The organism is Burkholderia diffusa, from assembly GCF_902499115.1.
Taxonomy (GTDB): Bacteria; Pseudomonadota; Gammaproteobacteria; order Burkholderiales; family Burkholderiaceae; genus Burkholderia; species Burkholderia diffusa.
On the sequence record NZ_CABVPN010000038.1, the window covers coordinates 1 to 55,928 of the forward strand.

General features: G+C 69.1%; 50 protein-coding genes (1 of these 50 running past the window's edge). 28 read left to right on the forward strand and 22 right to left on the reverse strand.

From position 1 onward, the window contains the following. The 4 genes from BTE28158_RS29510 to BTE28158_RS29525 all read left to right on the forward strand — a co-directional run. Positions 1-1,464 (forward strand): collagen-like triple helix repeat-containing protein (locus BTE28158_RS29510; protein ID WP_254597375.1); only part of this gene is annotated, 1,464 nt, incomplete at its 5' end. Between the two features lie 120 nt (positions 1,465-1,584). After that, entirely contained in the window at positions 1,585-2,868 is a 1,284-nt protein-coding gene (locus tag BTE28158_RS29515) for an isoprenylcysteine carboxylmethyltransferase family protein (RefSeq protein ID WP_124620919.1), read from the forward strand. Positions 2,869-3,393: 525 nt separating this feature from the next. After that, a complete protein-coding gene (locus BTE28158_RS29520; protein ID WP_174920232.1) occupies positions 3,394-4,071 on the forward strand; it encodes a histone acetyltransferase in 678 nt (225 codons plus the stop codon). Positions 4,072-4,125: 54 nt separating this feature from the next. Beyond that, complete coding sequence (locus tag BTE28158_RS29525; RefSeq protein WP_151048402.1) at positions 4,126-4,698, forward strand: NADPH-dependent FMN reductase; 573 nt, start codon at positions 4,126-4,128, stop codon at positions 4,696-4,698. 29 nt (positions 4,699-4,727) lie between these two features. Here BTE28158_RS29525 and BTE28158_RS29530 read toward each other — a convergent pair whose 3' ends face one another. From BTE28158_RS29530 to BTE28158_RS29545, 4 genes are read right to left on the reverse strand one after another with little or no spacing between them, the layout of a single operon-like run. Then, positions 4,728-5,363 carry a DUF2894 domain-containing protein gene (locus BTE28158_RS29530; RefSeq protein WP_151048401.1) on the reverse strand — a complete coding sequence of 212 codons (636 nt, stop codon included), beginning with the start codon at positions 5,361-5,363 and terminating at the stop codon, positions 4,728-4,730. Continuing rightward, the gene (locus BTE28158_RS29535) at positions 5,360-6,004 is read right to left on the reverse strand and encodes an OmpA family protein (RefSeq protein WP_059601358.1); all 645 of its coding nucleotides are present in this window, start codon (positions 6,002-6,004) and stop codon (positions 5,360-5,362) included. Before BTE28158_RS29535 ends, BTE28158_RS29530 begins: the two co-directional genes overlap by 4 nt. Positions 6,005-6,007: 3 nt before the next feature. After that, positions 6,008-8,815 carry a DUF802 domain-containing protein gene (locus BTE28158_RS29540; protein ID WP_151048400.1) on the reverse strand — a complete coding sequence of 936 codons (2,808 nt, stop codon included), beginning with the start codon at positions 8,813-8,815 and terminating at the stop codon, positions 6,008-6,010. Between the two features lie 10 nt (positions 8,816-8,825). Beyond that, a complete protein-coding gene (locus BTE28158_RS29545) occupies positions 8,826-9,569 on the reverse strand; it encodes a DUF3348 domain-containing protein (RefSeq protein WP_124620909.1) in 744 nt (247 codons plus the stop codon). 460 nt (positions 9,570-10,029) lie between these two features. Between BTE28158_RS29545 and BTE28158_RS29550 the strand changes: the two genes are divergently transcribed. Beyond that, positions 10,030-11,241 carry a DUF1444 domain-containing protein gene (locus BTE28158_RS29550; RefSeq protein WP_124620907.1) on the forward strand — a complete coding sequence of 404 codons (1,212 nt, stop codon included), beginning with the start codon at positions 10,030-10,032 and terminating at the stop codon, positions 11,239-11,241. A 139-nt stretch (positions 11,242-11,380) separates the two neighbouring features. Here the strand turns inward: BTE28158_RS29550 and BTE28158_RS29555 are convergent, their stop codons facing one another. Next, complete coding sequence (locus BTE28158_RS29555; protein ID WP_059601350.1) at positions 11,381-12,019, reverse strand: LysE family translocator; 639 nt, start codon at positions 12,017-12,019, stop codon at positions 11,381-11,383. 152 nt (positions 12,020-12,171) lie between these two features. On the opposite strand from BTE28158_RS29555, the gene BTE28158_RS29560 reads away from it, so the two are divergent. From BTE28158_RS29560 to BTE28158_RS29570, 3 genes are all read left to right on the forward strand, one after another. After that, the gene (locus BTE28158_RS29560; RefSeq protein ID WP_151051912.1) at positions 12,172-12,636 is read left to right on the forward strand and encodes a GNAT family N-acetyltransferase; all 465 of its coding nucleotides are present in this window, start codon (positions 12,172-12,174) and stop codon (positions 12,634-12,636) included. Further along, positions 12,636-13,211 carry a hypothetical protein gene (locus tag BTE28158_RS29565; protein WP_124620903.1) on the forward strand — a complete coding sequence of 192 codons (576 nt, stop codon included), beginning with the start codon at positions 12,636-12,638 and terminating at the stop codon, positions 13,209-13,211. The genes BTE28158_RS29560 and BTE28158_RS29565 overlap by 1 nt, the downstream gene beginning before the upstream one ends. A gap of 161 nt (positions 13,212-13,372) precedes the next feature. Next, positions 13,373-14,749, forward strand: a complete 1,377-nt coding sequence (locus BTE28158_RS29570; protein ID WP_151051913.1) for an FAD-containing oxidoreductase — start codon at positions 13,373-13,375, stop codon at positions 14,747-14,749. Positions 14,750-15,114: 365 nt separating this feature from the next. On the opposite strand, the gene BTE28158_RS29575 is transcribed toward BTE28158_RS29570, so the two are convergent. After that, entirely contained in the window at positions 15,115-16,008 is an 894-nt protein-coding gene (locus BTE28158_RS29575) for an SDR family oxidoreductase (RefSeq protein ID WP_151051915.1), read from the reverse strand. Between the two features lie 94 nt (positions 16,009-16,102). Here BTE28158_RS29575 and BTE28158_RS29580 point away from each other — a divergent pair, with 94 nt between their 5' ends. The 4 genes from BTE28158_RS29580 to BTE28158_RS29595 all read left to right on the forward strand — a co-directional run bounded on the left by BTE28158_RS29580 (position 16,103) and on the right by BTE28158_RS29595 (position 21,442). After that, positions 16,103-16,972, forward strand: coding sequence for a helix-turn-helix transcriptional regulator (locus tag BTE28158_RS29580; protein ID WP_151051917.1), 870 nt, complete (start codon positions 16,103-16,105; stop codon positions 16,970-16,972). A gap of 227 nt (positions 16,973-17,199) precedes the next feature. Continuing rightward, positions 17,200-18,429 carry a cyanate transporter gene (locus BTE28158_RS29585; protein ID WP_174920235.1) on the forward strand — a complete coding sequence of 410 codons (1,230 nt, stop codon included), beginning with the start codon at positions 17,200-17,202 and terminating at the stop codon, positions 18,427-18,429. Positions 18,430-18,580: 151 nt separating this feature from the next. Then, complete coding sequence (locus BTE28158_RS29590) at positions 18,581-19,351, forward strand: ABC transporter substrate-binding protein (protein ID WP_151050484.1); 771 nt, start codon at positions 18,581-18,583, stop codon at positions 19,349-19,351. Between the two features lie 525 nt (positions 19,352-19,876). Next, positions 19,877-21,442 (forward strand): methyl-accepting chemotaxis protein, encoded by a 1,566-nt coding sequence (locus BTE28158_RS29595; protein ID WP_151050486.1) that lies wholly within the window; start codon positions 19,877-19,879, stop codon positions 21,440-21,442. Positions 21,443-21,549: 107 nt separating this feature from the next. Here BTE28158_RS29595 and BTE28158_RS29600 read toward each other — a convergent pair whose 3' ends face one another. The 6 genes from BTE28158_RS29600 to BTE28158_RS29625 form a co-directional block, all read right to left on the reverse strand. After that, a complete protein-coding gene (locus BTE28158_RS29600) occupies positions 21,550-21,933 on the reverse strand; it encodes a hypothetical protein (protein ID WP_124620888.1) in 384 nt (127 codons plus the stop codon). 131 nt (positions 21,934-22,064) lie between these two features. Next, positions 22,065-23,537, reverse strand: coding sequence for an amidohydrolase family protein (locus BTE28158_RS29605; protein WP_151050489.1), 1,473 nt, complete (start codon positions 23,535-23,537; stop codon positions 22,065-22,067). 103 nt (positions 23,538-23,640) lie between these two features. Beyond that, positions 23,641-25,119: a sodium:solute symporter family protein gene (locus BTE28158_RS29610; protein WP_059601323.1), complete on the reverse strand. Its 1,479-nt coding sequence runs from the start codon at positions 25,117-25,119 to the stop codon at positions 23,641-23,643. After that, positions 25,116-25,337, reverse strand: a complete 222-nt coding sequence (locus tag BTE28158_RS29615; RefSeq protein WP_059601320.1) for a DUF3311 domain-containing protein — start codon at positions 25,335-25,337, stop codon at positions 25,116-25,118. The genes BTE28158_RS29610 and BTE28158_RS29615 overlap by 4 nt, the downstream gene beginning before the upstream one ends. Positions 25,338-25,376: 39 nt before the next feature. After that, positions 25,377-26,504, reverse strand: coding sequence for a porin (locus BTE28158_RS29620; protein ID WP_082728916.1), 1,128 nt, complete (start codon positions 26,502-26,504; stop codon positions 25,377-25,379). 319 nt (positions 26,505-26,823) lie between these two features. Next, positions 26,824-27,723 (reverse strand): IclR family transcriptional regulator, encoded by a 900-nt coding sequence (locus tag BTE28158_RS29625; protein WP_151050491.1) that lies wholly within the window; start codon positions 27,721-27,723, stop codon positions 26,824-26,826. A 294-nt stretch (positions 27,724-28,017) separates the two neighbouring features. Here BTE28158_RS29625 and BTE28158_RS29630 point away from each other — a divergent pair, with 294 nt between their 5' ends. From BTE28158_RS29630 to BTE28158_RS29665, 8 genes are all read left to right on the forward strand, one after another. After that, the gene (locus BTE28158_RS29630; RefSeq protein WP_151050493.1) at positions 28,018-29,100 is read left to right on the forward strand and encodes an ABC transporter ATP-binding protein; all 1,083 of its coding nucleotides are present in this window, start codon (positions 28,018-28,020) and stop codon (positions 29,098-29,100) included. Then, positions 29,101-30,090 carry an ABC transporter permease gene (locus tag BTE28158_RS29635; protein ID WP_151050495.1) on the forward strand — a complete coding sequence of 330 codons (990 nt, stop codon included), beginning with the start codon at positions 29,101-29,103 and terminating at the stop codon, positions 30,088-30,090. It abuts the gene before it with no gap. Further along, positions 30,087-30,881: an ABC transporter permease gene (locus tag BTE28158_RS29640; RefSeq protein ID WP_124901421.1), complete on the forward strand. Its 795-nt coding sequence runs from the start codon at positions 30,087-30,089 to the stop codon at positions 30,879-30,881. The genes BTE28158_RS29635 and BTE28158_RS29640 overlap by 4 nt, the downstream gene beginning before the upstream one ends. Beyond that, positions 30,881-31,228, forward strand: coding sequence for a (2Fe-2S)-binding protein (locus BTE28158_RS29645; RefSeq protein ID WP_151050497.1), 348 nt, complete (start codon positions 30,881-30,883; stop codon positions 31,226-31,228). Before BTE28158_RS29640 ends, BTE28158_RS29645 begins: the two co-directional genes overlap by 1 nt. Continuing rightward, entirely contained in the window at positions 31,225-32,664 is a 1,440-nt protein-coding gene (locus tag BTE28158_RS29650) for an FAD/NAD(P)-dependent oxidoreductase (RefSeq protein ID WP_151050499.1), read from the forward strand. The genes BTE28158_RS29645 and BTE28158_RS29650 overlap by 4 nt, the downstream gene beginning before the upstream one ends. Beyond that, positions 32,657-33,808 (forward strand): NAD(P)/FAD-dependent oxidoreductase, encoded by a 1,152-nt coding sequence (locus BTE28158_RS29655; protein ID WP_151050501.1) that lies wholly within the window; start codon positions 32,657-32,659, stop codon positions 33,806-33,808. Before BTE28158_RS29650 ends, BTE28158_RS29655 begins: the two co-directional genes overlap by 8 nt. Then, positions 33,805-34,851 carry an ABC transporter substrate-binding protein gene (locus tag BTE28158_RS29660; protein ID WP_124620866.1) on the forward strand — a complete coding sequence of 349 codons (1,047 nt, stop codon included), beginning with the start codon at positions 33,805-33,807 and terminating at the stop codon, positions 34,849-34,851. The genes BTE28158_RS29655 and BTE28158_RS29660 overlap by 4 nt, the downstream gene beginning before the upstream one ends. A gap of 172 nt (positions 34,852-35,023) precedes the next feature. After that, the gene (locus BTE28158_RS29665) at positions 35,024-36,361 is read left to right on the forward strand and encodes an MFS transporter (protein ID WP_059601302.1); all 1,338 of its coding nucleotides are present in this window, start codon (positions 35,024-35,026) and stop codon (positions 36,359-36,361) included. A 134-nt stretch (positions 36,362-36,495) separates the two neighbouring features. On the opposite strand, the gene BTE28158_RS29670 is transcribed toward BTE28158_RS29665, so the two are convergent. Both BTE28158_RS29670 and BTE28158_RS29675 read right to left on the reverse strand, forming a co-directional pair. Continuing rightward, on the reverse strand, positions 36,496-37,506 hold the full coding sequence (locus BTE28158_RS29670; RefSeq protein ID WP_151050503.1) for a 3-hydroxybutyryl-CoA dehydrogenase: 1,011 nt from the start codon (positions 37,504-37,506) through the stop codon (positions 36,496-36,498). Continuing rightward, positions 37,503-38,609 (reverse strand): NAD/NADP-dependent octopine/nopaline dehydrogenase family protein, encoded by a 1,107-nt coding sequence (locus BTE28158_RS29675; RefSeq protein WP_174920237.1) that lies wholly within the window; start codon positions 38,607-38,609, stop codon positions 37,503-37,505. Before BTE28158_RS29675 ends, BTE28158_RS29670 begins: the two co-directional genes overlap by 4 nt. 149 nt (positions 38,610-38,758) lie before the next feature. Between BTE28158_RS29675 and BTE28158_RS29680 the strand changes: the two genes are divergently transcribed. Continuing rightward, positions 38,759-39,733 (forward strand): AraC family transcriptional regulator, encoded by a 975-nt coding sequence (locus BTE28158_RS29680; RefSeq protein ID WP_151050478.1) that lies wholly within the window; start codon positions 38,759-38,761, stop codon positions 39,731-39,733. Then, complete coding sequence (locus BTE28158_RS29685) at positions 39,730-40,761, forward strand: LysR family transcriptional regulator (RefSeq protein ID WP_151050476.1); 1,032 nt, start codon at positions 39,730-39,732, stop codon at positions 40,759-40,761. The genes BTE28158_RS29680 and BTE28158_RS29685 overlap by 4 nt, the downstream gene beginning before the upstream one ends. A 32-nt stretch (positions 40,762-40,793) precedes the next feature. On the opposite strand, the gene BTE28158_RS29690 is transcribed toward BTE28158_RS29685, so the two are convergent. Further along, complete coding sequence (locus tag BTE28158_RS29690; RefSeq protein ID WP_151050474.1) at positions 40,794-41,924, reverse strand: porin; 1,131 nt, start codon at positions 41,922-41,924, stop codon at positions 40,794-40,796. Between the two features lie 410 nt (positions 41,925-42,334). Here BTE28158_RS29690 and BTE28158_RS29695 point away from each other — a divergent pair, with 410 nt between their 5' ends. Together BTE28158_RS29695 and BTE28158_RS29700 are read left to right on the forward strand one after the other, a co-directional pair. After that, positions 42,335-43,732, forward strand: a complete 1,398-nt coding sequence (locus tag BTE28158_RS29695) for a spinster family MFS transporter (protein WP_151050472.1) — start codon at positions 42,335-42,337, stop codon at positions 43,730-43,732. A 159-nt stretch (positions 43,733-43,891) separates the two neighbouring features. Then, positions 43,892-44,875 carry a PDR/VanB family oxidoreductase gene (locus BTE28158_RS29700; RefSeq protein ID WP_151050470.1) on the forward strand — a complete coding sequence of 328 codons (984 nt, stop codon included), beginning with the start codon at positions 43,892-43,894 and terminating at the stop codon, positions 44,873-44,875. 53 nt (positions 44,876-44,928) lie between these two features. On the opposite strand, the gene BTE28158_RS29705 is transcribed toward BTE28158_RS29700, so the two are convergent. The 6 genes from BTE28158_RS29705 to BTE28158_RS29730 form a co-directional block, all read right to left on the reverse strand. Further along, on the reverse strand, positions 44,929-45,846 hold the full coding sequence (locus BTE28158_RS29705) for a LysR family transcriptional regulator (RefSeq protein ID WP_151050468.1): 918 nt from the start codon (positions 45,844-45,846) through the stop codon (positions 44,929-44,931). 87 nt (positions 45,847-45,933) lie between these two features. Next, positions 45,934-46,854, reverse strand: coding sequence for a LysR family transcriptional regulator (locus BTE28158_RS29710; RefSeq protein WP_151050466.1), 921 nt, complete (start codon positions 46,852-46,854; stop codon positions 45,934-45,936). 67 nt (positions 46,855-46,921) lie between these two features. After that, positions 46,922-47,632, reverse strand: a complete 711-nt coding sequence (locus BTE28158_RS29715) for an ethyl tert-butyl ether degradation protein EthD (RefSeq protein WP_151050464.1) — start codon at positions 47,630-47,632, stop codon at positions 46,922-46,924. 3 nt (positions 47,633-47,635) lie between these two features. Further along, positions 47,636-48,163: a flavin reductase gene (locus tag BTE28158_RS29720; protein WP_151050462.1), complete on the reverse strand. Its 528-nt coding sequence runs from the start codon at positions 48,161-48,163 to the stop codon at positions 47,636-47,638. 37 nt (positions 48,164-48,200) lie between these two features. Further along, positions 48,201-49,394, reverse strand: coding sequence for an acyl-CoA dehydrogenase family protein (locus BTE28158_RS29725; protein WP_239007127.1), 1,194 nt, complete (start codon positions 49,392-49,394; stop codon positions 48,201-48,203). Positions 49,395-49,443: 49 nt separating this feature from the next. Beyond that, entirely contained in the window at positions 49,444-50,778 is a 1,335-nt protein-coding gene (locus BTE28158_RS29730) for an MFS transporter (RefSeq protein ID WP_151050460.1), read from the reverse strand. 324 nt (positions 50,779-51,102) lie between these two features. On the opposite strand from BTE28158_RS29730, the gene BTE28158_RS29735 reads away from it, so the two are divergent. The 3 genes from BTE28158_RS29735 to BTE28158_RS29745 all read left to right on the forward strand — a co-directional run bounded on the left by BTE28158_RS29735 (position 51,103) and on the right by BTE28158_RS29745 (position 53,338). Continuing rightward, on the forward strand, positions 51,103-52,386 hold the full coding sequence (locus tag BTE28158_RS29735) for an aromatic ring-hydroxylating oxygenase subunit alpha (protein WP_124620841.1): 1,284 nt from the start codon (positions 51,103-51,105) through the stop codon (positions 52,384-52,386). Then, positions 52,383-52,886 carry an aromatic-ring-hydroxylating dioxygenase subunit beta gene (locus tag BTE28158_RS29740; protein WP_059601272.1) on the forward strand — a complete coding sequence of 168 codons (504 nt, stop codon included), beginning with the start codon at positions 52,383-52,385 and terminating at the stop codon, positions 52,884-52,886. The genes BTE28158_RS29735 and BTE28158_RS29740 overlap by 4 nt, the downstream gene beginning before the upstream one ends. A gap of 65 nt (positions 52,887-52,951) precedes the next feature. After that, on the forward strand, positions 52,952-53,338 hold the full coding sequence (locus tag BTE28158_RS29745) for a tautomerase family protein (RefSeq protein ID WP_151050458.1): 387 nt from the start codon (positions 52,952-52,954) through the stop codon (positions 53,336-53,338). Between the two features lie 62 nt (positions 53,339-53,400). Here the strand turns inward: BTE28158_RS29745 and BTE28158_RS29750 are convergent, their stop codons facing one another. After that, positions 53,401-54,954: an ATP-binding protein gene (locus BTE28158_RS29750; protein ID WP_151050457.1), complete on the reverse strand. Its 1,554-nt coding sequence runs from the start codon at positions 54,952-54,954 to the stop codon at positions 53,401-53,403. Positions 54,955-55,094: 140 nt separating this feature from the next. Between BTE28158_RS29750 and BTE28158_RS29755 the strand changes: the two genes are divergently transcribed. Continuing rightward, on the forward strand, positions 55,095-55,928 hold the 5' portion of the coding sequence (locus BTE28158_RS29755) for an acyl-CoA dehydrogenase family protein (protein ID WP_151050455.1). Its footprint extends 360 nt past the window's final position; only the first 834 of its 1,194 coding nucleotides appear in the window; its start codon is at positions 55,095-55,097; its stop codon lies beyond the right edge, outside the window.

Sequence of the window (55,928 nt, forward strand, 5' to 3'; positions counted from 1 at the left end):
GGCACGTCGGGCACCTCCGGTACGTCGGGCACCTCCGGCACGTCGGGCACTTCCGGCACGTCGGGCACCTCCGGTACCTCCGGCACGTCGGGCACGTCGGGCACGTCGGGCACGTCGGGCACCTCCGGCACCTCCGGCACCAACGTCACCCCGCTCGGCAACGTCCTCCAGCAAACCGGCACGCTCGTCACGGCACTCGGCACGACGGTCGCGAACGGCGGTTCGCAGATCGGCGGCGTGCAAGTTCCGGGCACGAACCCGACGACGGCCACCAGCATCGGCAACGCGGTCACCAGCCTTGGCAACGGCGTGCAGTCGCTCGGAAACGGCGTCGCGGCCGGCCTCGGCTCGATCGGCGTGTCGCCGAACCCGCTCGGCCCGACGCTCACGTCGACCACCGGTCTGCTGACCGGCGCCGGCAGCGCGGTCAACAATCTCGGCAACGCGGTGACGAGCCTCGGCACCGGCCCGCTGTCGCCGCTCGCGCCGGCCACGACCCTGGTCGGCAGCCTCGTCAACACGGTCGGCACGGCCGTCAACTCGACCGCATCGGCGCTGAACACGGCGCTGAACAGCGCGCCGGTCCAGCAACTCGAGACGCAGCTCGGCAGCGTGATCAACCCGATCACGAATACGCTGACCGGCGGCGTCACGACGCCTGGCGCGACGCAGACCCTCGGCGGTGTCACCCTGCTCGGCGCCCCGCTCAACGGCCTGCTGAGCACGCTCGGCAGCGGCCTCGGCCTCGCCGGTTCGCAGATCGGCAGCGCGACCGGCAACCCGGTCGGCACGAGCGCCGGCAACAGCGTGTCACAGCTCGGCAACACTGTGGCATCGGCCGGCGGCCTGTTGTCCGGCGGCAGCTCCAGCAGCGGCACCAATCCGCTCGCGCCGATCACCGGCCTGCTCGGTTCGCTGACGGGTGCGCTCGGCGGCGGCAGCAGCTCGAGCGGCTCGGGTGGCACCAGCGGCACCAGCGGCGGCCCGCTCGCGCCGATCACCGGCCTGCTCGGCTCGGTGACGGGCGCGCTCGGCGGCCTCGGTTCGAGCGGCACGGGCGGTACCAGCGGCACCAGCGGCACCAGCGGCTCGGGCGTCGGCGGCCTGCTCGCGCCGATCACCGGCCTCGTCAACTCGCTGACGCCGCTCGGCGCAAGCCTCACCGGCACGGTCACGACGCCGGGCGGCAGCCTGACCGGCAACCTCGGCGGTGCGTTGACGAACGGCCCGGTCGGCACGCTGACGGGTTCGCTGACCTCTGCAGCCGGCACGCTCGGCGCAGTCGGCACGGCCAGCCCGAGCGGCGCGGCGGGCACGGTGACGACGCCGTCCGGCAGCGGCACCGTCACGGCCGGCCTGACCGGCAGTTCGAACGGCGGCAGCACGGCTGGCGCGACCAACCTGCTGGCGCCGGTGACGAACCTGCTCGGCGGTCTGCTCGGCGGCACCACCCCCAAGAAGTAACGCTGCACGTATCAGAACCACAGGCCAATGGCCGGGCAGATACCAAACCAAAGCCCGGCCGATGGCCGGCGTCACCCGCCAAGCGGGGGCGCCGGCCGTCATCCCGACGAGGATCCGATCATGAACTCCACCATCGACGGCATCGCTGCGGTCCAGGACCGCCCGCCCCGTTCCGCCACGCCATTCCGCGCGGGCCTGCTCGGCATCGCGGCCGGCCTGTTCGCGCTGTGGACAACGCGCGACCAGCCGGGCCTCGACGCGGCCACCCGTGCGGTCATCGCGAGCCTCGCGATCATCGGCACGATCGCGCTGCACGAAATCTTCATCTCGCGCGTCTACCTGCGCCCGAGCGCGGGACTGTCGCGGCAGGCCGTGCGCCCGCTCGGGCTCGCCCGTGTCGCGACGCGGCTCGGCGCGCTGACGTCGATCTACGCAGGCATCGGTGTCATCTACTGGCTCCTGCCCGAATATCACGGCGCGTTCTACCTGCCGTTCTGGTCGCTGCTGCGCTCGCTCGCGCCGTACGTGATCGTCGCCGCGCCGTTCTACTTCGCGTGGATGGATCGCCACCAGCGCGAAACCGACGACGCGTACCTGCTGTGGGGCCGCTTCCTGTTCCGTCACGAGCAGCCCGCGAGCTGGCAGCCCGTGCGCGAGATGCTCGCCGGCTGGGGCGTGAAGGCGTTCTTCCTGCCGCTGATGACCGTCTACCTGTCGAAGGACGCCGATCACCTGAGCGCGTCGCTCGCGCACGCCGTGAACGCGCCGATGACGATCGCGACCTTCGTGTTCCTGTACGACCTGTCGTTCACGATGGACCTGATGTTCGGCACGGTCGGCTACCTGTGCACGTTCCGCATCCTCGACAGCCACGTGCGCACCGTGGAGCCGACCACGCTCGGCTGGGTCGCCGCGCTGATGTGCTACCAGCCGTTCTGGTCGCTGATCTCGAACAACTACATCCGCTACGAAGGTTCGCTGTTCTGGGACAACTGGCTGCTGTCCGCGCCGACGCTGCGCGTGATCTGGGGTGCGGTGATCATCCTGCTGCTGATGACCTATGCGCTATCGACGATCTCGTTCGGATTGCGGTTCTCGAACCTCACGAACCGCGGGATCATCACGTCGGGCCCGTACCGCTTCACGAAGCATCCGGCATACATCACGAAGAACCTGTCGTACTGGATGGTGTCGGTGCCGTTCGTCGAGCCGCTCGGCTGGCAGGTCGGGCTGATGCACTGCGCGGGGCTCGTCGCGGTCAACCTGATCTACTACACGCGGGCGAAGACGGAGGAGCGGCATTTGATGCGCGATCCTGACTATCGCGCGTATGCCGAGTGGATCGCGCAGCATGGGCTGTTCGCGCGGATCAGGCAGGCGTTCGGGGGGCGGCGGGCGGTGTGAGGCGGTCTCGCGATCATCGGTTCGATGAGCGCCTCGATCATGGAAGCCCGGCGGAACGCGTGCGAAAAAATGAGGCGATTTCGCACGTGTTCCTGAGCGGATACACCTGAAGCCGAACGGCGACGCGCAAGGTCAGGACCGCACCGAGGCCCCCCTTGCGACCAATTGTCGCGAAACACCCCGATTCCCCGCGTTTCGTCGCTTTTCTCCCGCAGTCCGGTTGCCCGCCCTGTGCCCGTCGCGTATGGTGCTGACCGTCTGCGCGCGGGCCATGCCCGCTGTCACCGTCTCCGCGGCACCGCCCTTCGGCGCCGCGCGTTCATGAGGAGAGAGGCGTGATCCACAAAGTCCTGATCCTGTTCGCACTCTGCATCGCGGGCCTCGCCGCGATCGCCGCCGGTTTCCAGCACATCCCCAGCTGATTCGCGGCCCCGGCTCGCTCGCCGAGCCCGGGGGCCGCTGCCATTTCCTTTCCCATTGCAATGAACCTCTTTCCCGATGCGCCCGGGACGGGCGCCTTTTGCCATGCGTATCGACGTACAGCATTCCCAGCACGACATCGACGATGAACTCGACACGCTCTACGCGCGTCTGCACCAGCCGGGCCATCGCCTGCACGGCCTGCCGGCCGTCGCGCTCGGCGACTCGGGCCTGGTCGTCCGCCACCGCGAGGCCGACGGCGAATACTTCCTTTACGTCGAGGATCCGTCGGCCCGGCAGCTCGCCGGCTACACGATCTTCAACCGGCTCCCCGAACTGCCGCGCCGCGCGGACCGCTACCTGCGCGCGCCGCATACGCGGCTGCGCGGGTCCGCGCAACGCAAGGGGCTCGCGACGACGCTGTATCGATGGGGGCTCGACGCGGGCCTGTGCCTGATCAGCGGCGCACGTCAGTCGATCGGCGCGGCGCAGTTGTGGACCGCGCTCGCGCACGACTACCGGCACGGCTTCGTCGACGTCGAAGGCCGCGCGCTGCGCTATCTCGGCGAAGCCGTCGCGGACGACGTGTACGGTGCGCTGCATACGCGCCGGCTGTTGCTCGGCAACGGATGGACACTTGGCGACCTGGCACGCGCAACCGGGATGATCGATACGCTCGCCGCGGCGTGTCAGGACGTGAAGTTTCCGCAGGAAGATCGTGAATGGCAGCACCTGCGCCGCGTCGCGAACGCGCGCCACGTCGCTCACGCACCGATGCGATAATCCGTCGGATCCGCGCGGCGTCGCCGCGCAAGCCACCATTCCCTACGCTCCTCGATGGCCACCGAACCCCGAGCCGATTCCGAGCGCCGCATCGACATCGTCGCGCTGTGCGGCAGCCTTCGCGCGCAGTCGTACAACGCGGCGCTGCTGGATGCAGCCGCACGCGTCGCGCCGCGCGGGATGCGCATCACGCGTTTCGATCGTCTCGGCGAGTTTCCGCTGTTCAATCCCGATACCGAATATCCATCGCCGGCCGCGGTGCGCGACCTGATCGAGCGGCTGAACGCCGCGGACGGCGTGCTGATCGCGAGCCCGGAATACGCGCACGGCATGACGAGCGTGATGAAGAACGCGCTGGACTGGGTCGTGGGATGCGAAGCCGTGGTGTACAAGCCGGTCGCGGTATTGAACGCGTCGCCGCGCGCGACGCATGCGGACGCGGCGCTGCGCGAAACGCTGTTCGTCATGTCGGCGCGCATCGTCGAGCGCGCGTCGATCACGCTGCCGATCCTCGGCAGCCAGCTCGACGCTGCGGGCATCGCCGCGCATCCGCCGTTCGCGTCGGCGCTGACCGACGCGTTGCATGCACTGCGCGCGGCGATCGACGCGCAGTCGCCGGGTCGCTAGGCGACGACCGACGTGGCTGAAAGCGTGTGTTATCGCGCCTTGGTGCGCGTGGTCTTCCTCGCGGGTTTCGCCGGCTTCGCGGCCTTCGCGCGCGGCGCTTCCTTCTCGAGCTGCGCGCCGCCGCCGGCGAGATCCTCGAGCCACGCCAGCGCATCGATGTACGACAGGAATTGCTGCAGGTATTCCGGCGACAACTCGCGCATCGTCGCGAGCGACCGATGCACGAGGCTGTTCGAATTGAGCGGTCCCGCGTTGCGCGGCACCTGGTCGAGCGACTGGCGATACTGCTGTTCGGTGCGGACCTTCGACCACATCGTGCGGAAGTAATCGATCAGCGCGGGATCGATCCCGCGCCTGTCGGCCTGCGCATCGCGCGCGAGCTGCTCGACGAGCCCGCCGAGCAGGCTGCGCGCGGGCGCCGGTGCGGTTGCTTGCGCCGTCCCGCTCGCGGCTGACGTTTCGCCGGCTCGCGAGACAATCTCCGCAAACGCTTCCAGCAGCGTCGCGAGCCGTGCATCGAGCAGGGCGCGCGCGTCGCCGTCGAGCGCGGCCGCGCGTCTCTCCAGCGCGTCGAGCCGATGAAAGCGCACCGGATCGAGCCGGTCGGCGCCCTGCTCGCGCCACGCGTCGAGCGTCGCGCGCACGTGCGTCGCGTCGTCCGTCACTTCGCCCGCCCTCCGTTCGATGCGGTCTTGCGCGGCACCGGCGCGATCTCCACGCGGCGGTTCTTCGCGCGGCCTTCATCGTCCGCATTCGAACTGACCGGCTGCTCGGAGCCGAACGCAGCCGCAAACACCGACGGCGCCGGCACGCCGGCGTCGATCAGTGCACGCGTGACCGTCAGCGCGCGCTTGGCCGACAGTTCCCAGTTGTCCGCGAACTGGCGGTTGCCGGCGCGCACCTGCTGGTCGTCGGCGAAGCCGCTGATCATCAGGATCTCGTCGCGCGTCTTCAGGTACGCGGCCAGCGGCGTGGCGAGCGTCTTCAGCAGATCGCGGCCCTCGGGCTGCAGCTGGTCGGAATTCAGCGCGAACAGCACGCTGCCGCTGATGCCGATCCGACCGTTCACGAGCGTCACGCGGCCGGCCGCGAGCGGCCCGGCGAGCGCTTCCTCGAGCGATTTGCGCTGCTGCGCCTCCTGCTGGCGCGCACGCACGGCTTCCTCGAGCTTCGACGTGAGCTGCAGCTGCATGCCGATCACGCCGACGAGGACGAGCACGAATGCGCCGAGCAGCACCGACATCAGGTCGGCGAACGCGGGCCACACCGGCGCGGACGGCGCGCCGTCGTCGATTTCGTCGTGCATGCGTTACGCTCCGACCGATGCCCGCCGACCGGCGATCTGCTGCAGGTCCTCGACGATCTGCTTCTGCGACATCATGCTCAGGTCGATCACCTCGCGCGCCTGCGCGACGTAATACTCGAGCTGCTCGTCGCTGCGCGCGAGCGATTTCTCGAGCGCGGCCTCGATGCGCTGCAGGTGGTTCAGCAGCTTGTCGTTCGATTCGCCGAACACCTGCACGGCCGCACCGAACGCATCGCCGAGGCTCGCGACCTCGACCGCCCCCGCCGTGACCTGTGCGGCCACCGAATCGAGCTTGCGCGTTTCGGCATCGACGGTGTCGTTGAAGCGCGCGCCGACGCGGTCGAGCAGGTCGGCCGACGTGCTGACGAGCGCGTCGATCGCGGTGCGCTGTTCGGTCGACGCGTGGTTGACCGCGCCGAGCAGCGTCTCGAGCGTCGCGAGCAGGCGGCTGCGCTCGTCGAGCATCGCGGTGTCGCGCACCATGCTGTCGGACAGGCGCTGGCGCAGTTCGGCGACGACGTCGGCCGCGGCCTTCGGCGCTTCCGACGCGGCCTGCACGAGGCGCGAAATTTCGTTGATCGTGTCGCTCGCGTGCACCTGCGCCTGGGCGGTGATGTCGTTCGCGGTGCGGGTCAGCGTGTCGCAGATGTCCTGCTGGCGCGCCGCGGCCTGTGCGCTCGTCTGCGCCCATTCGTCGCGCAGCGTGGCGGCCATCGCGGCCAGCGAGTCGTTCCATGCCGCCAGACGTGCTTCGTCGCGTGCGGCCAGCTGCGTTTGCAGGCTCGCGTGCGATTCGCGAATCGTCGACAGCAGGTCGGCCGAGCGTTGCTCGAACGTCGACGCTTGTGCCGTGAGATCGCGCGTCGTTTGTGCGAGCGCATCACAGATTTCCTGCTGGCGGCCTGCACTATGCACACCCGCACGCTGCCATTCGTCGCCGAGCTTCGCTGCCATCGCGGCCAGCGAATCGTTCCATGCCGCCAGACGCTCTTCGTCACGCGCGGCCAGTTGCGTTTGCAGGCCCGTGTGCGCTTCGCGAATCGTCGACAGCAGGTCGGTCGAGCGTTGTTCGAACGTCGACGCTTGTGCCGTGAGATCGCGCGTCGTTTGTGCGAGCGCATCACAGATTTCCTGCTGGCGGCCTGCGCTGTGCACGCCAGCACGCTGCCATTCGTCGCCGAGCTTCGCTGCCATCGCGACCAGCGAATCGTTCCATGCCGCCAGACGTTCTTCGTCACGCGCGGCCAGTTGCGTTTGCAGGCCCGTGTGCGATTCGCGAATCGTCGCGAGCAGGTCGGCCGAGCGTTGCTCGAACGTCGACGCTTGTGCCGTGAGATCGCGCGTCGTTTGCGCCAGCGCATCGCAGATTTCCTGCTGACGGCCCGCGCTGTGCACGCCCGCGCGCTGCCATTCGTCGCCGAGCTTCGCTGCCATCGCGGCCAGCGACGCATTCCACGCAGACAGGCGTTCCTCGTCGCGCGCGGCCAGTTGCGTTTGCAGCCCCGCATGCGACTCGCGCATCGCGGCGAGCGCCGCGCGCGAATGCCGCTCGAACGTCGCGGCGGCTTCGCCGAGCGCGTGCGCATGCTGGCCGGCCAGCGTCTCGCCGACCTGTTCCTGGCGCGCGAGCGCATCGCGCCACGCGTCGGACAGCCGGCTTTCGGTCGATTCGAGGCGCGTCGCGACGCCGTCGAGCAGGTCTGCCGAACGCTGCGCGAAGGTGTCGGTGAACTGGCCGAGCGTCGTCTGCAACTGCTGCGCGACTGCATCGCCCGCGCGGCGCTGCTCGTCGAGCGCGCGGTTCCAGACGGCCGTCACGTTCCCGGTGGTCTTCTCGAAACCGTCGGTCAGCCCGTCGAGCTGACGCTGCACCGCGCTCGTCACGGTGTCGCGCAGCGCGGCCATCTCCTGCGCAAGCCCCGTCATCGTCGCCGCGACGACCGGCTGCAGCGCGGCCCCGGCCACGCGCGCGCTCTCGGCGGCGCTTTCCTTCAGTGCGTCGCCGACGTTCGATGCCAGGCCGGCATACGCGCGCTCGGTCCGATCGAAGAACGTCTGCTGACTTTCGATCTGGCGATCGTGCAGCGCGACGCTGCGCGCCTCGAGCGTCGTCATCATCGTCTGCAACCGGTCGACCAGCGCCGGCATCACGTCGGCCTGGCGCTGCAGCAGCCGGAACGATTCGTCGCGCTGGTGCGCGGACGAATGCACGCGCAGCGTCGTCGCGATCTTCGCGTCGAGCTGCTGGCCCGCGTCGAGCCGTTCGCGGCGCACGAGCGCGGACAGCAGCCCGAGCATCGCGGACGTCGCGACACCCGCGATCGACGTGCCGAACGCGAAGCCGAGACCCTTCACCGGCGCGATCAGCGAAGCCCGGATCGCGTCGAGGTCGGTCGCGCTTTCGAGCGCGGCGCCCGTGCCCTTCAGCGTCACGGCCATCCCGAGCAGCGTGCCGAGCATGCCGAGCAGCACGAGCAGGCCGACCAGATACGGCGTGAGCGACGGGCCCGGCAGCGCGACGCGCGCACCTTCGACGCGTGCCCGCACGGCACCGCGCAGGCCCGGGGGCAGCGTATCGAGCCACGCGTCGAGCGTCGCCGGGGGTTCGGTCAGGCCGGCCACCGCGCGCGACAGCGTGGCGGTGGCCTGCCGGTAGCGCCGCAGTTCCCACGCACCGGCGACGTAGCATGCGCCGATCAGCAGGGTGACGGCCGTCGCGAGCGGGTTCGACGCGACATAGCCGATGCCGATCCAGCACACTGCGAGCAGACCGGCGATGAAGACAACGAGATCAAGACGAATTCTGGACATAGCGTAGGGATTAGCAGGTACGAAGGGCCGCGAGCAGCCCGTCTACCGTTTGAAACCGGACTTCGAGTTCGGCGAGCAGGATGCTTTGCATCTCGTTGCGGAACGTGTCGAGCCACGTGCCGGGCACGATCGCCGCGGCGGGCGGGGCGTCGCCCTCGGCATCGGCCGCCGCTTGCGCGTCGGCCAGTGCCTGCCGTTCCGCGTCGCGCAGCCGCTCGAAGCGCGTACCGAGCAGCGCGGGCACGGCGGACAGCAGGCTGCGCTCGCGCGCGCCGAGCACGCGCTCCATGATCGCGTCGAGCGTCGCGAGCCGCGCCATCCCGGACGAGCGCGCGGCGACCGCGACCCGCAAGCGGCCGCGCAACTGGCCGATCGCGGTCTCCATTTCCTGCTGGAGCGACAGACAGCTCTGGCGGAAATCCGCGAAGTCGGCCGTGTCGGCGGACGGCGGCGGCAACTCGCCGGGACGCCGCCGCGTGCGCGGGCGGAGGGCGGCCGTGATCGCCTGCGCGAGGTCGTGGCGCACGCGCGCGCAGTCACGCTCCGCGTCGTAACCACGCACGCCGGCCGCGACGCCTGGCGGGCTCGCATTCAGCGCGGACGACAGCGTGATCGCGTCGGTCCAGCCGAGCCACTGGCTCAGGCGGTCCGACAGCGTCAGCCGGGATTCCGCGACGTCGGCATCGGTCAGGCGCGCGAGCAGCCGGACGAGCGTCGGGCCGCTCAGTGCCGGGCGCGGGGGTGCTTGCACCATGCTGCAAACCGTCAAAAAAGGCAGCAGTTTACACGTCGTCGGGAGGTCGACCGCCAGAATCGCGGAAGCGGCTCGGCCCGGTACGCCGCGCAACCGGCGCGAACGCCCGCAGCACAAGGCTCGCGGGCCGATCGCCGGGGTTTCCCGGTGCGCCGGCGCGGCGCCGGCCACGCATCCGGACGCCTTCCGAAGCCCCAGGCGGGCGCCGGTTCACGCCAGACATCCTGTTCGCCCGCATACGATTCCGTCACGGACGTGCGGTACCATCGCGACACCCGCCGCGCGATTCGCACCCGATTCGCGCCCGATGCGGGCCCGCGCCGCCCTGCAGCCGGCGCGCGGGCCGCCCGCACCATGGATATCCGGCCGATATCCGCGGGACGCAGGCGGCGCCCCGGGAGACCGGCGCCGCCGCCCATGACAACGACTGATAACAGACGGGCCTGCCCGACCGCTCACGATGCTTTCCGACTTCGTCGCGCGCCTGCGCGAGCGCTTCAGCAAACCGCCTACCCGGCAGGACTTCGCCGACCGCCTGATCGCCGCGCTGCGCGCGACCGGCGACACGCGCGAGTGGCTTCACGAGGACGACAAGGGCCGTCTCGTGCAAGCGGATGTCCCGTCGAACATCATCAACCTGCACAACCTGTTCCGCGACTATGCGGACGCGAAGCCGGCCGAGCGCGAAGCGACGCTGCAGCGCCAGGCGAGCGCGATGATGCAGCACGAGATTCCGGCGAACTTCGCGGACGTCCGCGCACGGCTGCGCCCCGTGATCCGCAGCGCGACCGAGCGCGGCACGGTCGCGCTGCAGCTCGCCGGACAGCCCGCCGCGTCGGAAGTCGCGTTCCGGACGCTGTGCGAGAACCTCGAGATCGGCATCGCGTACGACGGCGAATTCAGCGTCGCGCGGCTGACGAGCGCGCGGCTCGCCGAATGGGGTGTCAGCTTCGACGACGCATGCGACATCGCGATCGACAACCTGCGCGGTGCGTCGTCGGCGCCGTGGGCCGCGTTGCGCGACGGCGTGTTCGTTTCGCAGTTCGGCGACTACTACGACGCGGCGCGGCTCTTGCTGACCGACTTGCTGCACCGCCAGCCGATCTCCGGCGCGCCGGTGGTGATGGCGCCGAACCGGGCCGTGCTGCTGCTCACCGGCGACCGCAACGCGGCCGGGCTCGCGACGATGGTCGAACTCGCGGAACAGGCGCGCGCGCAGCCGCGTCCCCTGCCGCCGCTGATGCTGCGCTGGGACGGCGCCGCGTGGCGGAATTTCGTCCCGGCAGGGCTGGAAGCGAAGCTGCACGCGCTGCGCGTGGACGAACTCGCGGGCGACTATCAGGATCAGCGGACGCTGCTGGACGATCTGCACAAGCGGGACGGCACCGACGTCTTCGTGGCGTCGTACACCGTGTACCGGCGGCAGAACGGCGAGCTGTTCAGCGTCGGCGTGTGGAGCGACGGCGTGCCGACGCTGCTGCCCGAGACGGACATCGTCGTGCTCTATCGTGAAGCGACGCGGCAGTCGGCCCACGTGCCGATGGCCGCGCTGCGGGACGCATGCGGCGACCTGATGACGGCCACCGCGCACCGGCCGGTGCGGTATGAAGTGACGGCGTTTCCGGATGACGCGCGGTTCGCGGCGCTGCTCGAACGATTTCCGGCGGTGTGACGCGCGCTTGGCGCGCGCAGGGCGCGGTGATTCGGGGCCGTGGCTGCGCCCGCCACGCCATGTGCCGGAATGAGCGGCCGTGGCGGCATGCCTGTCAGGAATGCAACGGCGGCGCGCCCCCCGGCGACACCGCCTGCCGTCAGATCCCCGCCTTCGGCGCGTTCAGGATCAGCCGCAGGCCGAGCAGCGTGATCGCGCCGGCCGCGACGCGGTCGACCCACTTCTTCGCGCGCAGGTAGAGTTCGCGCGGCCGGCGGGTCGAGAAGCACAGCGCGACGATCGTGTACCAGCCGAATTCGACGCCGAACACGAGCGGCGGCAGCGCCAGGTAGCACCAGAGCGGCGGATGCTGCGGCAACAGCGCCGCGAAGATGCTGCCGTACCAGATTGCCGTCTTCGGGTTGCTGAGCTGGGTCGTGAGGCCGATCCAGAACGACTTGCGCGCGCTGCCGGCGACGACGGCCTGCGCATCTTCCATCGCGATCGGCCTGTCGGCGCCGCGCCAGATCTTCGACGCCATGTAGATCAGGTAGGCGCCGCCCGCCAGCTTGAGTCCCACGTACAGCCATTCGACGGCCTGCAGCAGCGTGTAGAGCCCGGCCAGCGCGACGCCGCCGAACGCGATCCCGCCGACGCCCATGCCGAGCGCGGTCGCCAGCCCGTCGCGGCGCGACAGCCCGATCGAATTGCGGGCGACCAGCACGAAACTCGGGCCCGGAATCATCGCGCCAAGCCACAGCGCGGCCAGAATGGCGAGTACGGCAGCCGATGCAGTCATCGAAGTCTCCTTGATCAGCGACGCCGAAGCGCCGGCGCCTGCGTGTCGATTCCCGACGGTGAAGTCGACGATTCTGGCACGCTTCGCGGGCCGCCGGAAGCATCCGCGCACTGCTATGCTGGGTGCCGTTCCCGCCATCGCGCCACGCCCCCATGATCGAGATTCGCGCCGCCCGCTATCCCGACGATGCCGCCGTCGTGGAAGCGATATTCCGCGAGTACATCGCGAGCCCCACGGTCAGCCTCGCGTTCCAGGACTATGAGCCCGAACTCGCCGCGCTGCCGGGCAAATACGCGGCGCCGCGCGGGCAATTGCTGCTCGCGTGGCGCGCCGGGCGCGTGGTCGGCTGCGCGGCGTTTCGCGAAATCGACGCGACGACGTGCGAGATGAAGCGCGTATACGTGCGTCCCGAAGCGCGCGGGCTGAACGTCGGCCGCCAGCTCGTCGAGCGGCTGCGGTGCGACGCGAAGGCGGCCGGTTATGCGCGGATGTGTCTCGACGTGCTGCCGGAATTCGTCGCCGCAAGGCAACTGTATGGTTCGCTCGGCTTCACGCCGGCACCGCCCGTTGCGTTCAATCCGGTGCCCGGCACCGAGTTTCTCGGGCGGGATCTGTGATGGGCACGACCGCGCACCGAGCCCTCCTCGCGCTGCTCGCCGCGCTGTCGTCCGGCGCACGGGCCGACGGCCTGCCGCAATCCATCGCGACGCAACTGCCGTCCGGCTACCAACCGTTCGTCGCGCAGGCAGGGCCGGACCTCGGCGACGGAAGGCGCAGCTTTCTCGTCGTCGTGCATCGCGCGGCCGATTCGCGCGGGCAGCCGTCGCCCCGCCCGCTGCTGATCTTCGAGGAGCGGCCCGATCACGCGTACCGGCTCGCCGCGCGCAACGACCACGTGGTCCTGCGCGCGAACGAAGGCGGCCAGTGCGATCCGTTCGATCCCGAAGACGCCGCCGACAGCGGCCTCTCGGTGAAAGGCCGCTATTTCACCGTGCAGAACTTCGTCGCGTGCGGGCAGCACTGGAGCGACTACGTGACGTTTCGCTACGACCCGCGCACCCACGGCTGGCTGTTCTCCAGCGAGATCTACACCGAATCGTTTCCGCTCGACGACAAGCCCGACGAAGTCACCGTCATGCGCGCCGATGCGCACCGGCCGGTGACGTTCGGCCAATGGCGGCGCAAGGACTGAAAAACCGTGGGCGAACGAGGCTCCGCCGCTTGCATCGACGCAACTCGCCTCCCCCCGCCAACCGGTCTACCATAAGCGCTCGTCGCCGTTCGGGCGCGCGCCGACGCGGCATGCGTCTTGCGCGCCACCCTTCCCACGTTGAACCAGCGCAGGAGGACGTCATGACGCAACACTTCGACGCGATCGTCATCGGCACGGGCCAGGCCGGTCCACCGCTCGCCGCGCGGCTCGCGGGCGCCGGCATGAAAGTCGCGGTCGTCGAGCGCGGCCGCTTCGGCGGCACCTGCGTGAACACCGGCTGCATTCCGACCAAGACGCTGATCGCGAGCGCGTACGCGGCGCAGCTTGCGCGTCGTGCGGCCGAATACGGCGTGTCGGTCGGCACCGTCAGCGTCGACATGAAGGCCGTGAAGGCGCGCAAGGACCAGATTTCCGGCCGCTCGAACCACGGCGTCGAGCAATGGGTGCGGGGGCTCGACAACACCACCGTGTTTCAGGGTCATGCCCGATTCGAGCGGGCGAACGCGGTACGCGTCGGCGACGAAGTGCTCGAAGCCGGCCGCATCTTCATCAACGTCGGCGGGCGCGCGCAAATCCCGCCGATGCCGGGCCTCGACTCGGTGCCATACCTGACCAACTCGACGATGATGGACGTCGACTTCCTGCCCGAGCATCTCGTGATCGTCGGCGGCAGCTACGTCGGGCTCGAATTCGGTCAGATGTACCGCCGCTTCGGCGCGCAGGTCACGATCGTCGAGAAAGGGTCGCGCCTGATCCGTCGCGAGGACGAGGACGTCTCGCAGGCCGTGCACGAGATTCTCGCGAACGAAGGCATCGACGTGCAGCTCGATGCGAACTGCCTGACCGCGCGGCGCGACGGCGACGGCGTCGTGGTCGGCCTCGACTGCACGGGCGGCCGCCGCGAGGTCGCGGGCTCGCACCTGCTGCTCGCGGTCGGCCGCGTGCCGAACACCGACGATCTCGGGCTCGAGCAGGCAGGCGTCGCGGTCGACGCGCGCGGCTACATCACGGTCGACGACCAGCTGCGCACCAACGTGCCCGGCATCTGGGCGCTCGGCGACTGCAACGGGCGCGGCGCATTCACGCACACCGCGTACAACGACTACGAAATCGTCGCGGCCAACCTGCTCGACGACGATCCGCGCAAGGTGTCCGACCGCATCACCGCGTACGCGATGTACATCGACCCGCCGCTCGGCCGCGTCGGCATGACGCTAGCGGAAGCGAGGCAGACCGGCCGCCGGCTGCTGGTGGGCACGCGGCCGATGACGCGGGTCGGCCGCGCGGTCGAAAAAGGCGAGAGCCAGGGCTTCATGAAGGTGATCGTCGACGCGGACAACCACGCGATCCTGGGCGCGTCGATCCTCGGCGTGACGGGCGACGAAGTCGTGCACGGGTTGCTGGACGTGATGGCCGCCGGCGCACCGTATACGACGATCAGCCGCGCGATGCACATTCACCCGACCGTGTCGGAGCTCGTGCCGACGCTGCTGCAGGACCTGCATCCGGTCGAATGAGGCGCGACCGGCGGGCGCGCATCCGCTGCATCCCGCGCGTCCGGTTCGCGCTTGCGTTGCTTGCGTTGCTTGCGTTGCTTGCGTTGCTTGCGTTGCTTGCGTTGCTTGCGTTGCGTGCGTTGCGTGCGTTGCGTGCGTTGCGTACGTTGCGTGCGCTGCGTGCGCTGCGTGCGTTGCGCGCGTTGCGCGCGGCGCCCCGGCGTCGAACCGTGTGCGAAGAGGGTCGTTCGCGTTCGACGACATAGCCCAGGCCCGTCGGCGCATGGAAGCCGGCGCGCGGGTCGGCAGAATCGTCGTGACCGTCTGAACGTTGCGGCGCCGGGCGTGCCGGTCGGTAACGACGGCACGCCTCGCGCATTCGCGCATCAGGTCTCGAAGTACCGCGGCCGGTCGATGTCGGCCAGCAACCCCGGCTGCACCGGCGCCCAGTCGAGCGACGCCCGCGTGCGCTCGCTCGTTGCGGGCGCATCCATTCCAGCGAACATCGCGAACCAGCCGAAGTGCTCGCCGGCTTGCGCGGCCGATTTCGACACGACCGGCACGTTCAGCCGGCGGCCGATCACCTCCGCGATCTCGCGGAACGGCACGCCCGTATCGTCGACCGCGTGATAGCGCGCGCCGGGCGCGCCGCGTTCGACCGCGAGCCGGTACACGCGCGCCGCATCGAGCCGGTGCACGGCCGGCCAGCGGTTGCCGCCATCGCCGAGATACGCCGAGGCGCCCTTCTCCCTCGCGAACGCGATCAGGCGCGGCACGAAGCCATGATCGCCGTCGCCGTGCACGGACGGCGGCAGGCGCACGACCGACGCGCATACGCCGCGCGCGTCCAGCGCCGCCGCCGTCGCTTCCGACGCGCGCGGATAGGTCGCCGACACCGGCACATGTGGATCGTCCTCCGTCGCCGCGCGGCCGGGTGCGACGAGCGCGAGGCCCGACGTGACGACCAGCGGCCGCGCCGACCCCGCGAGCACCGCACCGATCGTCTCGATCGCGCGGCGGTCGAGCTCGCAGTTTTCCGCGAAGCGCGAGAAGTCGTGATTGAATCCCGTGTGGATCACCGCGTCGACGGCCTCGGCACCGCGCGTCAGGCTGTCGAGATCCTCCAGCGACCCGCGATGGACATCGGCGCCCGCGGCCGCGACCGCCGCGGCGGCCGCGTCGGACCGCGCGAGACCGAGCACCGCATGCCCGGCGGCCACGAGTTCGGCAACGACCGCGGAGCCGACGAAGCCCGACGCTCCCGTAACAAAGACACGCATTTCGACACCTCCGAATGAACGAGAGGCTTACTATCTGTCGACCGTCGCGCGCGGTGAAGACGTGACGGTTTACCGGTAAACGAACTAACAGGCTATGGCTGACGCATCCGACAACCTGCTCGGCGCGTACCTTCGGGACCGCCGCGAGAAACTCGATCCGGCCGCGCTCGGGCTGCCCGTCGCGCGCCGCCGCACGCCGGGCCTGCGGCGCGAGGAAGTCGCGCAGCGCGCGCACGTGAGCGCCGCGTGGTACACGTGGCTCGAACAGGGCCGCGGCGGCGCGCCGTCGGCCGACGTGCTCGACCGGCTCGCCCGCGCGCTGCTGCTCAACGACGCCGAACGCGAGCATCTGTTCCTGATCGGCCTCGGCCATCCGCCCGAGGTGCGGTATCACGCGAGCAGCGATGTCACGCCGCGCCTGCAGCACGTGCTCGATTCGCTCGACGCCAGCCCCGCGATCGTGCGCACGGCGACGTGGGACGTCGTCGCGTGGAACGACGCGGCCGCCGCGACGCTGACCGACTATGCGACGCTGCTGCCGCCCGCGCGCAACATCCTGCGGCTGATCTTCGTCGATGCCGGGGTGCGCTACGCGCAGCAGAACTGGGAACGCGTCGCGCGGTTCGCGGTGGGCGCGTTTCGCGCCGACATCGCGCGCGGCGGGGCGACGCAGGCCGTGCAGACGTTCGTCGACGAGATGCGCGCGACGAGCGCCGAGTTCGACGCGATGTGGCGCGACCACGACATTCATTCGCATGACGAAGGGACGAAGGAGATTCGTCACCCGCGAGCCGGCCGGATCGCGCTCGAATACTCGGCGTTCTCGGTGACCGGCCGCCCGGACCTGAGTCTCGTGATCTTCACGCCGGCGACGCCGGCCGATCGTGCGCGCATCCGGACACTCGTCGCCGCGCGTGAAAAGGCCCGCGAACGGGACGACGGACCGCACGTGCCGGCCGCCTAGCGTGTCGAATCTGCGCCCGGAGCCGCTCCCGGATTCGCACCCGGCGCCGCGCCCGAAACGGCCACGCCGCCCGCCCCGACGGCGTCGCCCATCGGGCCCCGTCACGCCGCGCCCCGCCATCACATTCCGCACTGACACCCAGTCGAATATTTAATTTTCACCTGGGTAAGCACGCCTTTACCCTTTCGGCATCGCATCACAAGGCCACTGGCCCCTGGAGCATTCCGATGACCGACCCCGGCACCGCACACGCCGTTTCCCGCCCGCACGCGGCCTCCGTATCCTGCGGCGCACTCGCGTTGCTGGTGCTCGCCGGCCTCAACCTGCGTCCGTTCCTGACCGCATTCGGCCCCGTGCTCGACATCGTGCGTGCCGACACCGGCCTCGGTTTCCGCGCGGCCGCGCTGCTGACCACGCTGCCGTTCGTGCTGATGGGCGTCGTCGCCGGCGTCGGCGTCGGGCTTGCACGACACGTCGGCGAGCAGCGCGCGCTCGCCACCGCGCTGGCGCTGATCGCCGCGGGCTGCATCGCGCGGCTGTGGACCGGAAACAGCACCGGGCTGGTCGTCACGGCGGTCGTCGCGGGCGCGGGTGTCGCGGTGATCCAGTCGCTCGCGCCGGGCCTCGCCAAGCGCTGGTTCGCCGACCGGCTGCCGCTCGCGATGGGGCTCTATTCGGCGGCGCTCGTCGGCGGCGGCGCATTCGGCGCGGTCGCGAGCCCGTGGCTCGCCGCGCACGGCGGCTGGCATCTGTCGCTCGCCGTCTGGGCCGTGCCCGCGCTCGTGACGCTCGCGCTGTGGCGCGCGAAGGCGCCGCGCGACGCGGTGCATGCCGCGACGGTATCGGCGCCCGTCACCGCGTTCGCCCGGATTCCGCGCGCATGGCAACTCGCGCTGTTCTTCGGCCTCAGCAACAGCGGCTACGCAAGCCTCGTCGCGTGGCTGCCCGCGTTCTATCACAGCGTCGGCATGAGCTCGCAGGCGAGCGGCAACCTGCTCGCTTGGATGGCGCTGTTCCAGGCGGCCGGCGCGCTCGCGATGCCGCTGCTCGCGAAACGCTCGCACGATCGCCGCCCCGTGCTGTGGCTCACGCTCGCGTTGCAGGCGGTCGGCTTCGTCGGCTTCGCGACGGTGCCCGCGCTCGCGCCGTGGCTGTCGGTCGCGAGCGTCGGCGTCGGGCTCGGCGGATTCTTCTCGATGAGCCTGATCGTCACGCTCGACCACTTGCCCGATGCGCGGCTCGCGGGCGCGCTCGCCGCGTTCGTGCAGGGCATCGGCTTCCTGATCGTCGCCGCGAGCCCCTGGCTGATCGGCTGGCTGCGCGACGCGGGCGGCGGCTTCGCGATCGCGTGGTGGCTGCATGTCGGCGTGATCGCGTTGATGGCCGCGTTGAACGCCGCGTTCTCTCCCGACGGCTACCGGCGCAGCATGGCGCGCATCGCCAGCGCGGCGCACTGACACCGAACCACCGGATTCCCCGATCCGGACGATCGCCGGCATCCGCCGGCGCTCGTCCAGCCGCCCGCGCATGGCCGGGCGCGGGCCGTCACGCCCACCGGCCGCACATTCGCTTCACCGCACACCACAACAATCGATCATGGAGACAATCATGAAAAAGCTCGTCATCGCCGTCGCGCTTGGGCTGACGGCAGGCGCCGTCGCCGCGAAAGACCCGGCCGTCCTTCGCCTCGGCGTCGATCCCAGCTACGCGCCGTTCGAATCGCTCGCACCGGACGGCAAGCTCGTCGGCTTCGACATCGATCTCGGCAACGCGATCTGCGAACGCATGAAGGTGCGCTGCGTGTGGGTCGAAAACGCCTTCGACGGGATGATCCCCGCGCTGAAGGCGCGCAAGTTCGACGGCGTGCTGTCGTCGATGAGCGTGACCGAGAAACGCCTCACGCAGATCGCGTTCACCGACAAGATCAACAACGTGCCGCCGCGCCTCGTCGCGCGACGCGGCTCGAACCTGCAACCGACGGCCGGGTCGCTGGCCGGCAAGAGCGTCGGCGTCGAGCAGGGGTCGACGCAGGAAACCTATGCGCGCACGTACTGGGAACCGAAGGGCGTAATCGTGCGCACGTACCAGACGCAGGATCTCGTCTATCAGGATTTGATTGCGGGCCGCCTCGACGCGTCGCTGCAATCGTCGGTGCAGGCTGATCTCGGCTTCCTGAAGACGGCGAAGGGAGCGAACTTCGAATTCGCGGGGCCGCCATTGCACGATCCGAAGACGCTCGGCGTCGGCTCCGCGATCGGCGTGCGCAAGGATGACGACGCGCTGCGCACGCAGATCAACCAGGCGCTCGCGAGCCTGATTCAGGACGGCACGTATCAGCGAATCGCGAAGAAGTATTTCTCGTTCGATATCTACAACTGACGGACGCGAGCGGCTGCGGCCGCCCGCCGATGCGAAGGGCGTCGCGCGCGAGCGCGATGCCCCGTTCCTGCTTTCGGCAACCCGTTCACCACGTTCTTTTTGACGGGCGGCCTGTGCATTTGCGCAGCTCGATCGTTTGACGACCACCGCGCGATCGACATGTGGCGCGAACGATGCCCCGCGATGACCGCAACGGACGACGGCGAACGCACGACGGCCATGCCCGGCGCCTCCCGCCCGCTCGCGATCGCCAGCGGCGAGTGCGCGTCGCTTCGCGGCGGCGATGCGTGCCTCGGCCGTCGGCACGCCGTTCACCACGGCAACGTATCCGCCCTCCACCGCCGCCCTTCTGTCGCATTCGTCCAGATTCGCGTCGCGTGCAGATAAAACCTCCGCGCCGCGCCTGCCGTTAACCCGTTCGCAACCCTCGCGCCCCGCATTGCGACGCGGCGCGCCGTCGTCGTTCGTGATCCGGAATCCACATCCGCCGTCGGCCGCCCGTCGGGCCGCCGGCAAGGGAACGTCATGCGAAAACTCACCATCCGCGGCGGGCTCGTCGCGACCATCGCCGGCTATACGGCGCTGCTCGTGCTGGTCGTCGGCGCGTGCATCGCCGCCCTCTACGCGGGCAACGGCTCGCTCGAAGCGATGTACCGCGACGACACCGCGTCGCTGCTGCACCTGAAAACCAGCTCGGAGCGCATGCTCGTGCTGCGCGAACGCGTGAGCGACGTCGCGCAGATCATCAGCGCCGGCCAGCCCGCGAAGGCGGAAATCGCGCAACTGCACACGCTCCTCAAGCAGAGCGACGACGAACTGGACGCGTACACGCGCCTGCACACGCGCGACGCCGACGAGCAAGCGCTGTTCGACACACTGCGCAATCGCCGTCGCACGCTGCTCGACCAGGTGTTCCTGAAGGCGATGTCGCAACTCGATCACGACAACGCATTCGACTTCCTCGACACGCACCGCACCGCGCCGCCGGCACTCTTCACCGCCTACCAGGAAGCGATCGACGCGCTCGAATCGTTCCAGGTCGCCCGCCAGAAGGCGCGCTACGATGCAGCCGGCGAGCGCTTCCACCGGATCGTGTGGGCCATGGTGGCGGTCGCCCTGTTCGCGCTGATCGTCGGCTTCCTGGCGCAGCGCGTGCTCGCGACGGCGATCATCGCGCCGATCCATCTCGCCGTCGCGCATTTCGACAGGATTTCGAAAGGCGACCTGACCGGCACGGTCGTCATTCCCGGCGAAAACGAAATGGCGTATTTGCTGAATGCATTGAAGCGGATGCAGGACGGCCTCGTCGAAACCGTGAATCAGGTGCGCTCGAGCACGGAGACGATCGTCGGCGACGTCCGCACGATCGCGAGCGGCAACGTCGACCTGTCCGCGCGCACGGAGCAGCAGGCCGTGTCGCTGCAGCAGGCGGCGGCGAGCGTGGAACAGCTGACGGCGACCGTCCGGCAGAACGCGGACAACGCGCGCGATGCGCGCACTTACGCGCAAGGCGCGGCCGGCATCGCATCGAAAGGCGGCGACGCGATGCAGCGCGTCGTCGAAACGATGTCGGCGATCTCGCACAGCTCCACGCGGATCTCCGGCATCGTCGGCGTGATCGAAAGCATCGCATTCCAGACGAACATCCTTGCGTTGAATGCCGCGGTCGAAGCGGCACGCGCGGGCGAACAGGGGCGTGGCTTCGCCGTGGTGGCAACCGAGGTGCGCGGGCTCGCGCAGCGCTGCGCGTCGGCGGCGAAGGAGATTCGCGAACTCATCGGCCACTCGGCGCAGCGCGTCGAAGACGGCAGCGGCCTCGTCGCACTCGCCGGCTCGGCGATGAACGAACTCGTCGCCGCGGTCGAGCGCGTGAATGCGATCATGGGCGAAACGAGCATCGCATTCGACGAGCAATCCGCCGGCATCGAGCAGGTGAATGCCGCGGTCATCCAGATGGAGCAGACCATGCAGCGCAATGCCGCGCTGGTGGAAGAAGCAGCCGCCGCGGCGCTGTCGCTCGAGGATCAGAGCGCACGACTGAGCGATGCCGTCGCGCAATTCCGTCTTCGAGATGTGGCGGCGGCGGCGTGATGTGACCGGTCCGACCGGTGTCGGGCCTGCCGGCACGGCACGACACCCGAGCCGCGGCCCGGTGTCGTTGCCGGCAAAATGTGGATCGCCCGGCGGGCCGCTCGCGCCTAGGCCGCCCGTGCCAGCAGGTCCATCGCGAAGGACTTCGCGTGCGCGACGGCCTCCTGCGCGTCGGGGAATACGCCGAGCTGCTCCCAGCGCTCTTCGGCCGCGTAGGTTCCTTTCACGGCGAGCGCCCGCTGAACGCGCAACTGGGCTGCGAACCCGCCGTCCTCCAGGGGGCGCGCCGTCGCGACGACCTTGTGCGGGGGACTGGCTCTCTCCGGCTGATGCCACTCGACAGGACCGTCCGGCACGCCGGCAATCGTCAACTCGTTCCTGGCCTTGCAGTCCGGGCAGTAGAAACACCACCCCGCTTCTTCGCGACTGGGCTTGACCTGACCGCGAGCCAGCACGGCGCGGCATTCAACGTTTTCGCAGATGAACGGCATAGCAGTCTCCGGAGTTGTTTGACGGAAATCCTAGCATGTCCGTCGGCGGCGAAACCAGAAAAAAACCCGGCCCGAACCGGGCCGGCCTCGCCGTCATTGCACCGCGCAAACCACTGCCGCCACGGCGGCGTTCAGTAGCGACTGCGCCCCCACAGCGTCTTCGGCTCGTCGAGCAGGTGCCGCAACCCGCTGCGCGCGATCATCGTCTCCGCGACCGTCGTCACGCGCTCGAGAATCTCGTTCTCGTCGACCGACAACACACGGCGATCGTCCATCAGCACGCGTCCTCCGACCATCGTCATGCACACGTCGGCCGCGTTCGCGAAACACGTCACGCGATACACGGGCATGTTCATCGGCATCATGTGCGGGCGGAACAGATCGACGAGGATGACGTCGGCGAGTTTGCCGGCTTCGAGCGAACCGATTTCGCGATCGAGCGACAGCGCCTTCGCCGCGTCGATCGTCACCATCTCCAGCACCTTGCCGTGCGGCAGCACGTCCGGGTCGCGGAAGTGGCGGCGATGGTAGTGCATGCACTGCCACATGTGTCGGAACATGTCGTAACCGCGATCTGGCGCCGCGCCGTCCGACGCGATCGCGACGGTCACGCCCGCATCGATCAGCTCGGGCACCGGGCAGCGGCCGATGATCGACATGATCGCGCTCGGATTGTGGACGATCGCGGTGCCGGTTTCCACGCACGCCGCGATGTCGTCGTCGGTCAGGTCGATGCTGTGCGACATGAACGCCGTCGGACCGAGCAGCCCGAGTTCGCGATGCGCGAACGCGAGCGTGCCCGCGCGATGCCCGTCCTGCGTGAACGTCAGGCCGCGTGCGCGCGCCAGCGCGCCGTAGCGCGCCGCCTGGTCGCGGAAGTCGCGCTCGTACCGCGCGACTTCGGGGTCGTGCTCGGGACCGTACACCGGCAGCGTGAGCGCGATCCGGATCCGGCCGCCGGCATCGCCATGGCATGCGTCGACGATGCGCTCGCACACGTCGTACATCGTGTCGAAATCGACGTCGCGCGTCTCGCTGCCGTCAGGCCCGTGGCGCGTGTACGCGCGCGGCGCGGGTGGGCGCGACGGGCCAACCGCCACGATCGAGCGCGTGCCGGTACGCACGACCGCATCGCAATGGCGCCGCGCGTAGACGGGATCGTCGACGCGCATGATCGAGTTGCCGCCGCCGAGCAGCGACACGCCCGTCGTCACGCCGGCCTTCAGCCGTTCGAGCGCCGCGAGGTGTGATTCGGTTTCCCAGAACGCCTCGTCCGACGCGCGCGTATAGATCGTCTCGGCCGCGGCCGACCACGCGTCGCCGTCCGCGCCGCCGATCGTGCGCAGCATCGCGTGGCCGGCGTGCGCATGCGAATCGATCAGGCCCGGCAGCACGGCCTTGCGGCGCGCGTCGATCGTGCGCGCGGCACGGAAACGCGCCTGCAACCCGGTGGTGTCGCCAACGGCGACGATGCGATCGCCCTTCACGGCAACCGCGCCGTTCTCGATCACGCGCCGCTGCGGGTCCATCGTGATCACGCAGCCGTTCGCGATCAGCGTATCGATTGCTTCGCGCCGGTCGTCGGCTTTGTCCTCGGTCGTCATCGCCTGGTGTCCTGTTGGAATGCGAAATGGTTAGGGGGCCGCCGAACGGAAAAACCGCCGGGCGGCTGCCCGGCGGCTCGACGGCGGCATGTCGATCGTGACGTCATGCGGAGCGGACGGGTGCCGCCACTCGCGCCTTCAGCTTGCGCTGCGCCGCGCTGATCGCGATGAACACGACGGCGTTCACGGCGAGCGCGACCAGCCCGGGGTTGATCGACGTCAACGTGCTCGATGCGCCGGGGAACAGCGAGGCGAGCGTCACGCCGTAGTAGTTCGTCATCGCGATTACGATCGCACCGGCGACGATCCCGGCGAATGCCCCTTCCCGCGTGCCGAACGGCCGCTTCAGGAAGCTCGACGCGAGCATCGGCACGAGCTGGGTGAGCAGGCTCGACGAGAAGATCGCGAGCGTGACGAAGGTGGCACCGCCGCGCAGCACGAAGTAGACGACGACCAGCGTGAAGATCGGCAGCGCGATTCGCGCGACGCTCGTCACCTCGCGATCGGTCGCATTCGGCGCGAAGCCATCGCGGTAGATGTTGCGCGCGATCGTCGTCGATGCGTTCAGCATGATCAGCGAGCCCGGCACCAGCGCGGTCAGCAGGCCCGTGCCGCCGACGATGCCGACGAACCACGCGGGGAACGTCTGCTTCACGAGGCGCAGCAGCGCGAGGTCGGTCTGCGCGCCTTCGAGCCCGTGCACGGTCATCACGGCCGCGAAGCCGACGAGGAACAGGAACGCGATCAGCACCTGGTACAGCGGCATCAGGATCACGTTGCGGCGCAGCGCGCGTTCGTCCTTCGCGACGTAGATCGCGGTGAAGCCGTGCGGATACAGGTAATAGCCGAGCGACGTGAGCAGGATCGTCGAGTTGTACCAGCTCAGGTTGAAGCCGTGCTCGGGCATGCGCAGCAGTTCGGGATGCGCGGCGTCGATCTTCGCGAACATCTCGCCGAGCCCGCCGTAATAGTGCATCGGCAGGTACAGGCCGAGGAAGATCGCGATCGCGAGGATCAGCACGTCCTTGAAGATCGCGATGCTCGCGGAGCCGTGAATGCCCGACACGACCATGTAGACCGCCATCAGCGACGCGGCGATCCAGATCGCGGCCGATTGCGGAATCAGCCCGTACGACATCTCCGACACGATCACGCCGAGGCCACGCAGCTGGATCATCAGCAGCGACACCATGGCGAACACGGCCACCACCGACACCAGCACGCCGATCGCGCGGCTGTCGTACTTCGACGCGAAGTAATCGGCGAACGACACGAGCCCGCGCTCCTTCGCGTAGCGCCACACCGCGGGCAGCATCCAGTAGCCGATCACGAACGCGAGGCAGCCGTACGACAGGATGTAGAACGCAGGCACGCCCTTGCTGTAGGTCCAGCCGCTCGCGCCGAGGAACGAGAACGTCGAGAACGCCTCGCCGGCCATCAGCAGGAACGTGAGCAGCGAGCCGAAGCCGCGCCCGCCGACCGCCCACTGTTCGAGCGTGAGCTTGCGGCCGCGCCGTGCCATCACGCCGATCGCGAGCGCGAACACGGCGAACGCCGCGATGATGAGGATCGATGCGTTCATCGCGCGTCTCCCGTGCGGCCGTCGCGGGCCTGATGGCCCTCGCCGCGCTCGTCGAGGTGGAACAGGATCGCGAGGATCGCGGCGGTCGCCGCCATCCAGATCAGGTTCCATACGAGCAGGAACGGCAGGCCGAACAGGAGCGGCCGCACCTCGGCGATCGAGCCGCCGCTGTACATCCCGACGAACGGCAACGCCGCCAGCAACAGTTTGAATTTCATCTATGTCTCCTCCGGAAGACGCGCGAACGCGTCAGGGCATCAGAACTTCTGGCGGATGCCGACCACCGCCGCCACCTGCGACGTCGTCGACGACGGGCCGTCGGTGCCGTCGATCCACGCATGGCCCACACCCGACGACGCCTTCTGGTAGAAGCCGTTCACGTACACGTCGGTGCGCTTGGACAGCAGGTACTGAACGCCGGCCGACACCTGCTGGTAGTGACCGTCGTCCCCGCCGCGCGCGACCTTCGTATACGTGTAGCCGGCCGCGGCCATCAACGCGGGCGTGATCAGGTAGCGCACGCTGCCTTCGTAATTGCTGAAACGCAGCGCGCCGCCCGTCGCCTGGCCGAAGTTCGAGCCCGTGTACAGCAGCCCGAGCGTCGCCTGCCCGATCGCATAGCTGCCGCCCGCGCCCCAGATCTGCTGGCGCACCGCGTTCGACAGGCCGGCGCCGAACACCGACGCCGAGCCCGGGTAATAGTTGTCGGACGCGACGGCGCCCGTCGCGCTGGCCGCCGGATGGTTCACGCGCGCATAGGCGGCACCCGCGTTCAGCGGCCCGTTCGCATACGTGACGCCCGCGCTCCACGTGTTGTCGTTCGAGAAGCCCGTCGAGTTCGAAAACCCGACCATCAAATTCGCCTGCAGGCCCGCGATCGTCGGCGACACGTACTTGACCGCGTTGTTGGTGCGGAACGTGTTGTTGATGTCGTCGTTGTCGAACGGATGCGTCGAGTACTGCGCGAGGAAACTGCTCATCTGCAGCGAACCGAGGATGTCCTGCGTCGAGTTGTACTGGCGGCCGAGCGTCACCGCACCCCAGCTCGCGCCGCTCAGGCCGACCCACGCCGAGCGACCGAACATCCGGCCGCCCTGCCCGAGCGCGCCGTTCGCGACGTTGAAGCCGTTCTCGAGCCGGAAGTTCGCCTTCAGGCCGCCGCCGAGATCCTCGGTGCCGATCAAGCCCCAGCGCGGGCCCGATTCGTTGCCGCCCGTGAACTGCCACAGCGCATGGCCCTTCGCGTTGTTCGTGTAGGTCACGCCGGCGTCGACGATCCCGTACAGCGTCACCGTCGACTGCGCATGCGCGGCGCCGGCGAACATCATCGCAATGGCCGCGCTCATGCACGCGACGCCCGTCTTCCTGCCCATCGTTCGCACCATCTCCGTCTTCTCCTCTCCAAACCGTCTTGTCGATGTTGTGTTGTGTTTTCTCGATGCTGGCCATACGCGCCGGTCGGCTTGTATGGACAGTGGCTGGATGGTATCCAGCCGCAATCGCATCAAGAAATGAAATGTTCAACTGGCCGGCAGTTGAAAATCGAATGAAGACGGACGAAGCGGAGGTGGGCGGAAAAAGCGCGCGACTGCAAGCAAACAGAAAGCATCGAGGCCCGCGTGACGTGGCGCACTTTGCTCAGACGTGAATGGCGCGTGCAAGCAAGCTGACGAAACGGCGACGCGTGATGCGGCTATGCGGCGGCTACGCGGTTTTCCCGGATAGCCCGTGCATCGGCCGCCGCAATGCGGCATCGAACGGGTTCGTGCGCGGGCCGATCGCGTCGGCCTGGCGCCGCAGCAGTTCGACGACCATCGGCATCCGGTCGTCACCGAGGCGCGACGCCAGCGTGCCGACGCTCAGCGCACCGACCGGATAACCGGTGCGGTCGAGGATCGGCACCGCGACGCCGGCCATCCCGTCGAGCACGCCGCTGTTGCGCCCTGCATAGCCGAGCTGGCGCACGCGTTCGATCTCGGTGCGCAGGTACACCTCGTCGAGCACGCCGTAGCCGCGAATGCGCGGCACGTTGAAGCGGATCACTTCCTCGCGCTCGGCTTCCGGCAGGAACGCGAGGATCGCGAGGCTGCCCTGCCCGACGCCGAGCGCGATGCGCCCGCCGATGTCGCCGGTAAACGAGCGGATCGGGAACGGCCCTTCGCACAGATCGAGACACACGGCGTCGAAGCCGCTCTTCACGAGCAGGAAGATCGTCTCGCCGAGACTCGCGCACAGCCGCAGCAGCGCGGGCCGGCACAGCGTACGCATGCTGCTCGGGTTGCCGGCCAGCGCGGCGAGCGCGAAGAAGTCGACGCTCAACCGGTACAGCTTCGACTGCTCGTCCTGTTCGACCATCCCTTCCGCGATCAGCGATTGCAGGATCCGGTGCGCCGTGCCTTGCGTGAGGCCGACGGCCCTCGCGAGGTGCGTGACGCGCACGCCGTCCTGCTGCATGCCGGCCAGCGCGCGCAGGATCGCGAACGCGCGCTGCAGCATGCCGGTGCCCGGCGCGCCGGCCGCATCGGCGGCATCGGCAGCGGCGTCCTCGTCCGGGGACGGCATGCGTGCGGCACGCGACGTTCCGCGCGAATGCGGTTCCTGCATGCGAGTTCTCCTCGATGATTTCATTGAACGGAATATGCCAGACGCCATTGTCGTGCCGCCGAAATGCGTCGGGCATCCGGGTGTGCACGGGATTGACGCGCGCTTTTCACCCCCTGGCCAGCCTTCATTCAACGGAACGATTTTTCTTCCATGTCCAAAAGTATTCCGCCAACCGGAATTTCTCAGAAATTCATCCCGCTGAGCAGAATTCGAAATTGACGCTCCCCAATATGGCTGGCTAGAGTCCGCGTCAATGACGCACCGGCCATCCGGTGTGCGAACCCGGAGCTCCCCATGTCGTTTCTCACGCTTACGGATCTGACGAAATCGTTCGGCGAGCTCACCGCCGTCGCCGACGTCAACCTGTCGGTCGAGCAAGGCGAATTCGTGTCGCTGCTCGGGCCGTCGGGCTGCGGCAAGACCACGACGCTGCAGATGATCGCCGGCTTCGTCGACGTCACGCGCGGCCGCATCGCGCTCGACGGTCAGGACATCACGCACATGAAGCCGAACCGCCGCGGGCTCGGCATCGTGTTCCAGAGCTACGCGCTGTTTCCGCACATGAGCGTCGCGGAAAACGTCGGCTTCGGCCTCGACATGCGCGGCGTCGACAAGGCGGAGCGCGCCGAGCGCATCCGCGCGGCGCTCGCGCTCGTGCGTCTCGATGCGCTCGCGCACCGCTTTCCGCGCGAGCTGTCCGGCGGCCAGCGGCAGCGTGTCGCGATCGCGCGTGCGGTCGTGATCGAACCGCCGGTGCTGCTGCTCGACGAGCCGATGTCGAACCTCGACGCGAAGCTGCGCGAAGAGATGCAGTTCGAACTGCGCGCCATCCAGCGCAAGATCGGCACGACGACGATCATGGTCACGCACGATCAATCGGAAGCGCTGTCGATCAGCGATCGCGTGGTCGTGATGGAAGCCGGCCGCATCACGCAGACCGATACGCCGTACCGCGCGTACGAACGCCCCGAGAACCACTTCGTGTCGCAGTTCATCGGCAAGGCGAACCTGCTGCCCGGCACCATCGTCGCGCACGACGGCGACGCAATTCGCATCGACCTCGGCCACGATCTCGCGGAAACGGGCCGCACCGCGCACCTGCCGGCGCGTGAGCGCGACGTGCGCATCGGCGACGCCGTGTCGGTGTGCATCCGCCCTGAAAAACTGCGACTGTGCGCGCCGGGCGCTGGCCGTTTCGCCGCGACGGTCACGAGCCGCTTCTTCCTCGGCAGCCAGTGGCTGTACCGCGTCGACAGCGCGCTCGGAGAAGTGCTCGTGTGTTGCCAGAACGAAGGCGCGGAGCCGCTCGCGGAAGGTGCGCCGGTCGGCGTCGACTGGCACAGCGATGCGGTGCGCGTGATGCGGCGGGAGGTCTGAATGGGACAGCCTGCCCGACCGCTTCCGACCGACGGCACGCCGGCCACGCTCGCGCAATCGGCCGGAGCCGCCGCTTCGGTCAATACGGCGCCGCTCCGCGCCACCAGTGGCCGCACGCTGCGTGCGTCATGGCGCGCCCATGCGCCGCTGTGGCTGATGTGCGCGCCCGCGTTCCTGCTCTTCGCCGCGCTCGTGCTCGTGCCGCTCGCGATGACCTTCGCGCTCACGTTCTACCGCTACGATCCGGCCACGGGCCCGATTGCCGCGTTCCAGTTCGGCAACTACGCGGAGGTGCTCGGCTCGTCGTACTTCCACACGATCTTCGCGCGCACGTTCGGCATCGCCGCGCTGACCACCGCGATCTGCGTCGCGATCGGCACGCCCGAAGCGTACGTGCTGTCGAAAATGCGCGACCCGTGGCGCTCGCTGTTCCTGCTCGCGATCCTTGCTCCGCTGCTCGTGTCGGTCGTCGTGCGCGCGTTCGGCTGGAGCATGCTGCTCAACACGAGCGGGCTCGTGAACCAGGCGCTCGGGCTCGTCGGTCTCGGGCCGTACAAGCTCGAATACACGACGTTCGCGATCGTGATCGCGCTGGTGCACGTGATGCTGCCGTTCATGGTGATCCCCGTGTGGACCGCGCTGCAGCGGCTCGATCCGCAGACCGAGCACGCGGCGCTGTCGCTCGGCGCGTCGCCGTTCACGACGCTGCGCCGCATCGTGGTGCCGCAGCTGATGCCGGGCGTGCTGTCCGGCAGCCTGATGGTGTTCGGGCTGTCGGCGAGCGCGTTCGCGATTCCGGGCCTGCTCGGCGGACGCCGGTTGAAGGTCGCCGCGACCGCCGTCTACGACGAATTCCTCGGCTCGCTGAACTGGCCGCTCGGCGCGACGATCGCGCTGCTGCTGCTGGTCGCGAACCTCGTCGTGATGCTCACTTACTACCGCGTGCTCGAACGCCGCTATGCGCGCAGCCTCGGAGGCGCTTCCCGATGAGAAAGAACGGCCCGTTCGCCCTGGCGTTCCACACGCTCGTGATCCTGTTCGTGCTCGCGCCGCTCGTGATCGTCGTGCTCGTCGCGTTCACGCCCGACGAAACACTGACGCTGCCGACGCACGGCCTGTCGCTGCGCTGGTTCCGCGCGATCCTCGACTATCCGGACTTCGTCACCGCATTTGCCAACAGCGTGAAGCTCGCGTTCGCGTCGGCGACGCTGTCGCTCGCGATCGCGTTGCCCGCCGGGCTCGCGATCGGCCGTGCGGCGTTTCCCGGCCGCGCGTTCCTGAACGGCCTGCTGCTGTCGCCGCTCGTGATCCCCGGCCTCGTGCTCGGCATCGCGCTGCTGCGGTTCTTCGCGCTGATCGGCGCGACCGGCTCGTTCGCGTGGCTGGTGCTCGCGCACATGATCGTCATCACGCCGTTCGTGATGCGGCTCGTGCTCGCATCCGTCGCCGGCCTCGATCGCAGCGTCGAACAGGCCGCGTGCTCGCTCGGCGCCGATCCGTGGACGACGTTCCGCCGCATCACGCTGCCGATGATCGTGCCCGGCATCACCGGCGGCTGGCTGCTCGCGTTCATCAACAGCTTCGATGAACTGACGATGTCGATCTTCGTCACGTCGCCGCAGACGGTCACGCTGCCGGTGCGCATGTACATGTACGCGACCGAATCGATCGACCCGATGATGGCGTCGGTGTCGGCGCTCGTCATCTTCATCACCGCCGGCGCGATGCTGCTGCTCGATCGCGTGTACGGCCTGAACCGCATCCTGATCGGCCAACACTGATGACGACTTCCGTTTCCCGTTCCACCGGCATCGCGGACGACGGCGCGCAGTTCGTGCGCATCGCCGAATGCGAGCGCGCCGCCGTCGCGTTCACGCTCGACGGCCGTCCCGCGCACGCGCTCGCCGGCGACACCGTGCTCACCGCGATCCTCGTCGCGCAGCGCCGTGTGCGCGTGAGCGAATTCAGCGGCAAGCCGCGCGCGGGCTTCTGCCTGATCGGCGCGTGCCAGGACTGCTGGGTGCGCACCGAGGCCGGCACACGCGTGCGCGCATGCTCGACACCGATCGTCGACGGCATGCGGATTCTCACCGGCGCGCAGCCCGCCGCAGCCGGAGATGCATCATGAACGACGCATTGCGGCCGGTGATCGTCGGCGCGGGACCGGCCGGCGTGCGCGCGGCCGAGGCGCTGGTCGACGCGGGGCTGCGCCCCGTCGTGATCGACGAGAACGCGCGTTGGGGCGGACAGATCTATCGTCAGCCGCCGGCCGACGGTGCGTTCGCGCGCGGCAAGCGCGTGCTGTACGGCTTCGAGGCCGCGAAGGCCGATGCCGTGCACCGGACCATGGCCGCGCTGCTGCCGCACGTCGATTACCGGCCGGACACGCTCGCATGGGCGTGCGGCGCGGGCCGCGTCGACGCACTCCAGGACGGCCGCGAGACGACCGTGCCGTTCTCGCACCTGATCGTCGCGAGCGGTGCGACCGATCGCATGCTGCCGGTGCCGGGGTGGACGCTCGCCGGCGTCTACACGCTCGGCGGCGCACAGGTCGCGCTGAAGGCACAGGGCTGCGCGATCGGCAGCCGCATCGTGTTCGCGGGCACGGGACCATTGCTGTACCTCGTCGCCTACCAGTACGCGAAGGCCGGCGCGCAGGTCGCGGCGGTGCTCGACACGAGCCCGCTGCGCCAGCAGGCGGCGGCCGCTCCCGCGCTGCTGCGCATGCCGTCCACGTTCGCGAAGGGGCTCTACTACATCGGCTGGCTGCGCGCGCACGGCGTCGCGATCGAAACGGGCGTCACGCTCGAGCGCGTGCTCGGCGAGCGGCACGTGACGGGACTCGCTTGGCGCGCGGCCGGCGATGACGCGCCGCCGCGGCTGCTCGACTGCGATGCGCTCGGCCTCGGCTTCGGTCTGCGTTCGGAAACGCAGCTTGCGGATCTCGCCGGCTGCCGGTTCCGTTTCGATCCGCTCAACCGCGCATGGCTGCCAGAACGCGACGCGGCCGGCCGCACGTCGGTGCGCGGCATCTACGTCGCGGGCGACGGTGCCGGCATCGCAGGCGCCGACGCGGCCGAGGCGTCCGGGCGACGCGCGGCACTGGCGCTACTCGACGATGCGGGCATCGAGACGCCGTCGCCCGCGCGTTCCGGCAAACCCGACGCGGCGATGCTGGAACGCACGCTCGCCCGGCTCGGCACGTTCCGCGCGGGCCTCGAAGCAGCGTTCGCGCCGCCCGCCGCACTCGCCGCGCGCTGCCCGGACGACACGATCGTGTGCCGCTGCGAGGAAATCGACGCGGGCACGCTGCGACGCTGCATTCGCGGCGGCGAAGCGACCGAGCTGAATCGGTTGAAGGCGCTGACACGCGCCGGGATGGGCCGCTGCCAGGGCCGCATGTGCGGCGACGCGACCGCACTCGTGCTCGCCGCGGAAACCGGCCGCTCGCTCGCGGACGTCGGTCGGTTGCGCGCGCAACCGCCGGTGAAGCCGTTTCCGATCTCCGCCGCGCTCGCGGGTGACGATGTCGCGGCGATTCCCGACGAGGCGCGCGATGAGTGACCTTCGCCACTACGACGTCGCGATCGTCGGCGGCGGGCTCGTCGGTGCATCGGCCGCGCTGGCGCTGACGCGGCGCGGCTTGCGCGTCGCCCTGTTCGAGCGCCGCGACTGTGGCGCACAGGCGAGCGGCGTGAACTACGGCGGCGTGCGCTGCCAGGGCCGCCCGGCCGAACAGCTGCCGCTCGCGCTGCGCGCACGCCGCATCTGGGATCGCCTGCCGGAGCTGATCGGCATCGACGGCGAGTTCGTCGTGTCGGGCCATTTGCGCCTCGCGCGCAGCGACGCCGATCTCGATGCACTCGACGCCTATGCGGCGCTCGCCGGCGAGCACGGCCTGCCGCTGCAGGTGATGCGCGGCGATGCGTTCCGTCGCCGCTATCCATGGCTCGGCCGCGCGGCGGTCGGCGGCTCGCTGTGCGCGACCGACGGACACGCGAACCCGCGCGTCGTGTCGCCCGCGTTCGCGCGTGCAGCCCGCGCGGCAGGCGCCGACGTATTCGAGCACGCGCCGGTCGACGATGTCCGTCACGACGGCACGCGCTTTCACGTTCATGTCGGCGACCGCGTATGCACCGCAACGTGGCTGATCAATTCGGCCGGCGCATGGGCGAACGCGATCGCAGAACGCTTCGGCGAAGCCGTGCCGATGGAGCCGATCTATCCGAACATGTGGGTGACCGAACCGCTGCCGCCGTTCATCACGCACAACCTCGGCGTGTACGGCGGCGGCGTGTACGCGCGGCAGGTCGCGCGCGGCAACTGCGTGATCGGCGGCGGGCGCGGCAGGGGCGACTGCGAGTTCGGCCAGCCGTCGGTCGATACGACACGCTCGGTGATGCGCGATGCGTGCGCGCTGCTGCCCGCCTTGCGCGACGCGCTGCTGATCCGCACGTGGAGCGGCGTCGAAGGCTGCACGCCGGACCACAACCCGATCATCGGCGCGAGCCGCACCACGCCGAACCTGCTGCATGCGTTCGGCTTTTCCGGCGGCGGCTTCCTGCTCGCGCCGGGCGTCGGCGAGGTGCTCGCCGATCTCGTCACGACCGGCGAAACCGCCACGCCACTCGATGCATTCTCGATCGGCCGCTTCGCTCCGCGAACCATGCCGACCGCCCCTTTCCGTCAAGAGGAGACCCAACGATGAAACTGCTCGGAACGATCGCGGCGGCTGCCGCCCTCTGCATCGCAGGCGCCGGCGCGCCCGCGTTCGCGCAAACGAAGACGATCTACGTCGGCATGAACGGCGGGCCGATGGAAAAGGCCTACACGAGCCAGGTGCTGCCCGACTTCGAGAAGGCGAACAACGTGAAGGTCGTCGTGGTACCCGGCACGTCATCGGACGTGCTCGCGAAGCTGCTCGCGAACCGCAACAAGCCGCAGATCCACGTCGCCTTCCTCGACGACGGCGTGATGGCGCGCGCGGTCAGCCTCGGCGTGTGCCAGAAGCTCGACGATTCGCCGGTGCTGAAGGAGCTGTACCCGTTCGCGCGGATGAAGGATGACGTCGGCGCGGGCGTGCAGCTCGGGATGACCGGCATCGCGTACAACAGGAAACTGTTCGCGGAAAAAGGCTGGGCGCCGCCGACGTCGTGGATGGATTTCGCCGATCCGAAATACAAGGGCAAGGTCGTGTTCCAGTCGGCGTCGAGCAGTACCTTCGGGCTGCACGGCTTCCTCGCGATCAACCGGCTGCTCGGCGGCAACGAACAGAACGTCGAGCCCGGCTTCAGCAAGTGGGCGAGCACGGTCGGGCCGAACGTCGTCGAGTACATCCCTAACTCGGCGAAGATCTCCGAGATGGTGCAGACCGGCGAGGCCGGCCTGTTCCCGCTGACGCCGACCGGCGTCGGCGACCTGCAGGACAAGGGCATTCCGGTCGCGTATGCGAACCCGAAGGAAGGCCCGGTGCTGCTGCTCGTCGACCTGTGCGTGGTCGCGAACAACCCGGATCCGCAACTGGCCCAGAAGCTCGCGCAGTTCCTGCTGTCCGCGCCGGCGCAGACGAAGGCGGCCGAGGCCGGCAAGCAGATCCCGACCAACCGTCTCGCGAAGATGCCCGCCGCGATGCAGCAAAGCCTCGGCAACGTCGACGATCTGGTGCGCAAGGTGACGGTGGTCGACTGGACGGCGATCAACGCGCGCCGCGCGCAGTGGGACACGCGCTGGAACCGGCAGATCGAGCGTTAACAGGCGCCGGCGCGCGCGGGCACGGCCGTGCGCGCCGCGACCATCATTTGCGGGAGTGATGACACTCCCCTTTTTCTGCGGATTTGACCGGGGCGGCGGTGCCGACAACACTAGCCCGCAGTGCCGCATGCGTTCCAGAGACGGCACGCACCCGCCCCCTTCAGAGTCCGCCATGTACCCGACCGACACCGTGCAGTCCCCGAGCGCCGCCCGGCCGCTCGCCGACCGGCAGCTTCGCCGAATCGTCATCGCCTCCGTCGCCGGCAACGCGATGGAATGGTATGACTTCTTCGTCTACGGAACGGCCGCCGCGCTCGTGTTCGGCCACGTGTTCTTTCCACCGGGCGCGTCGCCGCTCGCCGGCAGCCTCGCCGCGTTCGCGGCGTTCGCGCTCGGCTTCGTCGCGCGGCCGCTCGGCGGGATCGTGTTCGGCCATGTCGGCGACCGTTACGGCCGCAAGGCGTCACTCGTGTGGACGCTGCTGATCATGGGCGCGTCGACATTCGCGATCGGCTTGCTGCCGACCTACGCGCAGGTCGGCCTGTGGGCACCGGCCGCGCTCGTCGTGCTGCGGCTGTTGCAAGGCATCGCGTCCGGCGGCGAATGGGGCGGCGGTGTGCTGATGATCAGCGAGAACGCACCGCCCGAGCAGCGCGGCTACTACGCGGCGTGGAGCCAGCTCGGCGTCGGCGGCGGCTTCGTGCTGTCGTCGGCCGCGTTTCTCGCCGCACAGGCACTGCCCGACGACGCGTTCCGCACCTGGGGCTGGCGGCTGCCGTTCCTCGCGAGCATCGCGATCTTCGCGATTGGCATTTATATCCGCCGTCACCTTCCGGAAAGCCGCGACTACGAGCAGGCCGGCAAGCGCGGCGCGCACACGCATTTGCCGGTCGTCGAATGCCTCCGCCGCCATCCGAAGGAAATCCTGCTCGCGATGGGGCTCCGAGTCGCCGAAAACGGCGGCGCGTACATCTTCCTCGCGTTCTCGCTCGTCTACGGCAGATATGTCGGCATCCCGAACGGCGTGATGCTGACCGGCGTGATGATCGCGATGGTCGTCGAAATGGCCGCGATGCTCGCGTGGGGCCGCCTGTCCGACCGGATCGGCCGCAAGCCCGTGTACCTGATCGGCGCGCTGAGCCTCATCGCGTGTGCATTCCCCTTCTTCTGGCTGCTCGACACGCGCGCGACGCCGCTCGTGTGGCTCGCGCTGACGGTCGGAACCGCGGTGAGCCACGGCGCGATGATCGGCACGCTGCCCGCGCTGGTCGGCGAGCTGTTCAGCACCGAGGTGCGCTATTCGGGCGTCGCGCTCGGTCATGAAGTCGCGTCGATCTTCGCGGGCGGGATGTCGCCGTTGATCGCGACCGCGCTGCTCGCGCGCTACCAGGCTTCGTGGCCTGTGTCGCTGTTCCTCGTTGCGCTCGGCCTCGTGACCGTCGTGACGCTATGCGCGATGCGCGAGACGCGCGTCGTGCGGGCTGGCGATTCGCACGGCGACGGGGCGTGAGCGTGCGGCGCGCCCGCACGCTGGTCGGGCCACGTGCGCCAGCCGGCCGTGGCCGATGCAGCAGCGCGTCGTGCGGCGCAGGCATCCCCACCCTGCCAGCACCGCCCGGCGCCCACGCGGCCCTGCCGCGACGGCTACATACCCGATGCCCGCCCCGCGCCGTCGAACACCGGCGCCAGCCCCAGATGATCGAGCAAGCGCCCGAACTCGCCAAGCCGCTGCCGCATGTACGCGGCGACGTCGACGTCCGCATAGTCGTGGAAGCCAGCCCCCGTGCGCACGCCGTCGCGCCCGGCTTCCATGTTGCGCACGACGCTGTCGGCCGGCGCAAAGCGCGGGCCGATTTCGCCGGCGAGATACGTCGACGCGTAGTACAGGATGTCGCAACCGCCCCAGTCGATGAACTCGAGCAGCCCGAGCACGGCGAAACGCGGGCCGAAGCCGGTGCGGATCGCGGTGTCGATGTCCTCGGCGCTCGCGACACCCTCTTCCACCATGCGCACGGCCTCGTTCATCGCGAGCGCCTGGATGCGCGGCACGATGTAGCCCGGCGCCGGCCCGCAGATCACCGGCTTCTTCCCGACGCGTTCGAGCAGCGCGGCCAGTGCATCGACGATCCGTTGATCGGTCGCGCCGCTGCGGCTGATCTCGACGAGCGGCATCAGCAACGCCGGATTCAGCCAGTGCGCGTTCAGCATCCGTTCAGGGTGTGCAACATGGCGCTGCAGCTCGGTGACGACGAACGTCGACGTCGTCGACGCGATCGTTGCGCGCGCATCGACATGCGCGCCCAGCCAGCGCAGCGCGTCGACCTTTGCATCGAGCACTTCGGGCAGCGCTTCGAACACGATGCCGGCGCCGCGCACGGTGTCTGCCGCGCCGTCTCGCGCGACCAGTGCGATACGCGCGACCACGGCCCTGGCCTGCGTGTCGTCGATACGCCCGAGCGCGACCTGCGCATGCAGCGGCCGCAGGATCTCGCCTCGCGTGCGATCCTCGAACACACGCCATCCTTGCGCGTCGCGCGGCTTGAAGTCGATCAGCGTCACGTCGAGGCCCGCGAATGCGAAGACGAGCGCTATCCCCTGCCCCATGCGTCCTGCGCCAAGCACGTGCACGCGCGTCACGTCGGTGGCGGGCGTCATGCGGCGTATCCCGCATCGAGCAGCGCGCGCATCGCATCGCGCGACAGGGCGGCAAGGCCGAACCCGTCCAGCGTACGGCCTTGCGCATACAGGTCGCGCCCGGTCACCGCCGACGCGACGCTCAGCAGCCCCTGCGCAACGGGCGTCGGCACGTTCGCCCAACGCCCGCACGACACGATGAACGACAGCCCGAGCCGGGTGTCCTCGAGCATGTAGCGATGCGTGCACAGATCGATCTTCTCGCGCCAGTCGCCGCTGTCGGTCAGCTTGCCGTGCGCGCCTCGCCCGTACATCCATTCGTCGCCGTCGGTCGCATAGTGGTCCGCGAGCGGGAAATGCGGCGCGCGATAGCCGAGCGCTTCGCGCACGGCGATGCGTTCTGCGTCGAGTGCGTTCGTCACGCGGCGGATCGACGGTTGCGTGCCTTCGTTGTGGATGTCCCACGCGTCGAAGTGTTCGAGCGGCCCGGCGTTCATCAGGATCAGCGGCGGGTGGATCACCGGGCCCGCATTCATCAGCGCGCCCGACAGCGCATCCTCGACCGGCTCGACCGGCGGATAGCCCGCGCGGAGCACGTCGAACGCCCAGCCGGCCGCGTTCGCAGGAAACACGCCGGTCGGCAGGCGCGTCGCATACGCGCTGATCACGACCGCGTTCTCGCCGTGCTTGCGCACCAGATACGGCAGCGTGCCCGTCTCCGCATACGCAACGCGCGCACGGTTGCCGGCGTCTGCCGCCGCGCGCGCGAACACGAAGCTGCCGAACGTGCCGGGCGGCAGGAACACGACCTGGCCGTCCTCGAGCAGCGGCGCGACCTGCGCGGCGACCGCGTCGTGCGAAACGGCCGGCAGCGGCACCACGACGAGCCGCGCGCCGCGCAGCGCGGCCGCGAGATCGTCGGTCAGGCGGATCGCGCCAGGCGCGTCGCCGAGCGGCACCGCGCGCTTGCCGCGATAGTCGGTCACGTGCAACGCGCCGAGCTCGCGCAGCCGCGCATGCGGTTCGCGGTCGCGCCGCCACCACGTCACGTCGTGGCCCTTCTCAAACAGGTCGATCGCGGCCGCATGGCAGCCGTGGCCGCCGCCCAGTACACATACCTTCATCGTTGTCTCCCGGTGAGTGAATGGTTCCGAGACTACGCGGTGGCGCATATCGCGTCGCTTCGAAACGCGCAACGGCACGCCCGTTCGCGCAACGCAATCGCAACAACACGCACGCCGCCGCGCTCACGCATCCAATACGAGGCCACCATATGGATATCGCGCTCTCCCGACATGCGCCGAACCGGCTCGGCACGCTGCATGCGCCCGACGAAGTCGAACGCGCGGTCGCGCACCGGCTCGGGCCGCACCGGATGGCCGCGCGCGGCCGCGATCCGTTTCATGCGGAGCTGTATGAGGTGCCGCTGCATCACGGCGCGCTGCTCGAACTCTGCTACGGCCGCGAAACGCGCATCGATTTCGGCGACGATGCCGATCATTTCCTGTTCCGGCTGACGCTGTCGGGCGCGTGCGAACTGCGGGCCGGCGATGGCGTCGCGCGGGCGGGCCCGGGCCAGCTGACCGTGTCGTCGCCGGCGCGCGCGAGCCGCCTGTGCACGAGTCCCGATTGCCGCAACCTGGTGCTGCGACTCGAACGCGGCGCACTCGAACGCAAGCTGCGGGACATGCTGCACGCGACGCTCATGCGGCCGCTGCAGTTCGATCTCGCCGCCGGCGGCAACGGCACGGGCGTCGCGCTCGTGCTGCCGACCTTCGAATACCTGTGCCGGCTCGGCGCACAGCCGCACATCGGCGCGTCGACGACGACGTTCGGCGCCGATCTCACCGCTTGGCTGATGTCGCTGCTGCTCACGCACCTGCCGCATTCGTACAGCGCTGCGCTGGCGCGCGGCACGCCGCCGCTGCCGGCGCACGTGCGCCGCGCATGCGACCACGTCGACGCGCATCTGGGGGATCCGCTCGCGCTCACCGCGCTGGCAGCCGTCGCGGGCGTCGCGCCGCGCACGCTGCAGCACGCGTTTCGCGCGTTCCTGAACACCACGCCGGCCGCATACGTGCGCGAGCGCCGGCTGGCCGCGGTGCACGCCGCGCTGGAGCGCGGCGGCGCACGCAGCGTGACCGACGTGCTGATCGCGCACGGCATTCATGGCTTCGGCCATTTCGCGAAGGCCTACGCGCGGCGTTACGGCCACGCACCTTCCGTCACCGCGAGGCAAGCACGATGACGCATTCCGCCACCGGCCGGCCGCCGGCCCGCCATGAAGCCGCGCCGCACGACGCGGACGCGCCCGACGGCCTGCGCGTGCAGGACCTCGACCTGAATCTGCTGAAGACGTTCCGCGCGGTCTATACGGAGCGGCATGTCGGCCGTGCGGCGTTGCGGCTCGGCGTCACGCAGCCGTCGGTCAGCTACGCGCTCGGCCGGTTGCGGCTGATGTTTCGCGACGCGCTGTTCGTGCGCACCGGCACTGGCGTCGAGCCGACGCCGCGCGCGCAACGGCTCGCCGTGTCGGTCGACAAGGCCCTCGCGATCCTGCAAGACGTGCTCGACGAAGGCTCGCGGTTCGTGCCAGACAGCACGCAGCGCGTGTTCCGGCTACACATGAGCGACTTCGCGGCGAGCGCGTTCCTGCCGACGCTGCTCGCGGAATTCGACCGGCGCGCACCGGGCGCGGTGATCGAGACGCTGCACGTCGACGAATGCCAGCTCAACGTCGCGCTCGAATCGGGCCGCATCGATTTCGCGCTCGGACATTTCGCGGACGCGTCGAGTCACTTCCAGCGCACCGCGCTGCTGCACGAGCGCTGCGTGCTGCTGATGCCGCGCCGCACCGCGCAGCGCGTCGCGCTGCCCGACGATTTCGTGCTCGACGGCGACGCGCCGGACACGCTGCGCTTCGTCGCGGTGTCCGCGCATCCGCAGTCGATGCAGTTGCTCGTGCGGCACGGACTGATGCCGCGCGTGCGTGCGGCGCTCCCCGACTTCATGGTGGTGCCTGCGTTGCTCGAACAGGGCGACTATGCGCTGATCCTGCCGGAAACGATCGCGATCACGTTCGCCGCGCGGCAGTCGTGCGCACTGTACGAGATCGCCGGTGCCGGCGAGTGGGCGGTCAATGCGTACTGGCACCGGCGCTTCGATGCGGACCCGGGCCATCGGTGGCTGCGTGCGCTGCTGCTGGAGTTGTTCGATATCGGGCGGCAGGCGCCGTTCGATGCATGGCTCGCGCCGCAACCGCCCGCCTGCGCGTAGCGGCGCAGGCGGACAGGGCCAACCGTCGGCGGTCAGAACGACGTGAGGATGCCCGCGACGATCGAGCTGGCGGTCGCGCCGGGTTTGGCAACCGCAACGCCGCCGCCCGCCGCGCCGTTCACGACGAAGCGCGCATGCGCACCGTTGCGCACCATCGCGGCGCCCGTGTACAGCACCGTGCGTTTCGACAACGGATAGTCGAAGCGGATGCCGTACGAGTCGGCGTTGCCGTCGCTGTCGGCCACCTTCCGGTAGTGGCCGATGCTCAGCAGCAGCGACGCGCGCCCGATCGGCACCGTCGCGCTGAGTTCCATCGTGTCGCTGTGCGGATACGCGCTCTGGCTGTCGATCGCGGCCGCGACGTCCGGGCCGCCGCGATGCCGCATGTACAGCGCGGCGACCTTCACGACGTCGAAGTCGTACGAGATCGCGCCGACCGTGTAGTTGCCGTTCGCGGCCGGGCTCGTGTCGCCGAGCGCGGGCGCGGCGACCGGGCTGAACTTCTGCTGCATGTAGTCGACGTCGACCGACAACCCGCCGCGCACGTAGTTGAGGCCCGCGCCGTACGTGTCGCCGAGCGATGCCGGCCGGCCGGCCGCGCCGTTGGTGCCGCGCGCGGCCATCGCGCGCAGCATGAAGCCCGCATAACGCGGCGACGTGTAGCGCATCGCGTTGCGCACGCGCAGGAACGCGGGTCCGACGAAGTTGTTCGTCGCGTTGCCCCATGCGAGGCCCGCGCCGAGGCCGGGCAGGCTGTACGTGACGAGCGTGGTATGCACGATCGTGTAGAGCTCGCCGAGCTGCACGCCACCGAACGGCCCCGTGACGCCGACCCAGGCCTCGCGGCCGAACAACGCGCTGCTGTTCGACAATGCGCCACTCGCCGCGTTGAAGCCGTCCTCGAGCTTGAAGATCGTCGCGTAGCCGCCGCCGAGGTCCTCGACACCCTTCAATCCCCACTGCGATGCCCACAGGTTGCCGCTGCCCATGCGTGCCACGTGGTTCGGCCCGGCGTTCGCGTACTCGATCGCGGTATCGACGCGGCCGTAGAGCGTCACGCTCGATTGTGCGACAGCCGGCAGCGATACGCATGCAAGCAGCGCGGCAGCCAGCATGGCAAGCGGTGCGGCAAGCCGGTCGGCTCGCCCGTTCGGATGGTTCATCTTGGTCGTCCCGTGGAGATTGCGGCGCCTGTCGGCATCGCGCCGCTTGATGTGAAGCGCATTCGCCGCGAAGGGCCAACGCTGCCGATCAAGAACGGGCCGAGTCTAGGAACAACAATTTCGGACGTCGACGCAATCCGCTCTATAACGCTTATAGATGTGCCGCATGATGCGCACGCGCCCCGCCGCACGCGCGCTGCGCGGCGCCCCGTGCGCACGGCCTCGGTGTTTTCTTTATCCGGGTCGGTAGATGTCCGTGTGGCGCGGCTGTCACTCCGGCTATGGCGGCCGAATTTGGCCGACTACGCTGCCTCTCCAATCGTGTCACCCGCACGCTTTCGCGCCGCGACGGCACACGGCCCGCGAGGCCGGCGCCGCGCTTTTCCACCGCCCGCTCCTGGAGAATCCGCATGTCTGCACCCACGGCCCGCGCTGCCGACGGCAAGCGCTATACGTACGAATGGTATGTCGTCGTCATCTGCATGCTCGCGTATGTCTTTTCGTTCGTCGATCGCCAGGTGCTCGTCCTGATGATCGAACCGATCAAGCGCGACCTGCATCTCACCGACACGCAGTTCAGCCTGCTCAACGGGTTCGCGTTCTCGCTGTTCTACGCGGTGATGGGGTTGCCCGTCGCGTATCTCGCCGACCGCTACGCACGTCCGCGCATCATCTCGCTCGGCATCGCGCTGTGGAGCGTCGCGACCGCCGCTTGCGGGTTCAGCCAGCACTTCGTGCAGATGTTCGTCGCGCGGATGGGCGTCGGCGTCGGCGAGGCCGCGCTGTCGCCCGGCGCGTATTCGATGCTCGCCGACTATTTCCCGAAGGAGCGGCTCGGCCGCGCGATCGCCGTGTATTCGCTCGGCTCGTTCATCGGCGGCGGCGTCGCGTTCCTGATCGGCGGCTACGTGATCGCGCTGCTCAAGCACGCGAGCGCGTTCACGCTGCCGGTCGTCGGGCAGGTGCATGCGTGGCAGGTCACGTTCCTGATCGTCGGGCTGCCGGGGATTCTCGTCTCGCTGCTGTTCGCGGCCACCGTGCGCGACCCGCAGCGCAAGGGGCTCGCGCAGGATCGCTCGGGCGCCGTGCGACGCGTGTCCATGCGCGACTCGCTGCGCTTCGTCGGCACGCATCGCACAACCTTCGCGTGCCATTACCTCGGCTTTTCGTTCTACGCGATGACGCTGTACTGCCTGCTGAGCTGGACGCCCGCGTTCTATATCCGCCGCTTCGGCATGACGGCCGTCGAAGCCGGCTACACGCTCGGCATCGTGCTGCTCGTCGCGAATACGGCCGGCGTGTTCTGCGGCGGCTGGCTCAACGACTGGCTGCTGCGGCGCGGCCGCACCGATGCGCCGATGCGTGCCGGCGCGATCGGTGCCGCATGCATGGCGATTCCCGCGACGCTGTTCACGCAGCTCGACAGCCTGCCGGCGTCGCTCGCGATGCTCGTCGTCGCGATGTTCTTCGCGTCGTTTCCGATGCCGACGTCGACCGCCGCGATGCAGACGCTCGCGCCGAACCAGATGCGTGCGCAGATCTCCGCGCTGTTCCTGCTCGTGTCGAACCTGATCGCGCTCGGCATCGGCACGACCGTGGTCGCGCTGTTTACCGATCGCGTATTCGGCGCGCCGGCCGCGGTCGGCCATTCGATGTCGATCGTCAACGTAGCGGCGGCCACGCTCGCCGCGCTGCTGCTGGCAGCCGGGTGCCGGCACTATCGCCGCAGCCTCGACCGCGAACGCGGCCATGCATCGGCAGCCGCGCCGCAGGCGGCCGAGGCTGCCAACGCGATCGCCGCCCGCTGAACATCGAGCGCAATCGGTCGCCTGGCCATCATCCATCTCACTGATTCAGGCATTGCTTTTTAATCGATTTGATTTATGCGATGCCTCTCCCTATTCTCGATCGCATGACGGCGCGGTGTCTGCCGCGCCGCGTGTTCCTCCTCCCCCACGGATTTACCCATGCAAGCGAACCGCCACCAAGTCCGGATCGACGCGCTGATCGACGCGGCGCAGGACATCCGCTGTTTCCGGGTTTCGCGCGTCGACGGCCAGCCGTTCGACGCATACGAACCAGGCGCCCATATCGACGTCACCGCGCCGTCCGGCATCACGCGGCAGTACTCGCTGTGCGGCAACCCCGACGAGCGCGGCAGCTACCTGTTCGCGGTGAAGAAGGAAGCGCAGTCGCGCGGCGGCTCGCGTTCGCTGCACGACGACGTGACCGTCGGCGCCGAGCTGTCGATCGGCGCGCCGCGCAACCTGTTTCGTCTGACGGATGACGCAAGCGAGCACGTGCTGATCGCGGCCGGCATCGGCATCACGCCGCTGCTGTCGATGGCCTATGCGCTGCACAAGCGCGGCACGCGTTACCGGTTGCATTACTTCGCACGCAGCCGCGAGCACGCGGCATTCGTCGAAGAACTGTCGGCCGAACCGTTCGCGTCGCACGTGACGTTCCACTACGGCATCGAGCCCGATGCGCTCGCGGCCGAGCTGGGCCGCTGCGTCGAATCGGTCGATGCGCACGCACACGTCTATACGTGCGGCCCGGGGCCGTTCATGGATGCAGTCGTCGCGGCAGCCGCGACGCGCTTGCCCGACGATTCGATTCATCTCGAACGCTTCGCTGCCGAACCGGCCGCCGTCGGTGCGGACCATGCCGGCGCCGGCCCCGCACACGGCTTCGAAGTGCGCCTGCAGCGCAGCGGGCAGTCGGTACGCGTCACACCCGACACGTCGATCGTCGACGCACTCGCGCGGATCGGCATCGAGGTCGATACGTCATGCGGCGAAGGCGTGTGCGGCACCTGCATGGTGCCGGTGCTCGACGGCGAGCCCGATCATCGCGACCACTGCCTCAGCAAGGCCGAGCGCGCGAGCAATACGGTGATCTGCTGCTGCGTGTCGCGTGCGCGATCGGCGGTGCTCGTCCTCGATCTCTGATGCCTTGATGCATGGATGAACCGACATGCGGGCGCGCACGCGCCGCGCAGCCGTCACGCGTCGAACCGCTCGACTATCTCGGCGAGCAGCGCACGCATCCACGCGTTGCCCTCGTCTTCGTGGAAATGCTCGTGCCAGTGCATCGTCACCGGCGCGGGCGGCAGCGTGACGGGCAGGTCGTACAGCAGGAACGCGTTATCGCGGTTCAGGATCTGCGCGAGCCGCTTCGGCAGCGTCGCATAGAGATCGGTGACCGACAGCACGCTCGGCAGCGCGACGAAATGCGGCACTTCGAGCGCGATGTTGCGGCCCACGCCCTGCGCGCGCAATGCGTCGTCGAGCGCGTGATGGCTGTGCTCGACCGATTTCACGTTGACGTGCGCGGCGCGCACGAACTGGTCGAGGCTCAGCGCGGCGCCACCTGGCAGCCCGCGCCGACGGCCCGTCATGCAAACGTAGGTCTCCTCGAACAGCACCTGGTGACGAGTGCGCGGCATCAGCTCCGGCAGGTTGCCGATCGCGAAATCCAGCCGGCTCGCGCGCAACGCTTCCTCGATCTCCTCCACCGGCAGCGGCTGCACGCTCAGCGTCACGCGCGGTGCACGCTCGCGCAGCGCCTGGCAGATCGCCGGCAGGTACGCCATCTCGCCCGCGTCCGACAGCGACAGCCGGAACGTGCGCGTGCTGGTGGCCGGATCGAAGCGCTCCGCGTAGCGCAGCGCCACACGCACCATGTCGAGCGCCTTGCCGACGATGCCCGCGAGTTCGAGCGCGACCGGCGTCGGCTGCATGCCCGCGCGCGTGCGCACGAACAACGGATCGTCGAACAGCGTACGCAACCGGCCGAGCGAATAGCTGACGGCCGGCTGCGACAGCGCGAGCCGCTCGCCGGCCTTCGTCAGGCTGCGCTCCTCGACGATCGCCTGGAATACGCGCAGCAGGTTCAGATCGAGATGATCGACCGATGTCATGACCGCCTCCACTATTCGTCCAATTGATGCGTGAACGCATTCTAAATCAGTGAAGCGGATTATTACGCGGGCGGCGAGAATTCGCCGTCAGGCTTCCGGCCGATGGAACATCTCGTGGATGACACCGCGCAGCCATGCGATGCCGGGGTCCGCCGCGAACTGCACGTGCGTGTGCATCTGGATCTCGATCGGCGGCAGCACGAACGGCAGCGGAAAGATCCGGAACGCGCGGCCGCGATTGAAACGCTCGGCGACGCTGCGCGGAAAGATGATCGCCAGATCGGTGTGCTGAACGATCTCCGGCGCGACGATGAAATGTGGCAACCGCAGCACGACGGTGCGCTCGACGTGCAGCTCGTCGAGCCACTTTTCGACCATGCGGTGGCCGGTCGCGTTGCTGCTCGCGTAGACGTAGCGCAGCGCGGTCAGGTCTTCCTGCGTCGGCGCGCGCTTGCGCAGCGGATGGCCTGCTCGAACCATGCATACGTGCTCGTCCGAGAACAGCGTCTCGCTCACGCAGCCGGGGCCCGGGTCGGGCACGTAGCCGAGCGCGAGATCGATCTCGCCGCTGCGCATCGCGGCGCCGACCGCCTCGACCGCCGCGCTCGCGATCTCGACGTGAATGCCCGGCGCGACTTCCGCGAGCTTCGCGAGCAGCGGCGGCAGGAAATAGAACTCCGACATGTCGGACATCGAGAGGCGGAACGTGCGGCTGGCCGTTGCCGGATCGAAATGCGCGACCTGTTGCACCGCGAGATCGATGATTCCGAATGCCCGCGTCAGCGGGCCGTGCAGCTGGCGCGCCACGTCGGTCGGCGCCATGCCGGCCGGCGTGCGCACGAACAGCGGATCGTCGAAGAGATTGCGCAAGCGCCGCAGCGCGTGGCTGACGGCCGGCTGTGTGAGCCCGAGCCGCTCGCCGGCCGCGGTGAGGCTGCGCAGCTCCGAAATCGCGAGGAACACCCGCAACAGGTTGAGGTCGGTGACGACCGGATGGGATTTGGTCATGGCGCTCGCAAGCAGCGGCGGGGGCGCGTCGGCACGACCGGCAAGCGGTCACGCGACGCGGCGCAGACTACTCGGCCGATGTTATCTCAAAACTTTCGCTCGCCATCGGGAAATGCGGCGTCGCGCCCGAAAACGGCGGCAGCGCATCGAAATCGCTGCGCATCAGCAGGCGGACCGGCGACGCCAGCGCGTGCGCCAGTGCATCGGCATCGTCGAACACGACCTTGTTGCGTTGCATCGCGTGCGCGCGCGGCGCCGGCAGCGCGCTCCGGTAATCGACGCGCGTGTAGATCTCGATCGCGCGGATGCCCGGCAATTGCGCCATCAGCGGCGGATGACGATCGAGGTAGTGCGACAGCCACGCGTTCGGATCCTCGGCCTCGCCTTCATAGCTGACGAGGAAGGTACAGCTTCGCGCGCCCGGGCCCACACCCGGGCCCGCCACCTGAATCCGGCGCACGGCCATCGCCTGCTGCGCGACGCGCCAAGCTGCCGCCTGCCATCGCACCATGCAGGCGTATGCGGCGCCCGTCGGCGCAAGCGTCGCTTCGAGCGCGTCGAGCTCGGCGAAATAGCCTTGCAGCACGCATGCGGGCGATGGCGGCCGCGCCACGGGGTCGGCACGGTCGGCGGCCAATGCGACGGGCCGATGAACGACCAGCCGCTCCAGCCCGGGCGCGGCGCGCAACGTCGCCACGGCATCGCCGATGCCGGCCAGCGGCACGTCGGCGGCGGCATCGGCGCCATGCTCGACGATCAGAAACAGGCAGACTTCCATCCGTCACCCCGCCTGCGCGGCCAGCGGATGCGCGAGCCGGTGGAACGCGCGGCCGAAGTAGATCAGCCCGTCGGCCGCCGCATGCAGCGCGATGTGATCGACCTCGACGAACATCACCGAATGCGAACCGACCGACTTGCTGTCGATGATGCGCCCTTCGAGGCTGACGTTCGCATCGGCCAGCACCGGCACGCCGGTTTTGCCGTCCAGCCAGCGCGTGTCGTCGAAGCGCGTATCGCCCGGCGCCGGCGTCATTCCGGCGAACGTCCTCGCGACCTCCTGGCACGCGGACGGCAACAGGTTGATCGCGACGCGCCCGTTGCCGCGCATGATGTCGTGCGCGCGGCTGCCGCGGTTGATGCACACCAGCATCGTCGGAGGCATATCGGTCACCGAGCAGACCGCGCTCGCGGTGATGCCCCAGCGGCCGTGCGCACCGTCGGTGGTGACGACATTGACGCCGGCCGGCAGGCGCGACATCGCCTCGCGAAAATCCCGGCGGACGTCGCATTGGATCGTTGCTTCGTTCATCTTGTGCTCCTGCTGCGAAGAATCGGCGTGGTACCGATCACGGGTACGGCGTAACGGGTACGATGCCGGCAAACACGGCGCCTGAGCCGTCATAGGTCGCCTCGCCGAGAAACGCGTGCTGCGTGACCACGATCGAATCGCGCACCAGCTGCTGCAGCCGGTTCTCGCGATAGATCGCGGCCGTGCCGGCAAGCTGGTAGGCCTGCATCACGACCTTCGCGCACACCTGCGCGGCATGCGTCGCGCTCAGGCGCAGCAGGTTCGCCTGCTGCGGCGATACGGGCCGGCCAGCGGCCAGCGACGCCCACGCGGCTTCCGCCGTCTCGTAGAAAAACGCCCGCGCACTGCGCCAGTCGGCCTCGGCCTTCGCAAGCCCTTCGCGGTAATACGGACGATCGGCGAGGCGCGGCGCGCCGGTGGTCGTCTTCGTCGCGCCCGACATCGCGGTGAGCAGGTCCAGCGCGGCGCGCGCGATGCCGACGTTCACGGCCGCATGCACCTGCGCCTGGTACGCGACCGCCGGATAGCGGTACAGCGGTTCGTCGACGGTCGGCTCGCCGCCGCGCACGAACGTCCAGGCTGCGTCGACGAACCGGTCGTTCAGCGCCAGGTCGTGACTGCCGGTGCCCTGCATGCCGACCACGTGCCAGTTCTCGACGATCTCGACGTCCTCGGCGCGAAACACGGCCGTGAACGGCTTACCCGGCGCGCCGCCGTCGGCCGGCGCACCGCCGATGCCGACACCGATCCAGTCCGCCCCCTTGCAGCCGCTCGCGAAGCGCCAGCGGCCCGTCACGCGGTAGCCGCCCGGTGCGGGCCGGGCCGGCTGCAGCGGGTAAAGCCCGCCCGCGAACACCTGGTCGGGGCCGTCCGCGTAGATCGTGCGCTGCGTGTCGAGCGGCAGCGCGGCGAGATACGTGTTGGCCGAGCCGAATGCCGCGACCCACGCGGCCGAACCGTCGGCGATCGCGATCCGTTCGAGCATCGCAAGAAATACGTGCGGCGGCAGCGCGTCGCCGCCGAAGCGCGCCGGCGTGCCGGCGCGGAAGATGCCCGCGCGTTTCATCATCGCGATCACGTCGCGCGGCACGTGCGACAGCCGGTCGAATTCGTCGCGCCGGCGTTCGACCTCGGCGATCACCGTATCGAGAGGCAAAGGTGACCGGTCGGCCGGTTGCAGCGGCACGGGCACGTCGGGCACGACGGCACGGATGGCGGAATGAGCTTGCATGGTGATGTCCTGAAAAGGCGAAAGGTATGGAGGAAAGACGGTGCGACGGTCAGCGCGATCGGGCAGCATCGCGCATCGCCTTCGGATGGGTTTCCGGTGCGATGCAGGTTGCGACGACCGTGATTGCGCCGAGCAGCACGAGATAGATGACGATCGGCGTCGCGCTGCGGTAGTGCGCGAGCAGCGCGGTCGCGATTGCCGGCGACAGCCCGCCGCCGAGCACCGACGCGATCTCGCGACCGATTCCGAGCCCCGAGAACCGCAGGTGCACAGGCAGCAGTTCGCTGATGAACGCCGGCTGCGCGCCTTCGAGAATGCCGATCGCGATGCTGTTGGCCAGGAGCAGGGCGACGATCACGTGCGAGAAGCGGCCCGACTGCAGCAACGTGAAGTACGGATACGCGATCAGCACTACGGCGACGGCGCCGAGCAAGTAGACGGGCTTGCGGCCGATCCGGTCGGTCAGGCGGCCCGCGAGCAGCGTCACGGGAATCATCAGCAGCATCGAGATCACGAGCCCGCTCAGTAGCCACGATGCATCGAGACCGATGAACTTGCCGTACGCGAGCGAGAACGCGAAGAACAGGTACGACACCGCGCCTTCGCCGAACCGCAGCCCGAACACGGTCAGCACTTCGCGCGGGCATTCGCGCAGCACGTCGACGAGCGGCGTCGCGCTGGACTTCCGTGTCGACCGCGCATCGGCGAATTCCGCGCTCTCGCCGATCGAGCGGCGCATCCACAGGCCGAACCCGACGAGCACGATGCTCGCGAGGAACGGGATGCGCCAGCCCCAGCGCTCGACGTCGGCTGCCGGCAACTGCTGCACGAGCAGGAACGCGGCAGTCGACAGCACGAAGCCGAACGCCGCGCCGCACGGGCTCCATGCGGCGAGCGCACCGCGCCGGTCGACCGGCGCGTTCTCGTGGATCAGCAGGATGCTGCCGCTCCACTCGCCGCCGGCGGCGAGCCCCTGCAGCACGCGGAGCAATACCAGCGCGACCGGCGCGGCGACGCCGATCTCGCGATAGGTCGGCAACAGCCCCATACCGACCGTCGCCGCGCCCATCGTCAACATCGTCAGCATCATCACGGTCTTGCGCCCGTAGCGATCGCCGATGTGCCCGCACAGCAGCCCGCCGATCGGACGCGCGACGAAGCCGACCGTGAAGCCGCCGAACGCCGCGATCGTGCCGGTCAGCGGATCGCTGCCGACCGGAAAGAACAGCTTGCCGAACAGCAGCGCGGCGGCCGTCCCGTACAGGAAGAAGTCGTACCATTCGAGTGCCTGCCCGAGCACGGCGGTCGCGACCGCGCGTCGGACCGAACTCGTGCTGCGGGAAACGGGCAACGAAACCGCTGACAGGGGCGCTGGTGAGTTCATGGTGTGTTGGGGGATAAGTTCAGTTGTCCTGCCTGTCCCGCATCGGGCGGCAGGTCCGCGATCGAATCTGTTCACTGCGTCCGAATCACGATAAGAGCGCAGCGGAATACGGTCAAATTCCCGCCAAAAATGATGAACATGAATCGCATGCATGGGCATGCCGTGCCGCGAGTCGCCCATCTAATTATCCATCGCGCTTATTTGATCGCCTTTTTTAGATCAATTTGACGGATGAAAACGCGGCGACGAAACTGGTCCCGCTATCCGTGCGAGGTCCGCCCGACCGGACCCGCACTTCCTCGCGACTCTTTCCCCACGACGACGATGAGCGACATTTCCTACCAGACGATCGACACCCGCGCGCTGCACGGCTTCGCGCAGCCCGACCGCATCGCACCCGCGATGTATCACGATCCCGCGCTGTTCGAAGCCGAGCTCGACCGCATCTTCTACCGCACCTGGATCTGGGTTGCGCACGAAAGCGAGCTGCCGAACCCGGGCGACTTCATCACGACGACGATCGGCCGCCAGCCAGTGATCGTCGTGCGCGACAAGACCGGCGAGATCAACGTGCTGCAGAATCGCTGCCGCCATCGCGGCGCGACCGTATGCGAATCGCACAAGGGCAACGCGAAAGGCTTCACGTGCCCGTATCACAGCTGGTCGTACGCGCTCGACGGCACGCTGCGCGCGCTGCCGTATGGCGACGGCTACGAAGGCGTGTGCGAGAAGGGCGACCTGCCGCTCGTGAAGCTGCGCGTCGGCGTGTACCAGGGGCTGATCTTCGCGAGCTTCAACGACGCCATCGAACCGCTCGAGGATTTCCTCGGCGGCGCGAAACCGTGGATCGACCTGTTCATGAAGCAGGGTGCCGGCTACCCGATCAAGGCGAACGGCGAGCACAAGTTCAAGTTCAAGGGCAATTGGAAGATCCAGCTCGAGAACACGACGGACCTCTATCACTTCCCCGTCGTGCACAAGTCGTGGATGAAGTCGATCGACGACGAGACGGCCGCCGCGATCACGAGCTTCATGACGAGCGAGGACGCGTTCTGCCGCGCGCTGGGCAACGGCCACAGCCTCGCGGTGCTCATGCCCGAACTGATCGATCTCGACGAAGACGACGGCGCGCCGCTGCCCGAGCGCTTCGCGCCGCTCGCGGCGAAGCTCGCCGAGCGCCACGCGCCGGACGAAGTGCGCCGCATCGTGCGCTCGCTGATGGGCGTCGGCTTCAACCTGAACCTGTTTCCGAACCTCGCGCTATCGATGGCGTTCTTCCGCGTGCTGCGGCCGATCTCGGCGAACGAGACCGAGATCCGCCACGTCGCGCTCGCGATGGACGGCGGCCCGGACGAGGCGAACCGCGAGCGGCTGCGCATCCACGAGCACTTCCAGGGCCCGTTCGGCTTCGGCAGCCCCGACGACGCGGAAGCCTGGGAGCGCGTACAGCGCGGCGCGCATGCGGGCCCCGACGTGCCGATCCTCGTGAACCGCGGGCTGAACCGCGAGACAACCGCCGCGAACGGCGAAAAGACCGCGCATGCCACCGACGAGACGGGCATGCGCGAGGCCTACCAGCAATGGCGAAAAATGATGGAGCAACAGTGATGGATGACCGCAACGCCCTTTTTTCCGAGCAGACCTTCGCCCGCGCGGTCGAATTCGTGTGGCGCGAAGCCGAGATGCTCGACCGTCGCGACTATCGCGCATGGCTCGACCTGTGGGATCCGGCCGGCGATTACGTGGTGCCGATCGATCCCGATGCGACCGACTTCGCGGCGACGCTGAACTACGTGTTCGACGACCATGACATGCGCGAGAAGCGCGTGCAGCGGATGCTGTCCGGCTATTCGGCGTCGGCGTCCGACGCGGCGCGCACGGTGCGCACCGTGTCGCGCTTCACGCTGGAAAGCGGCAGCGCCGACACCGTCGAGCTGAAATCCGCGCAGGTTGTCGTCGCATACAAGCGTGGCGTCGCGACACTGTTCGCGGCCAATGTCACGCACAAGCTGCATGTCGATGCGGACGGCGAGATGCGGATCGCGGAGAAGGTCGTGCGCCTGATCGACTCGACCGAAGCGCTCAGCGCGATCGGCTTCCTGCTGTAAGCCGCCGCCGGTTCACCGCCGAATCCGCAACGGTGAACCGGTCACCTTCACCTTTCCGGACGACCATGCCCACACTCGAAGTTTTCCTGCCGGCCGGCCACGACGACGCCTGCAAGGCCGAGCTGATTGCGCGGCTCAGCAGCGCGACCGTCGACGCGACAAGCGCGCCGATCGGATCGGTGCGCGTGCTGCTCACCGAATTGCCCGCGACGCATATCGGCCTCGGCGGGCGCACGGCCGCCGACGGCGCGCCGCCGTCGCTGCCGGTGATCGTCGCGATCCTGATCGCCGGCCGCACCGATGCGCAGAAACGCGCGCTGATCGCCGCGCTGTCCGACGCTGCCGCGAACGTGCTCGATGCGCCGTTGCAGGCAACGCGCGTGATGATCAAGGACATCCCGAACACCGACTTCGGGATCGGCGGACAGACCGCGCGGGCGCTGGGGCGCTGACCGTGTGCCGCGCGTCGCTGCCCTGCCGTGACGCATGTGATGCACGCGATGCAGCGCAGCGGCTACGCGTGCGCTCCGGCGAGCGGCAGCGTCACGCGGCAGTCGAGCCCACCGCCTTCGACCGGGCTCGCGCCGATGCGCCCGCCGTGGCGCGTGACGATGCTCTTGCACAGCGACAGCCCGATCCCGTTGCCGCCGGCCTTCGACGACGAGAAGCCGTCGAACAGCCGATCGTGCGCACCTTCGGCGATACCGGGTCCGTTGTCGATCGCGCGCAGCTCGGCGTGCCCGTCGACGTTCGCGGTGCCGAGCGTCAGCATGCACGGTGCGCGCTCGCAGCCGGCGAACGCCTCGATCGCGTTGAAGGCGAGGTTGAGCATCACCTGCCCGATCAGCACGCGCTCGCAGCGGATCGGCAGCGGCACATCGGCCTGCACGATCGTCACCGTCACGCCCGCCTCCTTCGCGCGCAGCTCGATGAAATACGCGACGTCAGCGAGGATCTCGCGCAAATCGGCGAGCGCGACGACCGGCTCGCGCTTCACGATGAACTCGCGCACGCTCTTGATGATCAGCGCCGCATGCTCGGCCTGCCGGTCCGCGCTGCGCAGGCCCCAGATCGCGTCGTCGACGGCCCCGCGCGCGTTCAGCCGCTGCACTGCGCCCTCGATGAAGTTGCGCACGGCCGCGAGCGGCTGGCTCAGCTCGTGCGCGATCACGCTCGCCATCTCGCCCATCGCGTTGTAGCGGCCCGCGTATTCGAGCATCCGCGCTTGCGCGCGCCGCGCATCCTCGATCGCGACTTCGTCGCTCACGTCGCGAAACTGCACGAGCAGCCCGTCGAGATCGCCTTCGATCTCGACCTGCCGGCACTGGATGCGCAGCCAGCACGCCGAGCCGTCGCGCCGCACGATCCGGTAACGCTGCGGCTCGGACGGGCACGCGGACGGCGCATCGCGCAGCTGCGCGACGAGCCGGTCGCGGTCGGCCGCGCTGCAATAGTCGAGCACCTCGCCGAGCGCTTCGTCCGGCGCGAGCCCGAGCACGCGGCGGCCCGACTCGCTGATGAACTGCACGCCGCCGTGCGGCGTCACGACCGCGATCCCTTCATCGAGGTCCTGCATGAACTCGCGCAGCCGTGCTTCGTAGCGGCGCAGTTGCTGGCGCACCGCTTCTTCCGCGCTGATGTCGCGGAACTGCACCATCACGACGTCGCGACCGCGCAGCGGCACGTAAGTGGCGGTCGCCTCCGACAGCATGTCGACGCCCGTGCGCGAGCGGTAACACCACTCGTACACCTGCGGCCCGTCGACGAGCGCGCGATCCCACGCACTCACGGCGATCTCGCGCTGGTATTTCGGTTCGGGACGCGTCATGTCCGGCGCCTTCAGCGGCAGCAGTTCCTCGACGGAAAAGCCGAGCGCGATGCACGCGGCGCGATTCGCCCACACGATCGCCTTGGTATGCGCGTCGTGCAGCAGCACGCAGGTGGTCAATGCGTCGAGCAGCCGGTGGAAATCGTCTTCGTCTGGAAAACTCATGATCGGATCCGGATGAAGGCACGCGGCGTCGCGCGGCCGGATGTCCAACATAGCACCGGCGTGCGCGGCCCGCATCTGAAGATTTCTTTAGTCCGGCACGGAGCGACACCAGTCACGCAGCCCTACGCACCAATTGCTGCGTGTTTTCGGCGTTTCTAGACTAGGTCCATGCCGTGTCCATCCCCGCAATCGAACCCCATCCCCAGGAGACAGCCATGCCCAACGCCGCCCTCGCCATCGACGCCGTGCCCCCCTCGCCGCGTGCGGTCCGCGAAGCGGCCGCACGTATGTCGCCGCTCGACGCGGTGATCGAGACCGTCGCCGCGCGCCGCGACGAGTTCGACCGCCTGTCGCATGTGCCGCGCGACGTGATCGCGCTGTTCAAGGAGGCCGGCATCTATCGCGCGGGCACGCCGCGCCGCTTCGGCGGCGATGCGCTCGCGCCCACCGCGTTCCTCGGCATGATCGAGCGGATCGCGACCGCCGACGGGTCGGCCGCGTGGGTCGCGAGCTTCGGCTCGGCCAACGCCTATCTCGCCGCGCTGCCGCTCGCCACGCAGGCCGAGCTGTACGCGAGCGGCCCCGACCAGGTGTTCGCGGGCGGGCTGTTCCCCGTGCAGCCGGCGCAGGCGGCACCCGGCGGCTGGCGCGTAACGGGCACGTGGAAGTTCGCGAGCGGCTGCAAGGGCGCCGACTGGCTCGGCGTCGGCATCGCGGTGCCCGGCGCGCAGGATGCCGCGCCGAACAAGCCCCGCACGGCCGTGTTCCGTGCCACCGAAGTCGAGATCGTCGAGAACTGGAGCGTGGTCGGCATGCAGGGCACGGGCAGCCACGACCTGCGCGTCGACGACCGCTTCGTGCCCGAAGCGTGGACCTTCGTGCGCGGCGGCGAGGCGACCGTCGACGAGCCGCTGTACCGCTATCCGACCGTCGCGTATGCGGCGCAGGTGCTCGCCGTGGTCAACCTCGGGCTGGCCCGCGCGGCGCTCGACGTCGCGAACCGCATGTCGGGCGGCCGCCAGACGACCACCGGCGCGCCGCGCCTCGCC

Coding starts and splice junctions, on each gene's coding strand:
- BTE28158_RS29515 (WP_124620919.1), top strand. CDS start 1,585: ATGAACTCCACCATCGACGGCATCGCTGCGGTCCAGGACCGCCCGCCC.
- BTE28158_RS29520 (WP_174920232.1), top strand. CDS start 3,394: ATGCGTATCGACGTACAGCATTCCCAGCACGACATCGACGATGAACTC.
- BTE28158_RS29525 (WP_151048402.1), top strand. CDS start 4,126: ATGGCCACCGAACCCCGAGCCGATTCCGAGCGCCGCATCGACATCGTC.
- BTE28158_RS29535 (WP_059601358.1), bottom strand. CDS start 6,004: ATGCACGACGAAATCGACGACGGCGCGCCGTCCGCGCCGGTGTGGCCC.
- BTE28158_RS29540 (WP_151048400.1), bottom strand. CDS start 8,815: ATGTCCAGAATTCGTCTTGATCTCGTTGTCTTCATCGCCGGTCTGCTC.
- BTE28158_RS29545 (WP_124620909.1), bottom strand. CDS start 9,569: ATGGTGCAAGCACCCCCGCGCCCGGCACTGAGCGGCCCGACGCTCGTC.
- BTE28158_RS29550 (WP_124620907.1), top strand. CDS start 10,030: ATGCTTTCCGACTTCGTCGCGCGCCTGCGCGAGCGCTTCAGCAAACCG.
- BTE28158_RS29555 (WP_059601350.1), bottom strand. CDS start 12,019: ATGACTGCATCGGCTGCCGTACTCGCCATTCTGGCCGCGCTGTGGCTT.
- BTE28158_RS29560 (WP_151051912.1), top strand. CDS start 12,172: ATGATCGAGATTCGCGCCGCCCGCTATCCCGACGATGCCGCCGTCGTG.
- BTE28158_RS29565 (WP_124620903.1), top strand. CDS start 12,636: ATGGGCACGACCGCGCACCGAGCCCTCCTCGCGCTGCTCGCCGCGCTG.
- BTE28158_RS29570 (WP_151051913.1), top strand. CDS start 13,373: ATGACGCAACACTTCGACGCGATCGTCATCGGCACGGGCCAGGCCGGT.
- BTE28158_RS29575 (WP_151051915.1), bottom strand. CDS start 16,008: ATGCGTGTCTTTGTTACGGGAGCGTCGGGCTTCGTCGGCTCCGCGGTC.
- BTE28158_RS29580 (WP_151051917.1), top strand. CDS start 16,103: ATGGCTGACGCATCCGACAACCTGCTCGGCGCGTACCTTCGGGACCGC.
- BTE28158_RS29585 (WP_174920235.1), top strand. CDS start 17,200: ATGACCGACCCCGGCACCGCACACGCCGTTTCCCGCCCGCACGCGGCC.
- BTE28158_RS29590 (WP_151050484.1), top strand. CDS start 18,581: ATGAAAAAGCTCGTCATCGCCGTCGCGCTTGGGCTGACGGCAGGCGCC.
- BTE28158_RS29595 (WP_151050486.1), top strand. CDS start 19,877: ATGCGAAAACTCACCATCCGCGGCGGGCTCGTCGCGACCATCGCCGGC.
- BTE28158_RS29600 (WP_124620888.1), bottom strand. CDS start 21,933: ATGCCGTTCATCTGCGAAAACGTTGAATGCCGCGCCGTGCTGGCTCGC.
- BTE28158_RS29605 (WP_151050489.1), bottom strand. CDS start 23,537: ATGACGACCGAGGACAAAGCCGACGACCGGCGCGAAGCAATCGATACG.
- BTE28158_RS29610 (WP_059601323.1), bottom strand. CDS start 25,119: ATGAACGCATCGATCCTCATCATCGCGGCGTTCGCCGTGTTCGCGCTC.
- BTE28158_RS29615 (WP_059601320.1), bottom strand. CDS start 25,337: ATGAAATTCAAACTGTTGCTGGCGGCGTTGCCGTTCGTCGGGATGTAC.
- BTE28158_RS29620 (WP_082728916.1), bottom strand. CDS start 26,504: ATGGTGCGAACGATGGGCAGGAAGACGGGCGTCGCGTGCATGAGCGCG.
- BTE28158_RS29625 (WP_151050491.1), bottom strand. CDS start 27,723: ATGCAGGAACCGCATTCGCGCGGAACGTCGCGTGCCGCACGCATGCCG.
- BTE28158_RS29630 (WP_151050493.1), top strand. CDS start 28,018: ATGTCGTTTCTCACGCTTACGGATCTGACGAAATCGTTCGGCGAGCTC.
- BTE28158_RS29635 (WP_151050495.1), top strand. CDS start 29,101: ATGGGACAGCCTGCCCGACCGCTTCCGACCGACGGCACGCCGGCCACG.
- BTE28158_RS29640 (WP_124901421.1), top strand. CDS start 30,087: ATGAGAAAGAACGGCCCGTTCGCCCTGGCGTTCCACACGCTCGTGATC.
- BTE28158_RS29645 (WP_151050497.1), top strand. CDS start 30,881: ATGACGACTTCCGTTTCCCGTTCCACCGGCATCGCGGACGACGGCGCG.
- BTE28158_RS29650 (WP_151050499.1), top strand. CDS start 31,225: ATGAACGACGCATTGCGGCCGGTGATCGTCGGCGCGGGACCGGCCGGC.
- BTE28158_RS29655 (WP_151050501.1), top strand. CDS start 32,657: ATGAGTGACCTTCGCCACTACGACGTCGCGATCGTCGGCGGCGGGCTC.
- BTE28158_RS29660 (WP_124620866.1), top strand. CDS start 33,805: ATGAAACTGCTCGGAACGATCGCGGCGGCTGCCGCCCTCTGCATCGCA.
- BTE28158_RS29665 (WP_059601302.1), top strand. CDS start 35,024: ATGTACCCGACCGACACCGTGCAGTCCCCGAGCGCCGCCCGGCCGCTC.
- BTE28158_RS29670 (WP_151050503.1), bottom strand. CDS start 37,506: ATGACGCCCGCCACCGACGTGACGCGCGTGCACGTGCTTGGCGCAGGA.
- BTE28158_RS29675 (WP_174920237.1), bottom strand. CDS start 38,609: ATGAAGGTATGTGTACTGGGCGGCGGCCACGGCTGCCATGCGGCCGCG.
- BTE28158_RS29680 (WP_151050478.1), top strand. CDS start 38,759: ATGGATATCGCGCTCTCCCGACATGCGCCGAACCGGCTCGGCACGCTG.
- BTE28158_RS29685 (WP_151050476.1), top strand. CDS start 39,730: ATGACGCATTCCGCCACCGGCCGGCCGCCGGCCCGCCATGAAGCCGCG.
- BTE28158_RS29690 (WP_151050474.1), bottom strand. CDS start 41,924: ATGAACCATCCGAACGGGCGAGCCGACCGGCTTGCCGCACCGCTTGCC.
- BTE28158_RS29695 (WP_151050472.1), top strand. CDS start 42,335: ATGTCTGCACCCACGGCCCGCGCTGCCGACGGCAAGCGCTATACGTAC.
- BTE28158_RS29700 (WP_151050470.1), top strand. CDS start 43,892: ATGCAAGCGAACCGCCACCAAGTCCGGATCGACGCGCTGATCGACGCG.
- BTE28158_RS29705 (WP_151050468.1), bottom strand. CDS start 45,846: ATGACATCGGTCGATCATCTCGATCTGAACCTGCTGCGCGTATTCCAG.
- BTE28158_RS29710 (WP_151050466.1), bottom strand. CDS start 46,854: ATGACCAAATCCCATCCGGTCGTCACCGACCTCAACCTGTTGCGGGTG.
- BTE28158_RS29715 (WP_151050464.1), bottom strand. CDS start 47,632: ATGGAAGTCTGCCTGTTTCTGATCGTCGAGCATGGCGCCGATGCCGCC.
- BTE28158_RS29720 (WP_151050462.1), bottom strand. CDS start 48,163: ATGAACGAAGCAACGATCCAATGCGACGTCCGCCGGGATTTTCGCGAG.
- BTE28158_RS29725 (WP_239007127.1), bottom strand. CDS start 49,394: ATGCAAGCTCATTCCGCCATCCGTGCCGTCGTGCCCGACGTGCCCGTG.
- BTE28158_RS29730 (WP_151050460.1), bottom strand. CDS start 50,778: ATGAACTCACCAGCGCCCCTGTCAGCGGTTTCGTTGCCCGTTTCCCGC.
- BTE28158_RS29735 (WP_124620841.1), top strand. CDS start 51,103: ATGAGCGACATTTCCTACCAGACGATCGACACCCGCGCGCTGCACGGC.
- BTE28158_RS29745 (WP_151050458.1), top strand. CDS start 52,952: ATGCCCACACTCGAAGTTTTCCTGCCGGCCGGCCACGACGACGCCTGC.
- BTE28158_RS29750 (WP_151050457.1), bottom strand. CDS start 54,954: ATGCGGGCCGCGCACGCCGGTGCTATGTTGGACATCCGGCCGCGCGAC.